The organism is Arthrobacter sp. NEB 688 (genome assembly GCF_013201035.1).
GTDB lineage: Bacteria > Actinomycetota > Actinomycetes > Actinomycetales > Dermatophilaceae > Phycicoccus.
The window spans coordinates 2,206,775-2,262,926 of record NZ_CP053707.1 but is presented as its reverse complement, the minus strand read 5'-3'; the positions used below and the strand labels follow the sequence as shown (position 1 = coordinate 2,262,926).

At 74.4% G+C, this 56,152-nt stretch carries 51 protein-coding genes, 1 tRNA gene and 1 riboswitch (2 of these 53 cut by a window edge); of the genes, 17 read left to right on the top strand and 35 right to left on the bottom strand.

Translation table 11 applies throughout. The features are described 5' to 3' along the window. The 3 genes in view from HL663_RS10685 to HL663_RS10675 are tightly spaced (each overlapping or abutting the next) and all read left to right on the top strand, a layout consistent with a single transcriptional unit that may run on beyond the window. Window positions 1-367 carry the 3' portion of a ferric reductase-like transmembrane domain-containing protein gene (locus HL663_RS10685; protein WP_173028362.1) on the top strand. The gene continues 239 nt to the left of window position 1, outside the view, so 367 of the gene's 606 nt are visible here — the last part of the coding sequence; its start codon lies beyond the left edge, outside the window; its stop codon occupies window positions 365-367. Continuing rightward, the gene (locus HL663_RS10680; protein WP_173028361.1) at window positions 364-1,626 is read left to right on the top strand and encodes an NADH-ubiquinone oxidoreductase-F iron-sulfur binding region domain-containing protein; all 1,263 of its coding nucleotides are present in this window, start codon (window positions 364-366) and stop codon (window positions 1,624-1,626) included. The genes HL663_RS10685 and HL663_RS10680 overlap by 4 nt, the downstream gene beginning before the upstream one ends. Continuing rightward, window positions 1,623-1,847 (top strand): ferredoxin, encoded by a 225-nt coding sequence (locus HL663_RS10675; RefSeq protein WP_216842545.1) that lies wholly within the window; start codon window positions 1,623-1,625, stop codon window positions 1,845-1,847. The genes HL663_RS10680 and HL663_RS10675 overlap by 4 nt, the downstream gene beginning before the upstream one ends. Window positions 1,848-1,860: 13 nt before the next feature. On the opposite strand, the gene HL663_RS10670 is transcribed toward HL663_RS10675, so the two are convergent. From HL663_RS10670 to HL663_RS10630, 9 genes are all read right to left on the bottom strand, one after another. Then, the gene (locus tag HL663_RS10670) at window positions 1,861-3,234 is read right to left on the bottom strand and encodes an aminotransferase class V-fold PLP-dependent enzyme (protein WP_173028360.1); all 1,374 of its coding nucleotides are present in this window, start codon (window positions 3,232-3,234) and stop codon (window positions 1,861-1,863) included. 45 nt (window positions 3,235-3,279) lie between these two features. Then, window positions 3,280-3,393, bottom strand: a riboswitch (SAM riboswitch). 92 nt (window positions 3,394-3,485) lie between these two features. After that, window positions 3,486-5,144, bottom strand: coding sequence for an amidohydrolase (locus tag HL663_RS10665; protein ID WP_173028359.1), 1,659 nt, complete (start codon window positions 5,142-5,144; stop codon window positions 3,486-3,488). Then, window positions 5,141-6,013, bottom strand: a complete 873-nt coding sequence (locus HL663_RS10660) for an ABC transporter permease (RefSeq protein ID WP_173028358.1) — start codon at window positions 6,011-6,013, stop codon at window positions 5,141-5,143. The genes HL663_RS10665 and HL663_RS10660 overlap by 4 nt, the downstream gene beginning before the upstream one ends. Then, window positions 6,010-6,945 (bottom strand): ABC transporter permease, encoded by a 936-nt coding sequence (locus HL663_RS10655; RefSeq protein ID WP_286175554.1) that lies wholly within the window; start codon window positions 6,943-6,945, stop codon window positions 6,010-6,012. Before HL663_RS10655 ends, HL663_RS10660 begins: the two co-directional genes overlap by 4 nt. Further along, entirely contained in the window at window positions 6,938-8,161 is a 1,224-nt protein-coding gene (locus tag HL663_RS10650) for a polyamine ABC transporter substrate-binding protein (protein ID WP_173028357.1), read from the bottom strand. The genes HL663_RS10655 and HL663_RS10650 overlap by 8 nt, the downstream gene beginning before the upstream one ends. Before the next feature lie 23 nt (window positions 8,162-8,184). Beyond that, complete coding sequence (locus HL663_RS10645) at window positions 8,185-9,348, bottom strand: ABC transporter ATP-binding protein (protein ID WP_173028356.1); 1,164 nt, start codon at window positions 9,346-9,348, stop codon at window positions 8,185-8,187. A 150-nt stretch (window positions 9,349-9,498) separates the two neighbouring features. Continuing rightward, window positions 9,499-12,402, bottom strand: a complete 2,904-nt coding sequence (gene leuS, locus HL663_RS10640; protein WP_173030122.1) for a leucine--tRNA ligase — start codon at window positions 12,400-12,402, stop codon at window positions 9,499-9,501. 163 nt (window positions 12,403-12,565) lie between these two features. Further along, complete coding sequence (locus HL663_RS10635; protein WP_173028355.1) at window positions 12,566-13,030, bottom strand: DUF4396 domain-containing protein; 465 nt, start codon at window positions 13,028-13,030, stop codon at window positions 12,566-12,568. A gap of 34 nt (window positions 13,031-13,064) precedes the next feature. Further along, entirely contained in the window at window positions 13,065-13,697 is a 633-nt protein-coding gene (locus tag HL663_RS10630; RefSeq protein ID WP_173028354.1) for a lysoplasmalogenase, read from the bottom strand. Between the two features lie 406 nt (window positions 13,698-14,103). Between HL663_RS10630 and HL663_RS10625 the strand changes: the two genes are divergently transcribed. Continuing rightward, window positions 14,104-14,793, top strand: coding sequence for a MarR family winged helix-turn-helix transcriptional regulator (locus HL663_RS10625; RefSeq protein WP_173028353.1), 690 nt, complete (start codon window positions 14,104-14,106; stop codon window positions 14,791-14,793). A gap of 12 nt (window positions 14,794-14,805) precedes the next feature. Here HL663_RS10625 and HL663_RS10620 read toward each other — a convergent pair whose 3' ends face one another. Continuing rightward, window positions 14,806-16,278 (bottom strand): flavin-containing monooxygenase, encoded by a 1,473-nt coding sequence (locus tag HL663_RS10620; protein WP_286175552.1) that lies wholly within the window; start codon window positions 16,276-16,278, stop codon window positions 14,806-14,808. Window positions 16,279-16,370: 92 nt separating this feature from the next. Here HL663_RS10620 and HL663_RS10615 point away from each other — a divergent pair, with 92 nt between their 5' ends. The 3 genes from HL663_RS10615 to HL663_RS10605 are packed head-to-tail and all read left to right on the top strand — an operon-like array spanning window position 16,371 to window position 18,624. Beyond that, window positions 16,371-16,880: a glutathione peroxidase gene (locus tag HL663_RS10615; RefSeq protein ID WP_173028352.1), complete on the top strand. Its 510-nt coding sequence runs from the start codon at window positions 16,371-16,373 to the stop codon at window positions 16,878-16,880. Continuing rightward, window positions 16,877-18,022: a metallophosphoesterase gene (locus HL663_RS10610; protein WP_173028351.1), complete on the top strand. Its 1,146-nt coding sequence runs from the start codon at window positions 16,877-16,879 to the stop codon at window positions 18,020-18,022. Before HL663_RS10615 ends, HL663_RS10610 begins: the two co-directional genes overlap by 4 nt. Continuing rightward, window positions 18,019-18,624: a DNA-3-methyladenine glycosylase I gene (locus HL663_RS10605; protein ID WP_173028350.1), complete on the top strand. Its 606-nt coding sequence runs from the start codon at window positions 18,019-18,021 to the stop codon at window positions 18,622-18,624. Before HL663_RS10610 ends, HL663_RS10605 begins: the two co-directional genes overlap by 4 nt. 98 nt (window positions 18,625-18,722) lie before the next feature. Here HL663_RS10605 and katG read toward each other — a convergent pair whose 3' ends face one another. The 7 genes from katG to HL663_RS10570 all read right to left on the bottom strand — a co-directional run bounded on the left by katG (window position 18,723) and on the right by HL663_RS10570 (window position 23,654). Next, on the bottom strand, window positions 18,723-20,912 hold the full coding sequence (katG, locus tag HL663_RS10600; RefSeq protein WP_173028349.1) for a catalase/peroxidase HPI: 2,190 nt from the start codon (window positions 20,910-20,912) through the stop codon (window positions 18,723-18,725). A 67-nt stretch (window positions 20,913-20,979) separates the two neighbouring features. Beyond that, complete coding sequence (locus HL663_RS10595; RefSeq protein WP_173028348.1) at window positions 20,980-21,411, bottom strand: Fur family transcriptional regulator; 432 nt, start codon at window positions 21,409-21,411, stop codon at window positions 20,980-20,982. A 216-nt stretch (window positions 21,412-21,627) separates the two neighbouring features. Beyond that, window positions 21,628-21,703, bottom strand: a tRNA-Ala gene (locus HL663_RS10590). A gap of 67 nt (window positions 21,704-21,770) precedes the next feature. Continuing rightward, window positions 21,771-22,430 carry a histidine phosphatase family protein gene (locus tag HL663_RS10585; protein ID WP_173028347.1) on the bottom strand — a complete coding sequence of 220 codons (660 nt, stop codon included), beginning with the start codon at window positions 22,428-22,430 and terminating at the stop codon, window positions 21,771-21,773. Beyond that, entirely contained in the window at window positions 22,427-22,807 is a 381-nt protein-coding gene (gene rsfS, locus HL663_RS10580; RefSeq protein WP_173028346.1) for a ribosome silencing factor, read from the bottom strand. The genes HL663_RS10585 and rsfS overlap by 4 nt, the downstream gene beginning before the upstream one ends. Continuing rightward, window positions 22,804-23,373 carry a nicotinate-nucleotide adenylyltransferase gene (nadD, locus tag HL663_RS10575; protein WP_286175551.1) on the bottom strand — a complete coding sequence of 190 codons (570 nt, stop codon included), beginning with the start codon at window positions 23,371-23,373 and terminating at the stop codon, window positions 22,804-22,806. The genes rsfS and nadD overlap by 4 nt, the downstream gene beginning before the upstream one ends. Before the next feature lie 26 nt (window positions 23,374-23,399). Further along, window positions 23,400-23,654, bottom strand: a complete 255-nt coding sequence (locus HL663_RS10570; protein ID WP_173026455.1) for a hypothetical protein — start codon at window positions 23,652-23,654, stop codon at window positions 23,400-23,402. A gap of 574 nt (window positions 23,655-24,228) precedes the next feature. On the opposite strand from HL663_RS10570, the gene HL663_RS10565 reads away from it, so the two are divergent. After that, window positions 24,229-25,230 (top strand): glycosyltransferase family 2 protein, encoded by a 1,002-nt coding sequence (locus HL663_RS10565; protein WP_173028344.1) that lies wholly within the window; start codon window positions 24,229-24,231, stop codon window positions 25,228-25,230. On the opposite strand, the gene HL663_RS10560 is transcribed toward HL663_RS10565, so the two are convergent. After that, on the bottom strand, window positions 25,215-26,522 hold the full coding sequence (locus HL663_RS10560) for a glutamate-5-semialdehyde dehydrogenase (protein ID WP_173028343.1): 1,308 nt from the start codon (window positions 26,520-26,522) through the stop codon (window positions 25,215-25,217). The genes HL663_RS10565 and HL663_RS10560 overlap by 16 nt on opposite strands. A gap of 75 nt (window positions 26,523-26,597) precedes the next feature. On the opposite strand from HL663_RS10560, the gene pdxY reads away from it, so the two are divergent. Next, window positions 26,598-27,452, top strand: a complete 855-nt coding sequence (gene pdxY / locus HL663_RS10555; protein WP_286175550.1) for a pyridoxal kinase PdxY — start codon at window positions 26,598-26,600, stop codon at window positions 27,450-27,452. Between the two features lie 155 nt (window positions 27,453-27,607). Here the strand turns inward: pdxY and proB are convergent, their stop codons facing one another. The 6 genes from proB to HL663_RS10525 all read right to left on the bottom strand — a co-directional run bounded on the left by proB (window position 27,608) and on the right by HL663_RS10525 (window position 34,932). Next, on the bottom strand, window positions 27,608-28,741 hold the full coding sequence (gene proB / locus HL663_RS10550) for a glutamate 5-kinase (RefSeq protein ID WP_173028341.1): 1,134 nt from the start codon (window positions 28,739-28,741) through the stop codon (window positions 27,608-27,610). Between the two features lie 5 nt (window positions 28,742-28,746). Next, entirely contained in the window at window positions 28,747-30,270 is a 1,524-nt protein-coding gene (gene obgE / locus HL663_RS10545; protein ID WP_173028340.1) for a GTPase ObgE, read from the bottom strand. Window positions 30,271-30,371: 101 nt separating this feature from the next. Next, window positions 30,372-30,638 (bottom strand): 50S ribosomal protein L27, encoded by a 267-nt coding sequence (gene rpmA, locus HL663_RS10540; RefSeq protein WP_030528061.1) that lies wholly within the window; start codon window positions 30,636-30,638, stop codon window positions 30,372-30,374. 37 nt (window positions 30,639-30,675) lie between these two features. After that, window positions 30,676-30,984 (bottom strand): 50S ribosomal protein L21, encoded by a 309-nt coding sequence (gene rplU, locus HL663_RS10535; RefSeq protein ID WP_173028339.1) that lies wholly within the window; start codon window positions 30,982-30,984, stop codon window positions 30,676-30,678. Window positions 30,985-31,157: 173 nt separating this feature from the next. Continuing rightward, the gene (locus tag HL663_RS10530; protein ID WP_286176055.1) at window positions 31,158-34,019 is read right to left on the bottom strand and encodes an Rne/Rng family ribonuclease; all 2,862 of its coding nucleotides are present in this window, start codon (window positions 34,017-34,019) and stop codon (window positions 31,158-31,160) included. A 154-nt stretch (window positions 34,020-34,173) separates the two neighbouring features. Continuing rightward, entirely contained in the window at window positions 34,174-34,932 is a 759-nt protein-coding gene (locus HL663_RS10525) for a TIGR03936 family radical SAM-associated protein (protein WP_173028338.1), read from the bottom strand. A gap of 167 nt (window positions 34,933-35,099) precedes the next feature. On the opposite strand from HL663_RS10525, the gene HL663_RS10520 reads away from it, so the two are divergent. After that, the gene (locus tag HL663_RS10520) at window positions 35,100-36,467 is read left to right on the top strand and encodes a transaminase (protein ID WP_173028337.1); all 1,368 of its coding nucleotides are present in this window, start codon (window positions 35,100-35,102) and stop codon (window positions 36,465-36,467) included. Window positions 36,468-36,545: 78 nt separating this feature from the next. Here HL663_RS10520 and HL663_RS10515 read toward each other — a convergent pair whose 3' ends face one another. From HL663_RS10515 to HL663_RS10500, 4 genes are all read right to left on the bottom strand, one after another. Continuing rightward, window positions 36,546-38,543 carry a S53 family peptidase gene (locus HL663_RS10515; RefSeq protein WP_216842544.1) on the bottom strand — a complete coding sequence of 666 codons (1,998 nt, stop codon included), beginning with the start codon at window positions 38,541-38,543 and terminating at the stop codon, window positions 36,546-36,548. Between the two features lie 153 nt (window positions 38,544-38,696). Next, entirely contained in the window at window positions 38,697-39,659 is a 963-nt protein-coding gene (locus tag HL663_RS10510; protein ID WP_173028336.1) for an HAAS signaling domain-containing protein, read from the bottom strand. A 24-nt stretch (window positions 39,660-39,683) separates the two neighbouring features. Continuing rightward, complete coding sequence (locus HL663_RS10505) at window positions 39,684-40,016, bottom strand: PadR family transcriptional regulator (protein WP_173028335.1); 333 nt, start codon at window positions 40,014-40,016, stop codon at window positions 39,684-39,686. Window positions 40,017-40,097: 81 nt separating this feature from the next. Next, on the bottom strand, window positions 40,098-41,048 hold the full coding sequence (locus tag HL663_RS10500) for an acyl-CoA thioesterase (RefSeq protein ID WP_173028334.1): 951 nt from the start codon (window positions 41,046-41,048) through the stop codon (window positions 40,098-40,100). A gap of 66 nt (window positions 41,049-41,114) precedes the next feature. On the opposite strand from HL663_RS10500, the gene HL663_RS10495 reads away from it, so the two are divergent. Then, window positions 41,115-41,552, top strand: coding sequence for a YdeI/OmpD-associated family protein (locus HL663_RS10495; protein ID WP_173028333.1), 438 nt, complete (start codon window positions 41,115-41,117; stop codon window positions 41,550-41,552). Window positions 41,553-41,870: 318 nt separating this feature from the next. Here the strand turns inward: HL663_RS10495 and HL663_RS10490 are convergent, their stop codons facing one another. Then, a complete protein-coding gene (locus tag HL663_RS10490) occupies window positions 41,871-43,844 on the bottom strand; it encodes a TIGR03960 family B12-binding radical SAM protein (protein ID WP_173028332.1) in 1,974 nt (657 codons plus the stop codon). A gap of 87 nt (window positions 43,845-43,931) precedes the next feature. Between HL663_RS10490 and HL663_RS10485 the strand changes: the two genes are divergently transcribed. Genes HL663_RS10485 through HL663_RS10475 form a run of 3 tightly spaced genes read left to right on the top strand, consistent with a single transcriptional unit; the run spans window position 43,932 to window position 46,816 of the window. Continuing rightward, window positions 43,932-45,317, top strand: coding sequence for a dihydrolipoyl dehydrogenase family protein (locus HL663_RS10485; RefSeq protein WP_173028331.1), 1,386 nt, complete (start codon window positions 43,932-43,934; stop codon window positions 45,315-45,317). A gap of 57 nt (window positions 45,318-45,374) precedes the next feature. Continuing rightward, on the top strand, window positions 45,375-45,959 hold the full coding sequence (locus HL663_RS10480; RefSeq protein ID WP_173028330.1) for an RNA polymerase sigma factor: 585 nt from the start codon (window positions 45,375-45,377) through the stop codon (window positions 45,957-45,959). Next, window positions 45,956-46,816, top strand: a complete 861-nt coding sequence (locus HL663_RS10475) for a hypothetical protein (RefSeq protein ID WP_173028329.1) — start codon at window positions 45,956-45,958, stop codon at window positions 46,814-46,816. The genes HL663_RS10480 and HL663_RS10475 overlap by 4 nt, the downstream gene beginning before the upstream one ends. Window positions 46,817-46,825: 9 nt before the next feature. Here the strand turns inward: HL663_RS10475 and HL663_RS10470 are convergent, their stop codons facing one another. From HL663_RS10470 to rbfA, 5 genes are all read right to left on the bottom strand, one after another. Beyond that, window positions 46,826-48,697 carry an AMP-dependent synthetase/ligase gene (locus HL663_RS10470; RefSeq protein ID WP_173028328.1) on the bottom strand — a complete coding sequence of 624 codons (1,872 nt, stop codon included), beginning with the start codon at window positions 48,695-48,697 and terminating at the stop codon, window positions 46,826-46,828. 103 nt (window positions 48,698-48,800) lie between these two features. Continuing rightward, window positions 48,801-49,952 (bottom strand): FtsW/RodA/SpoVE family cell cycle protein, encoded by a 1,152-nt coding sequence (locus HL663_RS10465; RefSeq protein ID WP_173028327.1) that lies wholly within the window; start codon window positions 49,950-49,952, stop codon window positions 48,801-48,803. Further along, window positions 49,916-50,878 carry a bifunctional riboflavin kinase/FAD synthetase gene (locus tag HL663_RS10460; RefSeq protein WP_286175547.1) on the bottom strand — a complete coding sequence of 321 codons (963 nt, stop codon included), beginning with the start codon at window positions 50,876-50,878 and terminating at the stop codon, window positions 49,916-49,918. The genes HL663_RS10465 and HL663_RS10460 overlap by 37 nt, the downstream gene beginning before the upstream one ends. Before the next feature lie 10 nt (window positions 50,879-50,888). Next, window positions 50,889-51,818 (bottom strand): tRNA pseudouridine(55) synthase TruB, encoded by a 930-nt coding sequence (truB, locus tag HL663_RS10455; protein WP_173028325.1) that lies wholly within the window; start codon window positions 51,816-51,818, stop codon window positions 50,889-50,891. Continuing rightward, on the bottom strand, window positions 51,802-52,293 hold the full coding sequence (gene rbfA / locus HL663_RS10450) for a 30S ribosome-binding factor RbfA (protein ID WP_173028324.1): 492 nt from the start codon (window positions 52,291-52,293) through the stop codon (window positions 51,802-51,804). Before rbfA ends, truB begins: the two co-directional genes overlap by 17 nt. Window positions 52,294-52,396: 103 nt before the next feature. Here rbfA and HL663_RS10445 point away from each other — a divergent pair, with 103 nt between their 5' ends. From HL663_RS10445 to HL663_RS10435, 3 genes are all read left to right on the top strand, one after another. Next, window positions 52,397-52,969: a hypothetical protein gene (locus HL663_RS10445; protein WP_173028323.1), complete on the top strand. Its 573-nt coding sequence runs from the start codon at window positions 52,397-52,399 to the stop codon at window positions 52,967-52,969. Between the two features lie 140 nt (window positions 52,970-53,109). After that, a complete protein-coding gene (locus tag HL663_RS10440; protein WP_173028322.1) occupies window positions 53,110-53,754 on the top strand; it encodes a copper chaperone PCu(A)C in 645 nt (214 codons plus the stop codon). Next, window positions 53,751-54,980: a Dyp-type peroxidase gene (locus HL663_RS10435; RefSeq protein ID WP_286175546.1), complete on the top strand. Its 1,230-nt coding sequence runs from the start codon at window positions 53,751-53,753 to the stop codon at window positions 54,978-54,980. Before HL663_RS10440 ends, HL663_RS10435 begins: the two co-directional genes overlap by 4 nt. A gap of 76 nt (window positions 54,981-55,056) precedes the next feature. Here the strand turns inward: HL663_RS10435 and infB are convergent, their stop codons facing one another. Next, window positions 55,057-56,152 carry the final stretch of a translation initiation factor IF-2 gene (infB, locus tag HL663_RS10430; RefSeq protein WP_173028321.1) on the bottom strand. Its footprint extends 1,763 nt past the window's final position, so the window shows 1,096 of its 2,859 coding nt (coding positions 1,764-2,859); its start codon lies off the right edge, out of view — the gene reads right to left on this strand; it ends in the stop codon at window positions 55,057-55,059.

The following is a 56,152-nucleotide window of genomic DNA, read 5'->3' as shown; positions in this document are numbered from 1 at the left end:
GGTCGTGCCCTTCGGCGCGACCTACGAGCCGCTCTGGCTCGGCCTCGGCACCCTCGCGCTCGACCTCACGGTCGTCGTCGTCGCCACCTCGCTGGCCCGCTCCCGCCTGCCGCACCGCCTCTGGTTCGTCCTCCACCTCACGACGTACCTCGCGTGGGTGGCCGGCGTCGCGCACGGCCTGGGCATCGGCACCGACGCCCGGGTCGGGTGGTCGCTCGTCATCACCACGGCCTGCGTCGGGGTCGTCGTCCTCGCCGGCCTCGGGCGGGTCGTCGCGGTCCTCCGAGCCCGCCGTCGGACCTCCCGCGAGCGTCGCGTGGTCGCCGCACCGACCCGCACCCTCACGGTCGACGGGGGCCGGCGATGACCATCCGCCCCCCGGCCCGCGTCCACGTCCGGCCCGGCCCGCTCCTGCTCTCGGGGGTCGACGACGGCCTCTCGCTGCGGGCCCACCGCGCCCGCTTCGGCGACCTGCCGCGTCACGACCTCGACGCCCTCGTCCGGCTCGCCGAGTCGGGGTCGGTGCGCGGTCGCGGCGGCGCCGGCTTCCCCCTGTCCCGCAAGCTGCGCACCGTCGCCGACGGCCGCGGGCTGCGTCCGTCCCGGCGCCCGGTCGTCGTCGTCAACGCGGCCGAGGGCGAGCCCGCGAGCGCCAAGGACGAGGCGCTGCTCGGCATCGCGCCGCACCTCGTCCTCGACGGCGCCGAGCTCGCCGCCCGCGCGCTCGGGGCCCGCCGGGTCCACGTCGTCACCTCCGAGGACCGGCCGCTCATCGGGCGGGCCGTGCTCGACGCCGTCGCGGAGCGCGGCGACTCCCGGGTCACCTGGACGACGCACGTCGCCGAGGGACGCTTCGTGGCCGGCCAGGCCCGGGCCGTCCTCGAGCTGATGGCCGGCCGCCCCGGGCTGCCGGTCACCGCGTGGGCGCCCGAGGCCGTCGACGGCCACAAGGGCCGCCCGACCCTCCTGTCGAACGCCGAGTCGTGGGCCCACCTCGCCGCCGCAGCGCTCGTCGGGCCGCAGCGCTACGCCGCGCTCGGCACCGCGGACGAGCCCGGCACGACGCTGCTGACGCTCACCCGCCCGGCCGACCACCGCGGACGCATCGACGTCGCGACGGTCGTCGAGGTCGAGCACGGGGCCCGCGCCGCCCGCGCCCTCGACGCCGCCGCCCTCGCGGCGCCGCTGCTCGTCGGCGGCTTCCACGGCGCGTGGCTGCACCCCCGCGACCTGCCCTCGCTCACGTGGTCGCAGGCCCACCTGCGCTCGCTCGGGGCGAGCCTCGGCGCCGGGGCGGTCGTCTCGCTCGGCGACGGCTCGTGCCCGGTCGCCCGGACCGCGCAGTGGACGACCTACCTCGCCGACGAGACCGCGGGCCGCTGCGGCCCCTGCCGCAACGGGCTGCCGGCCCTCGCCGAGGAGGTGCGCGGCCTCGCCGAGGGCGCCGACACCCGGCGCCGGGTGCAGGAGCTGACCGGCCTCGTGACCGGCCGCGGCGCGTGCGCCCACCCGGACGGCACCTCGCGGCTGGTCCGCAGCCTGCTCACCACGCTCGCCGACCACGTCGACGAGCACCTGGCCGGCGGCTGCGGCTGCGCGGCGCACGTCCCGGTGAGGGTCGCGTGAGCGCGGGGACGCCGGCGGCGCGCCACGAGCTGCGCGTCGACTGGCCGGACTGCCGGGCCCGGGGCCTGTGCGCCGAGCTGCTGCCCGAGCGCATCGCCCTCGACGAGTGGGGCTACCCGGTCCTCCTCGGTCCGGTGCCCGCCGACGAGCTGACGCTCGCCCGCGAGGCCGTGACGGCCTGCCCGCGCCGGGCGCTGCACCTCGTCCCTCGCAGGCCCTGAGCGCGGCCCACCCTCACCAGGGCAGGGCGACGTCGAGGTCGCGCGGGTCGTCCGCCGGCACCCAGCCACGGCCCGGCTCCTCGACGTAGGCGACGCCCGGGCCCTCCGCGGCCAGCGACGCGACGGCGGCGAGCAGCCGCTCGACGTGCTCGTCGGTCGTCGCGAGGCCGGCGCTCGCCCGCACCGCCGTCACGGCCCCGACCCCGTCCCGGGTCAGCAGCGTGTCGACGAGCCGGTGCGCGCAGAACTTGCCCGCCCGCACCCCGATGCCGTGCTCGGCGCTGAGGGCCGCGGCGACGAGGTGGCTGTCGAGCCCGTCGACGGTGAAGGCCACGACCGGGACCCGCGGGTGCTCCGGACCGAAGAGCGAGTGCACGCGCACGCCGGGGATGCCCGCGAGGCCCTCGAGCAGCCGGTGCCCGAGCCGCGCCTCGTGCGCCTCGACGGCCGCCCGGTGGGTGCGGACGGCGGCGCACGCGGCGGCGAGCGCCACCGCCCCGAGGACGTTCGGGCTGCCACCCTCGTGGCGGGCGGCCCCCGTCGCCCACGTCACCGCCTCCGCCGAGACCGCCGCGCTGGCCCCTCCACCAGCGAGGTGGGGCTCGGCGGCGTCCAGCCAGTCGGCCCGGCCGACGAGCACGCCCGCGCCGTACGGGGCGTGCAGCTTGTGCCCCGAGAACACGACCCAGTCCGCGCCGAGCGCGGCGAGGTCGACCGGCCGGTGGGCGACGAGCTGGGCGGCGTCGACGAGGACGCGCGCGCCGTGCCGCCGCGCGACGGCGACGACGCGCTCGAGCGGCCAGAGCTCGCCGGTGACGTTCGAGGCGCCGGTGACGACGACGAGCGGCGCGGGCCCGTCGGCCAGCCCGGCGAGCGTCGACTCCAGGCGGCCGAGGGCCTCCTCGGGCGAGGCGGGCACCGGCAGGCGGTGCGTGTCGGCGGCCGGCCACGGCAGGAGCGACGCGTGGTGCTCGGTGTCGAACACGACGACCGGCGTCCCCGCGGGCAGCGCGCGGGCCAGGAGGTTGGTCGCCTCGGTCGTCGTGCGCACGAAGACGACGAGGTCGTCGGCGCGCGCCCCGACGAAGCGCGCGACCTCCTCGCGGGCCGCCTCGTAGTGGGCGCTGGTGACCCGCGAGAGCCATCCGGTGCCGCGGTGGACCGAGCTGTAGCCGCGGGTGGCCGTCACGACCGCGCGGGCCACGGACTCCAGCGCGGGCGTCGAGGCGGCGTGGTCGAGCTGGGCGTACTCGACGAGCGCGCCGGAGACGACGGGCACGGGGTCGGGCGTCACCACCGCGGGCAGGCGGCGGGCCGGGCGCGCGGGGCCGGCATGGACCGCGGCGACGGGGGTGGTGAGGTGCGTGGCGGTGTGGTGCGTGGACATCGGGGCCTCCTGGAGGGCCTCGTGGACCCTCGGGGACGGCCCCGGGACCCGCGCTTGCCGACGCCACGGCGGCGCCGACCAGGTCGTCACCCGGGGCACCCCACCGCGGAGGAGGGTTGCCGGCCAGCGAGCCGGGGCTTGTCACTGGCACTCATGACCTACGCCGACGAGTGTGACAAGGCCGCGCGGGCCCCGTCATCCGGGGTCCACGACGTGGGACGGCGCCCGCCGCCCCGCCCGCTCCCCCGGCCTCAGGCGTCGTCGGCGGCGTGCACGCGAGCGCCGTCGACGAAGGTCTGCAGCACGCGCGTCGCGCCGATCTCCTCGGGCGGCCCGGCGAACGGGTCGCGGTCGAGGACGACGAGGTCGGCCAGCGCCCCCTCCCGGATGCTGCCCGTGCCCTCGTGGCGGTTCACGAACGCCGAGCCGGCGGTGTAGGCGGTGAGCGCGGTCGCGAGGTCGAGCCGCTGCTCGGGGAGGAACACCGGGTGCTCGGGCTCCCCCTCGCGGTGCGCCTCGGGGATCTGCCGTGTCACCGCGACGTGGACGGCCGCGAGCGGGTCGGCCGTCGAGACCGCCCAGTCCGAGCCCATCGCCAGCGTCGCGCCGGAGCGGTGCAGGTCGCCGAAGGGGTACTGCCACGACGTGCGCGGCTCGCCGAGGAACGGGATGGTCAGCTCGACCATCTGCGCCTCGAGCGCGGCCCAGAACGCCTGGAGGTTGGCGACGACGCCGAGCTCGCGGAAGCGGTGGACGTCGTCGGGGTGGATGACCTGCACGTGCGCGATGTGGTGGCGCGCGTCGCGGCGGCCGTTGGCGGCGACCGCCCCCTCGACGGCGTCGAGGCACTCGCGCACGGCGCGGTCGCCGATGGCGTGGAAGTGCAGCTGGAAGCCCGCGGCGTCGAGCTGCACGGCGGCCGGCATCAGGGTCTCGACGGGGACGAACGAGATGCCCGAGTTGTCGGTGTACCGGCCGTGGCCGTCGCAGTACGGGTCGAGCATCGCCGCGGTGAAGTTCTCGGGCACGCCGTCCTGCATGATCTTCACGCTCGTCGCACGGAACCGGCTGGTGGACAGGGCATCCCGCCGCTCGATGATGTCGGGTACCTGCTCCAGACCGGAGTTGCGGTCCCACCAGAGCGCGCCGACGACGCGTCCGGTCAGCCGCCCGGACGCGTCCGCCGCCCGGTACGCCCGCGCCGGGTTCCCGCCGTCGCCGTAGTCGCCGATGATCGCGTCCTGCCACGCCGTCACGCCGAGCGCGTGGAGGTGCGCCTGGGCGCGCAGCAGCCCCTCGAGGCGCTGCTCGTCGGTCGTCTCCGGGGCGATGCTCCCGACGAGGGCCATCGCGCCCTCGTGGAGCGTGCCCGAGGGGTTGCCGTCGGCGTCGCGCTCGATGCGCCCGTCGCGCGGGTCCGGGGTGTCGCGGTCGATGCCCGCCCGGCGCAGCGCCTCGGACGACACCCACGCGCCGTGCCCGTCGCGGTTGGGCAGGAAGGCCGGCCGACCGCCCACGACGGCGTCGATGGCCGCGGCCGTCGGCGTCCCGCCGGGGAAGGCGGCCATCGACCAGCCGGCGCCGAGCACCCACTCCTCGTCCGGGTTCTCGCGGACGTACCGCCCGATCCGCTCGAGGTAGGCGTCGGCGCCCGAGAGCTCGGTGAGGTCGCAGCGCAGCATGTCGACGCCCGCCCACACCGGGTGCACGTGCGCGTCCTGGAACCCGGGCAGGAGCATCCGCCCGCGCAGGTCGACGTGCTCGGTGCGCGACGTCGCGAGGTCGAGGACCTCGTCGTGCCCGACGGCGACGACCCTCCCCCCGTCGACGGCGACGGCGGTCGGGCGCGAGCGCACCGCCCGCGACGTGAAGACCGGTCCGCCGGAGAAGACCATGTCGACCACGGTCATCCACCTCCCATGGTGCGTGCGATGTCGGTGGCCGAGTCGCCCGAGCGCCGGAGCACCCACGCGACGAGACCGAGGGCGAGCAGGGTGAGGACGAGCATCACCGTCGAGACGGCGGCGATCTCGGGGCGCAGGCCGGAGCGCAGCGCCGAGAGGACGTAGACCGGCCACGGGGTCGTGCCCGAGACCTGGACGAACGCCGAGACGATCGTGTTGTCGAGGCTCAGCGTGAAGGAGAGCAGCGAGCCCGCGAGGACGGCGGGCATCGCGAGCGGGACGGTGACCCGCCGGAAGGTCCGGCCCGGCGGTGCGTACAGGTCCCCCGATGCCTCCTCGAGCGACTCGTCGAGGCCGACCAGCCGGGCGCGGACGATGTACGCGACGACCGCGGTCGAGAAGAGCGAGTGCCCGACGACGAGCCGGACGATGCCGCCGTTGAAGACCGTGAGGCCGGCGTCCGAGCCGAGGTAGACCAGCCACGGCAGGAGCGAGACGGCGTCGACGATCTCGGGCGTCACCGACACGAGGAGCAGGAGGCCGATGAACCACCACGTCCACCGGCCCGGCCGGCGCGCGAGGGCCACCCCGGCCATCGTGCCGAGCAACGTCGCGAGGAGCGCGGACAGCACGGCGACCTGGAGCGACACGACGACGGCGCTGCGGACTGCGGGCCGCTCGACGAGCGCGCGGAAGGAGCCGAACCCGAAGTGGTCCCAGGCGATGAGCAGCCGGCCCTCGTTGAACGAGTAGACGACGACCACGACGATCGGCGCGAAGAGGAAGAGCAGGACGAGGACCCCGACGGCGGTCAGGGCGCGGTCGGTCCACGAGCGCGGACGCGGCGCGGGCGGCGGCGGCCCGTCGGGGCTCATGCCACCTCCTCGAGGACGAGCCGGTGCCGGGCGCGCAGCGGCAGCCCGACGAGCCACACGAGGCCCGCGATGACCGCGACCGTCAGGCTGATGACGAGGACGAGCACGACGGCCATCGCCGACCCGAGCGCCCAGTTCTGCGCGGTCTGGAACTGGCTGGCCACGAGCTGCCCGACCATGTTGCCCTTCGCGCCGCCGAGCACCGTGGCCGTCACGTAGTCGCCCATGAGCGGGATGAACACGAGCACGGTGCCGGCGATGATCCCGGGGCGGGCGAGCGGCAGCGTGACCCGGGTGAAGGTCCGCCACCGGGTGGCCCCGAGGTCCTTGCTCGCCTCGCGCAGCGACCCGCCGACGCGGTCGAAGGCGACGAACAGCGGCAGGATCATCAGCGGCAGGTAGTTGTAGACGACGCCGATGAGCACGGCGGTGCGCGTGTAGAGGACCTCGAGCGGGCCGGCGGTCAGGTGCAGCGTCTGCAGCAGCTCCGAGAGCCAGCCCTGCGGGGCGAGGATGACCTGCCAGCCGATCGTGCGGACGAGGAAGTTGGTCCAGTACGGGACCATGACGAGCGCGATGAGCAGCCCGCGGCGGCTCGGGGGCGCCTTGACCGCCATCCAGTAGGCAGCCGGCATCCCGATGACCAGGCACAGCAGGGTGCCCGCGACGCCGACCCAGAGCGTGTTCTGGAACGTCGCGAAGAAGGTGGGAGACAGGGCCTCCCGGTAGCGGTCGAGCGAGAGCACGTCGTTGGCGTGGGTGCCGAACAGCCCCGGCTTGTAGCCGAAGCTGAACCACACGACGGTGCCGATCGGCACGACGAAGAACAGGACGAGCCAGAGCCCCGCCGGCAGCGCCAGGGTGAAGCGCGGGGCGCGCAGACGACGGGTCGTGGGCGTCGGCGGCGGCGCGGCGAGGGCGCCGTCAGGCACCGGCCGCCGCCTTGGCCTTGTTCCAGATGTCGACCGTCCGCTGCTGGGCCTCGTTGACCTCGCCGGTCTTCATCGTCGCGATCTGCTCGGGCGTGAAGAACACCATGTCGAGCATGTCCAGGCCGGCCTGCTTCGCCGCGTCCTCGATGTCCTTGGCGCCCGTGTGGTACCCGATGTAGTCGACGTTCTTCAGCTGGTTCTCGGGGGTCAGCACGTAGTCGATGAACGCGTGCGCCGCCTCGGGGTGGGGCGCGCCGGCCGCGATGGCCCAGTTGTCCATCCACAGCTCGGTCGTCGGCGAGCCGAGCACCCACTGCCACTTCTCGGGGTCCTTGCTGTTCTGGATGCCGATGCGCGCGTCGCCGTTCCAGCACTGCATGAGCCACTGGGTGCCCTGCGGGATGGCCTGCCCGCCGGGGTAGGAGTCGAAGGCCGCGACGTGCGGGGCGAGGGTGCCGACGACGAACTTCTCGGCCGCGTCGATCTGCGCCGAGTCGGTGGTGTTCCAGTCGATCCCGTTGGCCCAGTAGTAGATCCCCGTGATCTCGGCCGGGTCGTCGAGGAGCGACACCTTGCCGCTGGCCTCCTTGGCGGCGCAGTCGGCGAAGTCGGTCCAGGTCTTCAGCTCGCGGGTGATCTTCGTGCGGTCGTAGACGAAGCCGGTCGTGCCCCACGCCTTGCAGATCGAGTAGTTGTTCGCCGGGTCCCACGCCTGCCCGAGGAACTGCGGGTCCATGTGCCGGAGGTTGGGCACGAGCTCCTTGTTGATGGGGGCGAGGAGGCCGTTCTGCACCATCTGCGGGATGAACGCGCCGGTCGGGACGACGATGTCGTAGCCGCCGGTGCCCTTGCCCGCGACGAGCTTGGAGATCAGCTCCTCGTTGGACCCGAACGAGTCGGTCGTGATCGTCGGGCCCTCGGCCTTCGTGAAGGCCTCGAGCACCTCGGGCGCGTCGTAGTCGCCCCACGAGTACATCGAGATCGAGCCCTCGAGCGCGCCGCCGGTCGCGACCTGGCTCGGCGGCGCGGCCGTCGGCACCGACGTGGAGTTGCCCCCGCCACCGGTGCCGCCGCCTCCCCCACCGCACGCGGAGAGCAGCCCGGCTCCCCCGGCGGCCGCGAGGCCGAGCAGCCCGCGACGGGTCAGCTCGCGGCGGATGCGGGGCACCGCCGAGGTGTGGGCGAGGATGCGCAGGGGCTGCTCGGGACGGCTCATCGTGGGTCTCCTCGTGGACGGGGTCAGCCGGCGTGCTCGTCGGGCACGGAGGTCGGGGGCGGCGCCGAGTGCTCGCCGTCGTGGGGGAAGAGGTGGACGTCGTCGGCCTCCCAGCGGCACCACGCGGTGTCGCCGACGGAAAGGCGCGGGGCCGCGGGGGTCGGGACGCGCGCGAGCACGGTGTGGCCGTGGCCGGCGTCGACGAGGAACTGCCGCGTCTCGCCCTGGTGCGCGACGCCGATCACGGTGCCGCGCAACCGGTTCTCGCTCGTGCCGCTCGGCTCGTCGGCGCCCAGGCGGACGAGCTCGGGGCGCACGGCGACTCGCACGCGCTCCCCCGGGCGGACGCCGGCCGCGCGGGTGGAGCGCACCGGGCCGAGGTCGGTCTCGACCCCGCCGGTGTCGGTGACCCGGCCGTCGAGGAAGTTCTGCTGCCCGACGAAGCCCGCGACGTAGGCCGACACGGGCGTCGAGTAGATGGCGTCGGCGTCGCCCAGCTGCTCGACACGCCCCTCGCGCATGATCGCGATGCGGTCGCTCATCGAGAGCGCCTCGCCCTGGTCGTGGGTGACGAAGACGAAGCTGATGCCGAGCCGCGACTGGAGCAGCTTGAGCTCGACCTGCATCTCCTCGCGCAGCTGGCGGTCCAGCGCCCCGAGCGGCTCGTCGAGCAGGAGGACGCTCGGCCGGTTGACGAGGGCGCGGGCGAGCGCGACCCGCTGCTGCTGGCCGCCGGAGAGCTGCGACGGACGGCGGTTGGCGTAGCCGCGCATCTGCACCATGTCGAGCGCCTCGGCGACCTGGGTGCGGATCTCGGCCTTGGGCGTGCGCTTCTGCTCCAGGCCGTAGGCGACGTTCTCGGCGACCGACATGTGCGGGAAGAGCGCGTACGCCTGGAAGACGGTGTTGACCTGGCGCCGGTGCGGCGGCACCCCGAGGACGCTGCGGCCGTCGACGAGGATGTCGCCGGTGTCCGGGTGCTCGAAGCCGGCGATCATCCGCAACGTCGTCGTCTTGCCGCAGCCGGACGGGCCGAGCAGCGAGAGGAACTCGCCGCGCCGCACCGTGAGGGTCAGGTCGTCGACCGCGGCGACGTCACCGTAGAGCTTGCTGACCCGGGTGAGCACGACGGCGTCGGCCGACTCCGCGCTCGTCGGGGGTGCTGCCGTCGTCGCCGGTGTCGTCACGTGTCGTCGCTCCTCGCGCGGGTTCCGGCGATTCAACCGGACCCGACGCCGGTTCGCAACGGTTGCGCGTGACGATCGTGTTTCGTTCCGTCGAGCCGGCGCCGTGGCGCCACGGATTCCGTAGCGCCACGGCGGCCGGGCCGCCCGGGGTCAGGCGGGGACGACGTTGACGAGCTTCGGGGCGCGGACGATGACCGTCCGCACGCCGTTCTCGAGGCTCGCCTGCACCTTGGGCCTCGCGAGGGCGAGCTCGCGCAGGGCGTCCTCGGTGATGTCGCTCGGCACCTCGAGGCGGTCCTTGACCTTGCCGCGGACCTGGACGACGCAGGTCACGGTGTCGTCCACGAGCAGCGCGGGGTCGGCGACCGGGAACGCCTCGTGCGTCAGGGACTCGGTGTGCCCCAGCCGCATCCACAGCTCCTCGGCGAGGTGCGGGGCCATCGGCGCGACCATGAGCACGAGGGCCTCGGCGGCCGCGCGCGGCACACCGCCCTCGAGCTTGGTCAGCGCGTTGTTCAGCTCGGTCAGCCGCGCGATGGCCGTGTTGAAGCCGAGCGAGGCGTAGTCGGTGCGGACGGCGTCGATGGTCCGGTGCAGGACGCGGTTGGTCGCGTCGTCCGGGGCGGCGTCGGTGACGACGACCTCACCGGTCTCCTCGTCGACCACGTTGCGCCACAGCCGCTGGAGGAAGCGCTGGCTGCCGACGACGGCCCGGGTGTCCCACGGCTTGCTCTGCTCGAGCGGACCGAGGCCCATCTCGTACAGGCGGAAGGTGTCGGCCCCGTACATCTCGTACATCTCGTCCGGGCTGACCATGTTCTTGAGCGACTTGCCGATCTTCCCGAACTCGCGGGTGACCGGCTCGCCGTTCCAGGTGAAGGTGCCGTCGGGACCCTCGACGACCTCCTTGGCCTCGACCGGCTGGTCGCGCGCGTCGCGGTAGGCCGGGGCCTGGATGTAGCCCTGCGCGAAGTACGTCCGGAAGGGCTCGCTCGAGCGCAGGTGGCCGAGGTCGTGGAGGACCTTGTGCCAGAAGCGCGCGTAGAGCAGGTGCAGCACCGCGTGCTCGACGCCGCCGACGTAGAGGTCGACGCCGCCGGGGTCGCGCGTGCCTGCCGGTGCGCCGGCGACGGGGGTCTCGCGCGGGCCCATCCAGTAGTCCTCGTTCGCCGGGTCGACGAGGGCGTCGCCGTTGGCCGGGTCGAGGTAGCGCAGGTAGTACCAGCAGGAGCCGGCCCACTGCGGCATGACGTTGGTGTCGCGGCGGAAGCGGCGGGCACCGCGGCCGTCGTCGAGGTCGAGCTCGACCTCGACCCAGTCCGTGTCGCGCGCCAGCGGCGGCTCGGGCTCGCTGGCGGCGTCCTCGGGGTCGTAGACCTTGGGCGAGTAGTCCGGCACGTCCGGCAGCTCGACGGGCAGCTGGTCGGTGGGCACGCCGTACGCGATGCCGTCCTCGTCGAAGAGCACGGGGAAGGGCTCGCCCCAGTAGCGCTGGCGCGCGAAGAGCCAGTCGCGCAGCTTGTAGGTGACGGCGCCGCGGCCGTACCCCTTCTCCTCGAGCCAGGCGGTCATCCGCTCCTTGGCGTCGGCGACACCGAGGCCGTCGAGGCTGATCTCGTCGTTGGCCGAGTTGATCGCCGGGCCGTCGCCGGTGAACGCGGTCGACTCGTCGTGGTCGGCGCCCGGCTGCACGGTGCGGACGATCGGCAGCTCGTAGGTCGTCGCGAAGTCCCAGTCGCGCTCGTCCTGCGCGGGGACGGCCATGATCGCGCCGGTGCCGTAGCCCATGAGGACGTAGTCGGCGACGAACACCGGCACGCGGGCGCCGTTGACCGGGTTGGTCGCGTACCCGCCGGTGAAGACGCCGGTCTTGGTCTTGCCCTCGGCCTGGCGCTCGAGGTCGGTCTTCGCGCCGGCCTCGGCGCGGTAGGCGGCGACCGCCTCGGCGGGCGTGGCGTGACCGCCGGTCCAGGCGTCGCGGGTGCCCTCGGGCCAGCCGTCGGCCGGGACGAGGGTGTCGACGAGCGGGTGCTCGGGCGCGAGCACCATGAAGGTCGCGCCGAAGAGGGTGTCGGGGCGGGTCGTGAAGACCTCGATGCCCAGCGCGTCCGGCGCGGCGTCGAGCAGGAACGTCACGTGGGCGCCCTGGCTGCGGCCGATCCAGTTGCGCTGCATCGTCTTGACCTTCTCGGGCCACTCGACGCCGTCGAGGTCGTCCGCGAGCCGGTCGGCGTACTCGGTGATCCGCATGACCCACTGGCGCAGCTGGCGCTTGAAGACCGGGTAGTTGCCGCGGTCGGAGCGGCCCTCGTTCGTGACCTCCTCGTTGGCCAGCACCGTGCCGAGGCCGGGGCACCAGTTGACGGTGGCCTCGACCGACTGCACGAGGCGCTGGGCGTCGAGCAGGTCGGCCCGCTCGGTGTGCGAGAGGTCGTCCCACCCGCGGCCGTCGTCGGCGGGCAGCGGGCGGGTGCCGTCGCGGTACTCGGCGACGAGCTCCTCGATGGGGCGGGCGCGGCCGGTGCCGCCGTCCTCGCGAGGGGCGTCGTGGTCGTACCAGGAGTTGAAGATCTGCAGGAAGATCCACTGCGTCCAGCGGTAGTAGTCCGGGTCGATCGTCCGGATGGCGCGGCGGTCGTCGTGGCCGAGGCCCAGGCGGCGCAGCTGGCGCGCCATGATGGCGATGTTCTCCTCGGTCGTCTTGCGGGGGTGCTGCCCCGTCTGGACCGCGTACTGCTCGGCGGGCAGACCGAAGGCGTCGTAGCCGAGGCAGTGCAGGACGTTCTTGCCGAGCATCCTGTTGTAGCGGGCGAAGACGTCGGTGGCGATGTAGCCGAGCGGGTGGCCGACGTGCAGCCCCGCGCCGCTCGGGTAGGGGAACATGTCGAGGACGAGGAGGTGCCCGCCCTCGTAGCCGGCGACGGCCTCGGGCTCGGCCCACGGGCCGGCGGGGTTGGGGGCGTGGAAGGTGCCACGCTCGGCCCAGCGGTCCTGCCAGGCGACCTCGATGCGGCCGGCCAGCTCGGCGGTGTAGCGGTACGGGGTGTCGCTCATCTCGTCCTCGTCGTCGTCGTGTCCTGCAGCCATGAAAAAACCCCTCGCACAGGAGGGGTCGCCGCGCGGGCCGGGTGGGCCGCGCGGCTACGGAAGGAGCAGGAGCCTCGGCACGCGCTCAGGGTACCGCAGGGCGCCCGGGCGTCGCCGGGACGCCCGGGCGTCAGTGCATCGCGTGGACGACGGCGTGGCCGCGGCCCCGGCTCATGAGCCACCGGTTGACGGGGACCGTGACGACGAACGCGAGCGCCAGCGACCCGGCGAGCGAGGCCCGGAAGAGGACGGTGCCGAGACCGGCGTCCATCGCCCCGGGGACGAGGACCATCGCCGAGTTGTCGATGACCTCCATGACGAGGATCGAGACGGTGTCGGCGGCGAAGGCCACCCCGAGGGCGGCGCCGAGCGCGAGACCGGCCCGGCGGACCGAGCCGACGGTCAGGGCGTAGCCGGCGGCGAAGGCGAGCACGACCGAGAGGAGGACCACCGCGTCCGTGCCGAGCCCGAGCGCCGTGCCGATGACCATCCCGGCGACCTCCCCGATGGCGCAGCCGGTGAGGCAGTGCAGCGTCGCGGCGGAGGCCTCGCGCCAGCTCGTGGGGCCGTGGTGGGCGTGGGGGTGGGCGCTCATGGTCGCGACGACCAGATACCCCCGGTGGGTATTCCTACGCGAGCAGCCCGGCGACGATGAGGGCCTGCGCCGCGTGGTAGGTGACGATGACCGCGAGGCGCGCCCGGGGTCGGGGGGCGACGAAGCGGTCGAGCGCGAGGAGGGTGTCGCTGACGACGAACAGGGTGACCCCAGCGGCGACGAGCGGGTGGCCGGTCGCCCAGCCGGTGACGGCCATCGCGGCGATGACGAGCATGTAGACGGCCACGGCGGAGCCGAGGGGTGCTCCCCCGTCCCGGGCAGCAGCGGGCAGGATGCGCCGCCCCGCAGCGAGCGCGACGAGCACGGTGGCGGCGCCGACGGCCGCGAGCGCCGGATGGTCGAGCCCGTCGCGGACGAACGCGACGACGTACGCGAGGTGCCCGACGAGGAAGGCGGCGAGGCCGGCGACGAAGCGCGGCTCGGAGTCACCGAGGAGGAAGACGTCGCCGACGCCGCCGAGGACCAGGGCGGCGACGAGGGCCGGGCCGGCGGGGTGGTCGAGCGCGCCGGCCGCGAGGGCGACGGCGAGCAGGTCGACCATGACGGCCGGCTTCGCCCACCGCTCGACGCCGGGGCGCCGGGTGCCGACCGCCCACCAGTCGGCGAGCGCGAGCGCGGCGGTGAGAACGGCGGCGACGACGAGCACGGCCGCATCCTGCCAGCGCCGAGGACGCGCGGGGTCCTGCCTCCCCCGACACACCCCTCCCCCAGCCTCCACAACCCCCGGGAGGTTTACCTGCCACCCCGAGAGCGATTCCTCCCACCCCGGAGGTTTACCTCCCACCCCGGGAGGAATCCCTGCCGCGCCGCGAGGTTTACCTCCCACGCCGCAAGCGACTCATCCCACCGCGCACCGTTTCCCTCCCACGGCGCGAGGTATCCGTCGTCGGCGGGCAGGAGTGGTTGCAGGGTGGGAGGTAAACCTCCCCGGGTGCGTGGAGGCTGGGAGAGCACACATTCCGCCGGCGGGCGGGGGCCTGTGGATGACGCCGGCGACGACCGGCGCGACAGGAGCAGGATCTCCTCCACCCCCCACCGATCGGAGGCACCCGATGGACGAGCCACCCGCCACCCACGGCGACGCCGCCCCGCGGCGGCTCTCGTGGACGAGCCGTCGGGGCATCCCGCCCGAGGACGCCGCGGAGCACTCCCCCTGGCTGCGTCTGCACGAGCACCTCGCCGTCCGGCACGGGGTGCGGGCCGACGGGCCGCGACGCTGGGAGCGACCCGATGCGGACGACCCGCTCCACCTGCCCGCCCTCCTGCGCCAGGCCGGCCGGCAGCTGGACCGCGACCTCGCCCGCCTCCTCGACGAGCTCGCCCCAGGCCTGACCCCCGACGGCCTCGACGTCCTGCGCCGGGTCGCGGTCAAGCCCTCCGACGGGGTCAACGTCGCCGAGTACCTCGGCCGCTCCGAGAGCAGCGCCGGACGCATCCTCGGCGTTCTCGCGGCCCGAGGACTCGTCGTCCGCGAGCCCGGTTGGCGTGACTTCCGCACCCGGCGCACGCTCGTCACCGACGAAGGGCGGGACCTGCTGGCCCGGGTCGAGGAGCCCGTTGCACGGCTCCTGGGCGACGCGCTGCTCGGTCTCGAGGACGACGAGTGCCACCACCTGCGCGTGCTCCTGCGCGAGCTCGCCGACCGCCCGGTCAAGCGCCCCACCCGGGCCAGGCGCCGCACCCCGCGGACCCCGCCCGCGGCGGGCGCGGCGCCCGCGACGGACGCGGCGGGCGCCGCCTGAGGGCCAGCACCCTCAGCGCAGCTCGAGCACCCCGTCCTCGAGCCGCCCGGCGCGGGTCGTCGCCACGTCGTACACGTAGCTCTGCACCACCCGCCACGGCCGGCGCGAGCCCTGCCGCGGCAGCAGGTGCGCCCCGCGCTGCACGTAGCCGGAGGTCAGGTCCAGCAGCGGGCGGTCCTGCCCGCCGGAGCCGTCCCACCGCGGCACCGCCACCGTCCGGCCGCGCGCCTCCAAGCGCCCGAGCAGCCGGCACACCCATCGCGCCGTGAGGTCGGCGCGCAGCGTCCAGCTGGCGTTCGTGTAGCCGACCGACAGGAACAGGTTGGGCACCTCCGACAGCATGCAGCCCTTGTAGACGTGCCGCCCCGGCACGTCGACGACCGCCCCGTCGACGACCAGCTCCGCTCCCCCGCCGATCTCCAGGCGCAGCCCGGTCGCCGTGACGACGACGTCGGCCGGCAGCACCCGCCCGTCGCCGGTGCGCACACCCTCGGGCACGAACGCGTCGACCGTCGAGGTGACGACCTCGGCGCGCTCCCCCGACAGCGCGTCGAGGAGGTCGCCGTCGGGCGCCACGCAGACGCGCTGGTCCCACGGGTCGTAGCGCGGCGAGAAGTGCGTGTCGAGGTCGTAGCCCGCGGGCAGCCGCTCCTCCAGCCGCTTGCGCAGCACCTTCCGTCCGGCCGCGGGCCAGCGACGCAGCGCCTGGTAGCTGAGGGTCGCGAGCGCGACGTTCTTGCCCCGCACGAGGTGGTGCGCCGCCCGCGCCGGCAGCACCTGTCGAGCCACGTCGGCCACGGCGTCGGCGCCGGGCAGCGCGGCCACGTAGCTCGGGCTGCGCTGGAGCATCGTCACGTGCGCGGCGCCCTGGTCGACCAGTGCCGGCACGAGCGTGATGGCCGTCGCGCCGCTGCCGACGACGACGAAGCGCCGGCCCGCGACGGGCATCCCCTCCGGCCAGTGCTGCGGGTGCACCACCTCGCCGCCGAAGCTCTCCTGCCCGGGGAAGTCGACGACGTGCCCGGAGTCGTACGCGTAGTAGCCGGTCGCCAGGTACACGAAGCGCGCCCGGTGCTCGAGCACCTCACCGTCACCCGTCCGCGCCGTCACCGTCCAGCGGCCATCGTCCGAGGACCACGCCAGCCGGGTCACCCGCTGCCCGAGGTGCGTCCGCTCCGTCACGCCGTACTCGTCGGCCGTCGCGCGGAGGTACTCGAGGATCTCCGCGGCCGGCGCGATCGAGGTGCGCCCGCGCCACGGCCGGAACGGGAACCCGAGCGTGTACATGTCCGAGTCCGAGCGGATGCCGGGGTAGCGGAACAGGTCCCACGTGCCGCCGGTCGCCGCGCGCGCCTCGAGCACCGCCCACGACAGCTCCGGCCGCTCGGTCGCCAGCCGGCACGCGGCGTCGATGCCGGAGATGCCGGCCCCGACGACGAGGACGTCGACGTCGAGCGGGGGTGGGCGCATCGGGTCGCGGGTCACCGGCTCAGGCTAGGCCGCCCACCCCGCGCAGGGCGTCGAGGGTTGCGGTGCACCGCGGGGCGGGGTCAGGACCGCGTGCGACGATGAAAGGCATGACCACCCTCTCCGACTTCACCGCCACCACGCTCACCGGCGAGGAGCGCCCGCTGTCGACCTACGCCGGCGACGTCGTCCTCGTCGTCAACACCGCGAGCAAGTGCGGCTTCACCCCGCAGTACGCCGGCCTCGAAAACCTGTACGAGGAGCTCAAGGACGACGGCTTCGTCGTGCTCGGCTTCCCCTGCAACCAGTTCGGGTCGCAGGAGCCGGGGACCGAGGACGAGATCGGCGAGTTCTGCCAGATGAACTACGGCGTCTCCTTCCCGATGTTCGGCAAGGTCGACGTCAACGGCGACGACGCGCACCCGCTCTTCGAGTGGCTGAAGTCCGAGAAGAAGGGCCTGCTCGGCGGCCGCATCAAGTGGAACTTCACGAAGTTCCTCGTCGCCCGCGACGGCACCGTGCTCCAGCGCTACGCCCCGAACACCGAGCCGGCCGCCCTCACCGACGACGTTCGCGCCGCCCTCGCCGCCCCCGCCCCGGCGTCCCCGGACGGCGCATGAGCGTCCTCGCGGCGCTCGTCCCGGTCGTCGTCCTCGGCGGCTTCCTCGCCTTCGTCTGGCACCGCCTGGCCGTCGCCCCACGCTGGGGACGGCGCTGGGTGCCGTGGCTCGTCGCGCTCGTCCTCGCGGCGCTCGTCGCGGCCGTGCTCGAGCAGTTCGACGTCTGGGGCGGCGCGTGGAGCGCCGCGACGATGCGACCGGTCGCCTGGACCGGCGCCGCGTTCCTCGCGACGTGCCTCTACCTCTTCCTCGGGCTCGTGCCGGTGGCCCTCGTCAGCGGCGCGATCTGGCTGCTGCGGTGGCGCCACGACCACGGCCGGGACGCCCGTCGCCGGTTCAACCGGGTCGCCGCGCCCCTGGTCGCCGCCCTCGCGGTCGGCCTGACCGGCTACGGCGCGTGGGAGGCCTCGCGCCCCTCGGCGACGCCCTTCGAGGTCGCCTCGGCCGAGCTGCCCGCGCAGTTCGACGGCACGCGCGTCGCCCTGCTGACGGACCTGCACGCCGGCGCCGTGCGCAGCGCGGGCTTCACCCGCAAGGTCGTCGACCTCGTCAACGCCCAGCGCCCCGACGTCGTCGTCATCGCCGGTGACCTCGTCGACGGCACCGCCGCCCGCTACCGCCAGGAGATCGCGCCGCTGGCCGACCTCGAGGCGCCGCTCGGCGTGTACGTCACCACCGGCAACCACGAGATGTACCGCGACACCGCCAACTGGGTCGACGAGTTCCGCCGGCTCGGCCTGACCGTGCTCGCCAACGAGCACACGACCCTCGAGCGCGACGGGGCGTCCATCGCGCTCGCCGGCGTCCACGACTACTCCGGCACCGGGCCGTTCACGCCCGACCCGGACGCCGCCCTCACCGGCGTCGATGCCGCGGGCTTCACGCTCTACGCCGCGCACCAGCCGCGGCAGGCGTTCTCCGTCGAGGGCCGCGGCGTCGACCTCCAGATGTCCGGGCACACCCACGGCGGGCAGCTCTGGCCCATCCGCTACCTCGTGCCCGTGCAGCAGCCGATGGTCGACGGCGAGGCGACGATCGCCGGCACGCGGGTCATCACCTCGCGCGGCGCCGGCGCCTGGGGGCCGGCCGTCCGGGTGCTCGCACCGCCGGAGGTCCCGGTCATCACGCTGAGGCGCTCGTGACCGACGCGGGCACGGTCGTCGGCGACGACGGGCTCGCGCGCCCCGTGTGGGCCGCGAGCGACCCGCTCCTGCAGCACTACTACGACACCGAGTGGGGCATGCCGGTGCGCGACGAGCGGGGGCTCTTCGAGCGCCTGTCGCTCGAGGCGTTCCAGTCCGGCCTGTCGTGGGCGACCATCCTGCGCAAGCGGCCGGCCTTCCGGGCGGCCTTCGACGGCTTCGACCCCGAGGTCGTCGCGCGCTACGGCGACGACGACGTCGCCCGGCTGATGGCCGACGCCGGCATCGTCCGCAACCGCGCCAAGGTGCTCGCGACCATCACCAACGCCCGGGCGACGCTCGACCTGCGCGAGGACCCCGACGGCGACCTCGCCCGCTTCGTCTGGTCCTTCCGGCCGGACGACACCCCGCGCCCGCACACGCTCGCCGAGGTGCCGACGAGCTCCGCGGAGTCCCTCGCCCTCTCGAAGGCGTTGAAGCGCAAGGGGTTCGTCTTCGTCGGCCCGACGACGATGTACGCGCTGATGGAGGCCGTCGGCATCGTCGACACCCACCTGCTGGGCAGCCACCGCCGCGGCACGAGCGGCGTCTGGCCCGACTGAGCCCGACGCCCCCACCACGCACCGCGGCCCGGCCCTCCGAACAGGAGGACCGGGCCGCGGCGTTCGTGCGGGACCCCGTGGGGGGTCGGCGGTGCAGGTCAGCGGTGCAGGTCGAAGCGGTCGTTCTCCATGACCTGGACCCACGCGGCGACGAAGTCGTCGACGAAGCGCTGGTCGCCGTCGGCGCTGCCGTAGACCTCGGCGATGGCCCGCAGCTGCGGGTGCGAGCCGAGCACGAGCTCGACCGCGGTCGCCTGGCGGCCGTCGTTGCTGTCGTAGACGTTCGCGGTGTCGCGCGAGGTGCTCCAGGTGACTCCCGGCTCGAGGACGGCCGCGAGGACGTCGTTCGTCAGCTGGCCGGGGCGCTGGGTCAGCACGCCGACCGAGGTGTTGCCGTACGTCGCCCCGATGGCGCGCAGGCCGCCGACGAGCGCGACCATCTGCGGCGCCGAGAGGCCGAGGACGTACGCGCGGTCGAGCAGCAGGCCCTCCGGCGCGATCTTCTCCTCGTGGCGCAGGTAGCCGCGGAAGCCGTCGGCGCGGGGCTCGAGGTAGGAGTAGGACTCGACGTCCGTCAGCTCCTGCGTCGCGTCCGTGCGGCCCGGCGTGAACGGCACCGTGACCTCGCGGCCCGCGTCGCGCGCCGCCTTCTCGATGCCGGCGGAGCCGCCGAGCACGATGAGGTCGGCGAGCGAGACGGTGCGACCGCCCCGGCCGTCGAAGTCGGCCTTGACGCGATCGAGGACCTCGAGGACCGAGGCGAGCTCGGCCGGCTCGTTGACCTCCCACGAGCGCGCCGGCTCCAGGGCGATGCGCGCACCGTTGGCGCCGCCGCGCATGTCGGTCTTGCGGAAGGAGGCCGCGGAGGCCCACGCCGTCTTGACCAGCTGCTGCACGGTGAGGCCGGAGGAGAGCAGGGCCTCCTTGAGGTCGGCCACGTCGCCGTCGGTCAGCGGCTCGCCGGACGCGGCGGGCACCGGGTCCTGCCACGGCTGCGCCTCGGGTACCCACGGGCCGAGGAAGCGGTCGACCGGGCCCATGTCGCGGTGGAGCAGCTTGTACCAGGCCTTGGCGAACGCGAGACGGAACTCCTCGAAGTTCTCGTGGAAGCGGCGCGAGATCTTCTCGTACTCCGGGTCGAAGCGCAGCGACAGGTCCGTCGTGAGCATCGTGGGCTTGCGACGGGCCGGCGTGCCGTCGGGGTCGGGGACGGAGGCGTCCGCGTCCTTGGCCTCCCACTGCCACGCGCCGGCCGGGCTCTTGACGAGCTCCCACTCGTAGCCGAAGAGGTTGTCGAAGTAGAGGTTGGTCCACTCGGTCGGCTTCTGGGTCCACGTGACCTCGAGGCCCGAGGTGATGGCGTCGCTGCCCTTGCCGGAGCCGTACTCGCTCTTCCAGCCCAGGCCCATGGCGTGCACGGGGCAGCCGTTGGGCTCGGTGCCGACGAGGTCGGGGTCGCCCGCGCCGTGGGTCTTGCCGAAGGTGTGGCCGCCGGCGATGAGCGCGACGGTCTCCTCGTCGTTCATCGCCATCCGCTTGAACGTCTCGCGGATGTCGCGCGCCGCCTTGACCGGGTCGGGCTCGCCGTTGGGGCCCTCCGGGTTGACGTAGATCAGGCCCATCTGGACCGCGCCGAGCGGGTTGGAGAGCTCGCGCTCACCGCTGTAGCGCTCGTCGCCGAGCCAGGTGTCCTCGGTGCCCCAGTTGACCTCCTCGGGCTCCCAGACGTCGGAGCGGCCGAAGGCGAAGCCGAAGGTCTCGAAGCCCATGTCCTCGAGCGCGACGTTGCCGGCGAGGACGAGCAGGTCGGCCCAGGAGACCGCCTGGCCGTACTTCTGCTTGACCGGCCACAGCAGGCGACGGGCCTTGTCGAGGTTGGCGTTGTCCGGCCAGGAGTTGAGCGGCGCGAAGCGCTGCTGGCCACGGCCGCCACCGCCGCGACCGTCCTCGACCCGGTAGGTGCCGGCGGCGTGCCAGCTCATCCGGATGAAGAGCGGGCCGTAGTGCCCGTAGTCGGCCGGCCACCAGTCCTGCGAGGTGCGCATGACCTGGACGATGTCGGCCTTGAGCGCATCGACGTCGAGGCCGGCGAAGGCCTGCGCGTAGTCGAAGTCGCCGCCGAGCGGGTTGCCCTTGGCGTTGTTGGTGTGCAGGACCGAGAGGTCGAGCAGGTTCGGCCACCAGTCCTGGTTGGTGCGGGGAGCGCCCGCCTTGGGGGTGGGGGCGTCGATCGCCGGGTTCTCGCTCTCGCTGCCCTGCGAGGTCACGCCCTGCTGCTGGTCGGTCACGTCAGTCCATCTCCTGTATCGGTGGGTGGTGCTGGTGCGGGTCGGGTGGTCGGGGGGGTCGGTCGGGTCAGGCGGGCCGGGCCGCGGCGCAGTCGGGGCAGGTGCCCCAGTAGACGACCTCGGCCTCGTCGATCGCGAAGCCGTGGTCGTCGGCGGCGCTGAGGCAGGGGGCCTCCCCCACGGCGCAGTCGACGTCGGCGACGGCGCCGCAGGTGCGGCAGACGACGTGGTGGTGGTTGTCGCCGACGCGGGCCTCGTAGCGGGCGACGGAGCCGGCGGGCTGGAAGGCGCGGACGAGCCGGGCCTGCGTCAGCGCGTGGAGCGAGTCGTAGACGGCCTGGTGCGACACGGCGGGCAGCGGCCCGCGCACGGCCCGCAGGATGCTGCCGGTGTCGGCGTGCGGGTGGGCGTGGACGGCGGCGAGGACCTCGAGCCGCGGCCGGGTGACCCGCAGCCCCGCATCGCGGAGCAGGCCGGGGAGGTCCACGTCGGCTGCCATGCCCGCCACCCTGCCGACTTTTCCTGAACGTGTCAAGACAAGCGCGTTCGGCCCTGGCGAACGCCCGGTGTCCTGCGGGCGACCTGCGCGGCTGCGGGTGCGGTCGCACGCGGACCACCGCAGGTCGCGCGGAGCCGGGACGCGACGGGCCCCGCCGACGCACCCCCCGGAGACGCAGGAACGGGCCGGCATGTCGCCGGCCCGTCCTGGTTCCACTGGTGGAGCTGAGGGGATTCGAACCCCTGACCCCCTCCATGCCATGGAGGTGCGCTACCAACTGCGCTACAGCCCCGAGTGGGTGTTCCCCCGAGGGGGCGTCGTGAAGTTTACAGACGCGGTGCCCCACTCCCAAATCGGCCTCACGGAGGCGAGGTCCCGGGGCGTGACGGGGCCCCCGAGGAGGCGTTCCAGGCCTGCAGCCGCCAGCCCTGACGGCCCTCGACGAGCTCGGCCCAGTGGCAGTTGCCGAGGGACCCGAGCACCCGCCACGCGAGCTCCTGCTCGAGCCCGAGCAGCCACGCGACGGCCGCCCGGCCGGCGGCGCCGTGGGTGGAGACGACGACGCACTCCCCCGCCGCCATCGAGCCGACGAGGGCCTGCAGGCCCTCCCCGACGCGCGTGACGACGTCGGCCATCGACTCGCCGTCGCCGCCGCGCGGGACGTCCTCGCCGCGCAGCACGGCCGCGCGCTCGTCCGGCCAGCGCTCGGTCACCTGGGCGTTGGTCAGCCCCTGCCACGCGCCGGCGTGGATCTCCCGGAAGCGGGCGTCCTCGACGAGCGGGACCCCGCAGGCGCGCGCGACGCTCTCACCGGTGCGCCGGGCGCGCTGGAGGTCGGAGGTGACCACCCGCGAGGGTCGCAGCGACGCGAGGGCGGGACCCACGGCCGCGGCCTGCTGCTCGCCGAGCTCGGAGAGGGGACTGTCGAGCTGCCCCTGCCAGATGCCGGCGGCGTTGTGCGTCGTCTCGCCGTGCCGCAGCACGACGAGCCGACGCGGACCGAGCCCGTCCGGGCTCACCGCCCGCCCTGCTCGGTGCCGACGACACCGAGGTCGAGGGCCGGGCAGTCGCGCCAGAGGCGCTCGAGCTCGTAGAACTCGCGCTCCTCGTCGTGCTGGACGTGGACGACGATGTCGCCGAAGTCGATGAGGACCCAGCGGCCCTCGCGCTGGCCCTCGCGGCGGATCGGCTTGACGCCCCGCTCGCGCAGGACGTCCTCGACCTCGTCGACGATCGAGCCGACCTGCCGCTCGGACTCGGCGGAGACGATGACGAAGACGTCGGTCAGCGCGAGCTGCTCCGAGACGTCGATGCCGGAGATGGTGGTCGCGAGCTTGTCGGAGGCCGCGGTGGCGGCCGCCCTGGCGAGCTCGAGCGAACGGTCGGACGCGGTCACGGTGCTCCTCGGTAGAGGTGGTGCTTGCTGATGTACTGGACGACGCCGTCGGGGACGAGGTACCAGACCGGTTCCCCGGCCCGGACCCGCTCGCGGCAGTCCGTGGAGGAGATGGCCATGGCGGGCACCTCCTGGAGGGTGACGCGCTCCCCCGGCAGCCCCAGCTCGCTGAGGACGTACCCGGGGCGCGTCACGCCGACGAAGTGGGCGAGCTCGAAGAGCTCGTCCGCGTCCTTCCACGACAGGATCTGGGCCAGGGCGTCGGCGCCGGTGATGAAGAACAGCTCGGCGTCGGGTCGTTGGGCCCGCAGGTCGCGCAGGGTGTCGACGGTGTAGGTGGGTCCCTCGCGGTCGACGTCGACGCGGGAGACGGTGAAGCGGGGGTTGGAGGCGGTCGCGACGACCGTCATGAGGTAGCGGTGCTCGGCGGGCGAGACCTCGCGCTCGTCCTTCTGCCACGGCTGGCCGGTCGGGACGAAGACGACCTCGTCGAGCCCCAGCAGGGCCTGGGCCTCGGAGGCGGCGACGAGGTGGCCGTGGTGGACGGGGTCGAACGTGCCGCCCATCACCCCGAGGCGCACCGGCCGGTCGCTCAGTGGTGCCCCGGGTGCTCGGGCCAGTGCGAGTCCTCGTGCGCGCCGGCGTCACCGGTCGCGGTGCGGCTGCCGGCGGGGGTGCCGTCGCCGTACTCGGGACGGGCGTACTTGTTGTGGGTGCCGCGGAAGGACCACGTGACCCCGAGGAGGAACGCGAAGGCCAGGAGCGCGATGATCCCGATCATCCACGGCGGGATGGGCAGCTCGCGGTGGGCTTCCTCGGCGGCGATCAGGAACGTGGTGCTCGACATGGGGCACAGCCTACCGCCCCCGTTGTCCACGGATTTCGTCCACAGGCCTGTGCACGACCGGCCCTCCCCGCACCACCACCTGTGGACGACGGGGCCCGCGGGTGGGACGGGTGACGAATCCGGCCCGGAGCGGTTGCACACGGACCGCTCCGGGGACTAGAACAGTCGCACGCCCCCTCGGCGACGGAGGTCCGGAAGGCCGCACGGCACGACGGACCGAGGTCGTCCCGGGGGTGGGTCGATCGGATAACGGCACGCCGTTCCCGGTCCGGGTCCGCCCGGGTCGGAACATCCGGACCTCTCGGGGGACGGATGCCGCGCGCGACGGCGCGGGTGCTGCGGCCGACGGCCCGGAGTCGAAGACCGTCCCCTCGGGGACGGCGCCACCGTCGCGTGGCACCTCTGTGCGGTTCACCGTGGGGACTGACCGGCTCGAGTCCGACCGGCGGCACGTCCGCCGGCGAAGGGCCCCCGAATCTCATGCTCGGGGGCCCTCCGCCATCCCCGCGGCGGGCACAGGCGGATCACGGCGAGGCACAGCCCCGTCACGGGTGCGGCCTCTACCCTGAGGGGCATGTCGGAGTCCCCCGTGCTCACGGTCGTCGTGCCGATGTACGACGAGCAGGAGGTGCTGCCCCTCTTCGTCGACCGGCTGCGCCCGCTCGCCGAGTCCTGGGGGGTCCCCTACGAGGTGCTCTGCGTCGACGACGGCTCCGGCGACGCGACCCCGGTGCTCCTCCAGCGCCTGCGCCGCGAGTGGCCGCAGCTGCGGGTCGTGCGGCTGCGCGCCAACGCGGGCCACCAGGCCGCGATCTCGGCCGGGCTCGTCCTCGCCCGCGGCGACTACGTCGTGACGATCGACGCCGACCTCCAGGACCCGCCGGAGACCATCGGCGAGATGCTCCGGGTCGCACGCGCCGAGGGCGTCGACGTCGTCTACGGCGTGCGCGAGGACCGCTCGAGCGACACCGCCTTCAAGCGCCTCACCGCCCGGGCCTTCTACCGCTCCATCCGCGCCCTGTCCGACGTCGACGCCCACGTCGACGCCGGCGACTTCCGGCTGATGTCGCGCGCGACCGTCGAGGCCGTCAACGCCCTGCCCGAGGGCAACCGGGTCCTGCGCCTCGTCGTGCCGGCGCTCGGCTTCCCCAGCGCCTCGGTGGGCTACCGGCGCGCGCCGCGGGCGGCCGGCGAGTCGAAGTACCCGCTGGCCAAGATGGTCCGGCTCTCGGTCGACGCCGTCACCGGGTTCTCCATCGCCCCGCTGCGCTTCGCGACGTGGCTCGGCCTGCTCGGCGGCCTCGCCGCGGTCGTCGTCCTCGTCTACGCGCTCGTCGCGATGCTGCTCGGCAACACCCTCCCCGGCTGGACCTCGACGGTCGTCATCGTCTCGGCGGTCGGCGCCGTGCAGCTGCTCGCGGTCGGCATCCTCGGCGAGTACGTGGGCCGGACGTACTCGGCCCTGCAGGCGCGGCCGGCGTACTTCGTCGCGCACGACAGCCTCGAGCAGGAGGTCGCGCACCACGACGAGGAGCGGCCCCTCCCCCGGGCCGCCTCGGGTCAGACCCGGACCTGACCGTCCCCCTCGACGACCCATTTCGTCGAGGTGAGCTCGGGCAGGGCCATCGGGCCGCGGGCGTGGAGCTTCTGGGTCGAGATGCCGATCTCGGCGCCGAAGCCGAACTCGCCGCCGTCGGTGAAGCGGGTGCTCGCGTTGACCATGACCGCGGCGGCGTCGACCTCGGCGGTGAAGCGGCGCGCGGCCCCGCGGTCCTCGGTGACGATGGCCTCGGTGTGGCCCGAGCCGAAGCGGCGGATGTGCGTGAGGGCGGCATCGAGGTCGTCGACGACGCCGACGGACATCTCGAGACCGTGGAACTCGGTCGCGAAGTGCTCGTCGGTGGCGGCGTCGTGGGTGACCCCGGCGGCCTGCGCGCTCGTGGAGGCCCGCTCGTCGGTGTGGAGCACCACGCCCTCGGCGGCGAGGGCGGCCAACGCCTTGGGCAGGAAGGCCTCGGCGACGGCGCGGTGGACGAGCAGCGACTCGGCCGCGTTGCAGACGCTCGGGCGGTGCGTCTTGGCGTTGACCGTGATGGCCAGGGCCTTGTCGAGGTCGGCGGCCGCGTCGACGTAGACGTGGCAGTTGCCGATGCCGGTCTCGATGACGGGCACGGTCGAGCCGGTGACGACGGCCTGGATGAGGTCGGCGCCGCCGCGCGGGATGAGCAGGTCGACGAGCCCGCGGGCCGTCATGAGCGCGGTGACGACGGAGTGGCCGCCGTCGAGGAGCGCGACCGCGTCGGCGGGCAGGCCCTGGCGCTCGAGCGCGGCGCGCAGGACGGCGACGGTGGCCCGGTTGGTCTCGGCGGCGGCGCTGCCCCCGCGCAGGATGACCGCGTTGCCGGACTTCAGCCCGAGGCCGGCGGCGTCGACGGTGACGTTGGGCCGGGCCTCGTAGATCATCCCGACGACACCCATCGGCACGCGGACCTGGCGGATCTGCAGGCCGTTGGCCAGGGTCGAGCCGCGCACGACCTCGCCGACGGGGTCCGGCAGGGCGGCGATGTCGCGCAGCGCCTGGGCGACGGCCGCGACGCGCGGGGGGTCCAGGCGCAGCCGGTCCTGGAGGCTCTCGGCCATCCCGTGCTCGCGCCCGCGGGCGAGGTCGCGCGCGTTGGAGGCGACGACCTCGTCGGTCGCGGCGTCGAGGGCGTCGGCGAGCGCGTGGAGGGCGGCGTCCTTCTCGGCGCGCGAGAGCAGGGCGAGGCGGCGGGAGGCGGTGCGGGCGGCCTCGGCGAGGACCCGGACCTGCTCGACGTCGGCGGCGCTGGGCCCCTGGTCGGCCCCGGTGGCGGTGCGGTCGGACATGCGCCAAGGGTAGGCCCGGCCGCCGACGGGGGTCGCGGCACTTCCGGGGGTCGGGACGGTGACAGGATGGTGGGCGTGACGACGATCCTGTCCATCCAGTCCTCCGTCGCGTACGGCCACGTCGGCAACTCCGCGGCGGTGTTCCCCCTGCAGCGGCTCGGGGTCGAGGTGTGGCCCGTCCACACGGTGCACTTCTCGAACCACACCGGGTACGGCGCCTGGCGCGGCCCGCTCATGCCGCCGGAGGACGTCCGCGAGGTCGTCACCGGCATCGAGGAGCGCGAGGCCCTCGGCGAGGTCGACGCGGTGCTCTCGGGCTACCAGGGCGGCGAGCAGATCGGCGAGGTCATCCTCGACGCGGTCGCCCGCACCAAGGCCGCGAACCCCTCGGCGATCTACGCCTGCGACCCGGTCATGGGCAACGCGAAGTCGGGCTGCTTCGTGCACCCGGCCATCCCGGTCCTGCTGCGCGAGAAGGTCGTCCCGCAGGCCGACCTCATCACCCCGAACCAGTTCGAGCTCGGGTTCCTCACCGACACCGAGCCGGGCGACCTCGACTCCACGCTCGCCTCCGTCGAGGCCGCGCGGGGGATGGGCCCCTCGACGGTGCTCGTCACCTCGGTGCTGCGGCCCGACCGGCCGCAGGACACCATCGAGATGCTCGCCGTGCACGACGACGGCGCGTGGATCGTCCGCACCCCGCACCTGCCGCTCAAGGCCAACGGCTCGGGCGACGTGACGGCGGCGCTGTTCACGGCGCACCTGCTCGAGACCGGCGACGCCGGGGTCGCCCTCGGGCGCACCGTCTCGTCGGTGTTCGACCTGCTGCAGCGCACCCTCGACTCCGGCCGGCGCGAGCTCCAGCTCGTCCAGAGCCAGGAGGAGATCGCGCACCCGCGGATGCAGTTCGAGGTCGAGCGCATCGGCTGACGCGTCCCGCGTCGCGGCCGCGCGACGCATCCGGACATCATGCGTATCGGGTGACCCGATACCGGTGCGCCTCACCCGGGAACGGTTCCGGGGTGAGGCGCGGGCGTATCGGGTGACCCGATACGCGTGTGACGTGGGAGGTCAGACGTGGGAGGTCAGAGGACGACGAGGTCGTCGCGGTGGACGACCTCGCGCTCGTACCCCGGCCCGAGCTCGCGGGCCAGGTCGCGCGTCGAGCGGCCGAGCAGGCGCGGCAGCTCCGTCGAGGCGTAGGTGACCAGCCCCCGGGCGATGACCCGGCCGTCGGTCGCGCAGACGTCGACGGGGTCGCCCGCGGCGAAGGAGCCGACGACATCCGTGATGCCGGCCGGCAGCAGCGACGTGCGCCGCTCGGTCACCGCCGTGACGGCGCCGTCGTCGATGACCAGGCGCCCCTTGGCCGAGGTGGCGTGGGCCAGCCAGCGCTTGCGCGAGGCGCGGGTCGCGGCGGCCGGCGCGAAGACGGTGCCCACGTCGGCGCCCGAGAGCGCGGACGAGACGTCAACGAGACGGGTCAGGAGGGTCGGGATGCCCGCCGCGCCGGCGATGCCCGCGGCCTCGACCTTGGTCACCATCCCGCCGCTGCCGACGGCCGAGCCGGTGCCGCCGATGGTCACGGCCTCGAGGTCGGCGTCGGTCGCGACGAGCGGGACGCGCCGCGAGCCGCCCTTCGAGGGCGGGCCGTCGTAGAGGCTGTCGACGTCGGTGAGCAGCACGAGCCCGTCGGCGCCCACGAGGTCGGCGACGACCGCGGCCAGGCGGTCGTTGTCGCCGAAGCGGATCTCCTGGGTCGCGACCGTGTCGTTCTCGTTGACGATCGGGACGATACCGAGCTCGAGCAGCCGCTCGAGGGTGCGCCGGGCGTTGGTGTAGTGGCTGCGCCGGGTCGTGTCGTCGGCGGTGAGCAGGACCTGCCCCACCGTCAGGCCGTGCCGCGAGAACGCCGCCTGGTAGGCCGCGACGAGCGCGCCCTGGCCGACCGACGCGGCGGCCTGCTGGGTCGCGAGGTCCGAGGGACGCCGGTCGAGCCCCAGCGGCCCGATGCCGGCGGCGATGGCGCCCGACGACACGAGCACCACCTGGTGCCCGGCCGCCCGCCGCCCGGCGAGTACGTCGACGAGGGCCCCGAGCGCGTCGAGGTCGAGGCGGCCGCCGTCGGCGCTCGTCAGGGACGACGAGCCGACCTTGACGACCAGCCGGCGGCCCGCCCCCACGGCACGACGCAGGGCGGCGGCAGCGGTGGCGGGCACGGGCGTCAGTCCTCCTCGCGCGCGGTCGCCCAGTGGCCGGCGCGGCGCTCGGCCGCGAGCTCGTCGCGGGCGGCGGTCTGCGCGTCCTTGCGGCCGTGGAACTCGTCGCGCTTCTCGGAGCGGCTCTTGCGGCCGGAGTCCTCGAAGCGCACGTCGGTGCCGCGGGGGCCGGCCAGCAGCTCGGCGCCGCTCGCCATCGTCGGCTCCCAGTCGAAGACGACGGAGTCGTCGACCGCGCCGATGAGGACGGTCGAGCCGGACACGGCGCCGGCCTTGAGCAACGCCTCCTCGACGCCGAGGCGGCTGAGCCGGTCGGCGAGGTAGCCGACGGCCTCGTCGTTGGAGAAGTCGGTCTGGTGCACCCAGCGCGTCGGCCGCTCGCCGAGGACGCGGAAGACCTCGCCCTCGGGCGTCTCCTCGCGGCGCACGTGGAACCCGCTGTCGTCGACGGCGGTCGGCCGGATGACGACGCGCGGGCGCTCGACGACCGCCGCCTCGATCTCGGCGCGGGCCTGCGCGACGTGGCGGGCCAGGGCGAAGGTCAGCTCCTTGAGCCCGGTGTGGGCGACGGCCGAGACGATGAAGACCTCGAGCCCCCGCTCCTCGAGCATCGGCTTGACCATCTCGGCGAGGTCGCGGGCCTCGGGCACGTCGGCCTTGTTGAGGACGATGATGCGGGTGCGCTCGGACAGGGGGCGCCCGCCGAGGCTGTCGTCCGCGACGTACGCGGCGAGCTCGGCCTCGATGACGTCGAGGTCGGTCATCGGGTCGCGGTTGGGCTCGAGGGTGGCGCAGTCGACGACGTGGACGAGCACCGAGCAGCGCTCGACGTGGCGCAGGAACTCCAGGCCGAGGCCCTTGCCCTCGCTCGCGCCGGGGATGAGCCCGGGCACGTCGGCGATCGTGTAGCGCGCCGAACCGGCCGTCACGACACCGAGGTTCGGCACGAGCGTCGTGAACGGGTAGTCGGCGATCTTCGGCCGTGCGGCCGAGACGACGGAGACGAGCGAGGACTTGCCGGCGCTCGGGAAGCCGATGAGGGCGACGTCGGCGAGCGACTTCAGCTCGAGCACGACGTCGAGGGAATCGCCCGGCTCGCCGAGCAGCGCGAACCCCGGGGCCTTGCGGCGGGCGCTGGCCAGCGCCTTGTTGCCCAGGCCCCCGCGGCCGCCGCGGGCCACGACGTAGGTCGCGTCGAACCCGACGAGGTCGGCGAGCACCTGCCCGTCGGCGGTCTTGACGACCGTGCCCTCGGGGACGTTGAGCACGAGGTCGCCGCCGTCGGCGCCGTTGCGCTCGTCACCGGCGCCCGGCTTGCCGTTGTCGGCGCGCCGGTGCGGGGTGTGGTGGTAGTCGAGGAGCGTGGTGGCCTGCGGGTCGACCGCGATGACCACGGACCCGCCCCGGCCGCCGTTGCCGCCGTCGGGACCGCCGAGCGGCTTGAACTTCTCGCGCTTGACGGATGCCACCCCGTGCCCGCCGTTGCCGGCGGAGACGTGGAGGACGACGCGGTCGACGAAGGTCGCCATCGCGGTGGGGCTCCTGACTGTGGGATGCGATGAGGGGCGGGCCGATCGCGGCCCGCCCCTCACGGTGGTGCGTGGTGCCGGGCTCGTGGCCCGACGAGGCGTCACACCGCGACGGTCTCCACCGGCGTGATGTTGACGGTCTTGCGGCCGCGCTTGGTGCCGAAGGTCACCGCGCCCGGGACGAGGGCGAACAGCGTGTCGTCGCCGCCACGGCCGACGCCGTCACCGGGGTGGAAGTGCGTGCCGCGCTGGCGGACGATGATCTCGCCGGCCTTGACGACCTGGCCGCCGTAGCGCTTGACGCCCAGGTACTGGGGGTTGGAGTCACGACCGTTGCGGGTCGAGGACGCACCCTTCTTGTGTGCCATGTCTGTGGTTCCTGTCCGTGAGGTCCGAGCGTGGTGCTCAGGCGTCGATCGCGGTGATCTTGACCTGGGTGAGCGGCTGGCGGTGGCCCTGGCGCTTCCGGTAGCCGGTCTTGTTCTTGTACTTGAGGATGACGATCTTCGGACCCTTGGCGGCCTTGACCACCTCGGCCGTCACGGTGACCTTGGCGAGCTTCGCGGCGTCGCTCGTGACGGTCCCACCGTCGACGAGGAGCAGCGGCTGCAGCTGGATCTTGTCGCCGGCGACGCCGGTCTGCTTGTCGATGAGCAGGGTGTCGCCGACGGAGACCTTCTCCTGGCGACCACCTGCGCGCACAATCGCGTACACGGTTACGTACTCACTTCCTGTTCGGGCGCGCTCGCTGTCTGACCGGCCGGTAGCGACCCCGTGGACGACACGGGACACCGACGCGGTGGGCGCACCGACTCACCAGACTACCGGCGCGACGGGCGGGCCTCCAAATCCTTCAGGCCCGCCCGTGGCGTGCTGGTCGTGCTCGGTCAGGCGTCGCCGTCGGCGGGCGCGTCGGCCGCGCCGGGCGGCGGGCCCGCCGGGGCGACGACGCGGCCGCGCTTGCGGCGGGCTCGCGGGGCCGGGGCGGCCTCGGCGGCCGGCTGGGTCGCCTCGACGACCGGGGCCGGGGCCTGCACGGGAGCGGGCTCGACGACGGGCTCGGGCGCCGGCTCGACGACGGGGGCGGGCTCGACCGCCGGCTCCTCGGTGACGGGGGCCGTCACCGCGGCGGCGATCTCCGCCGCGACGTCGGCCGGGTCGGTGTGCTTGAGCGCGGCGGCGTGCGCGGCCGCGGCGATCTGGGCCGCGGTCGGGCCGCCGAGCGGGCGGGCCGGCTCGGGGGCGGGCGCCTCCTTGGCCGGCGGCGGCGTGGAGCCGCCGCCCGAGGGCGCACCGCCACCGGTGGCACCGGAGCCGCCGCGACGACCGCTGCGCCCCGAGGAGCGACCGGAGTCGCCGCTCGAGCCGTGGCCGCCGCCCTGCTGGCCGCCGGAGCGGTCGATGGGCTCGGTGTGCACGACGATGCCGCGGCCGCTGCAGTGCTCGCACTGCTCGGAGAAGACCTCGATGAGGCCCGAGCCGACGCGCTTGCGGGTCATCTGCACCAGGCCGAGCGAGGTGACCTCGGCGACCTGGTGCTTCGTGCGGTCGCGGCCGAGGCACTCGAGGAGCCGTCGGACGACGAGGTCGCGGTTGGACTCCAGGACCATGTCGATGAAGTCGATGACGATGATGCCGCCGATGTCGCGCAGCCGCAGCTGGCGGACGATCTCCTCGGCGGCCTCGAGGTTGTTCTTCGTCACCGTCTCCTCGAGGTTGCCCCCGGAGCCGACGAACTTGCCGGTGTTGACGTCGACGACGGTCATCGCCTCGGTGCGGTCGATGACGAGCGAGCCGCCCGAGGGCAGCCAGACCTTGCGGTCCATCGCCTTGGCGATCTGCTCGTCGATGCGGTGGGCCGCGAAGACGTCGTCGTCGGAGGTCCACCGGCTGACGCGCTGCGCGAGGTCGGGCGCGACGTCCTCGACGTACTCGCTGACCTCGCCCCACGCCTTCTCGCCGGAGACGACGAGCGAGGCGAAGTCCTCGGTGAAGACGTCGCGGATGACGCGGATGGTGAGGTCGGGCTCGCCGTGCAGCAGCGCGGGCGCTCCCCCGCTGCCGGACTTCTTCGCCTTGGCCGAGGCGGCCTTCTTCTCGATGCGCTCCCACTGCTTCATGAGGCGCTCGACGTCGGCCTTGAGGTCGGCCTCGGAGGCGCCCTCGGCGGCGGTGCGGACGATGACGCCGGCGCCGTCCGGGACGACCTCCTTGAGGATCGCCTTGAGGCGGGCCCGCTCGGTGTCGGGGAGCTTGCGCGAGATGCCGGTCATCGAGCCCTCGGGCACGTAGACGACGTAGCGACCGGGCAGGCTGATCTGCGAGGTGAGGCGGGCGCCCTTGTGGCCGATGGGGTCCTTGGTCACCTGGACGAGGACGGTGTCGCCAGACTTCAGCGCGTTCTCGATCCGCTTGGCCTGGTTGACCTCGAGGCCGGCGGCGTCCCAGTTGACCTCGCCGGCGTAGAGCACGGCGTTGCGGCCCTTGCCGATGTCGACGAAGGCGGCCTCCATCGAGGGCAGGACGTTCTGGACGCGGCCGAGGTAGACGTTGCCGGCCATCGACGCGGTCGTCTCGCGCGAGACGTAGTGCTCGACGAGGACGCCGTCCTCGAGGACGCCGATCTGCGTGCGGCCCTCGCGGCCGCGCACGACCATCGTGCGCTCGACGCTCTCGCGGCGGGCGAGGAACTCGGCCTCGGTGATGATCGTGCGGCGTCGGCCGGCCTCGCGGCCCTCGCGGCGGCGCTGCTTCTTGGCCTCCAGGCGCGTGGAGCCCTTGACGGCCGTCGGCTCGTCGCGCTCGGCCCGCGGCTCGCGGACCCGGGTGACGGTGCCGGGCGGGTCGTCGCCCTCGCCGCCCGCTCCCCCGCGGCGACGACGACGGCGGCGACGGCTCGACGAGGAGTCGCCCTCGCCCTCGGCGTCGGTGTCGTCGGCGGCGGCCTGACGGCCCCCACGGCCACCGCGGGCCGGGGCCTCGTCCTCGGCGGCCGGGGTGTCGCCGTCCTGGTCGGCGGCGGGTGCCTGCTCGTCCTCGCCCTTGCCGCGGGCACGGCGGCCACGGCCACCGCGGCGGCGACGGCCGCGGGAGCCGCCCTCGCCGTCGTCGGCCGCGTCGGGGCCCTCGGACGGGGCGGAGCGCTCGGTGGGCGCGGCCTCGGGGGTCGCCTCGGCGGCGGGCGCGCTCTCGGCCGGCTGCTCCACCGGGGTGGAGTCGACGGGCTTCTCGGCCGGGGCCTGGGCCGGCGCAGTGGCGCGACGGCGGCGCGGGGCAACGGTGACCTCGGGCGCCTGGAAGACCAGGCCGAAAGCGGGGCCGGCGGGCGCGGCGTCCTCGGCGGCCGGCTCCGGGGTCTCCTCCTCGGTAAGGGGGTCCGCCTCGACGAGGGGCTCCTCGGCGAGCGGCACGAGCTCGGGCAGCGGCTCGGCCACCGGCTCGACGACGAGGTCGAGGGTCTCGGCGGCGGCGGCCTTCTTCGAGGTCCGCTTGCGGGCGGCGGCCTTGCGCTTGGGCTTCGCGGGCGCGGGCTCGGCGTCGTCGGCCGGAGCGGCGGCGGCGTCGGGCGCGGCCTCGGCGGGCGCGGCCTCGGCGGGCGCGGTCTCCTCGAGCGCGGCCAGCGCCGGGGCGGCGGCCTTCTTCGTGGCCCGCTTGCGCGCCGCGCGCTTCTTCGGGGCCGGCGCCTCGGTGGCGGGCACCGCGTCGGGCGTGGTCGCGTCGGTGGTGGTCGGGTCGTTCTCGGAAGCCATGACGGCCCCTTTCGTCACCCGCGGGCCGGCGACCACACCGGGGACGCCCTCGGGCGGCTCCTCGCCGACCGTGCGGTGCACGATCGGATCGTCCGGGCCGAGTGGCCCGTCCGGAAGTCAGCTGCTGCCTCGGTCGGCTCGCGCGGGGGGCGCGTCACCTCTCGGGGCCGACGGCCTCCCGGTCGGCGGCCAACGGGTCGGCCACCCCGGCACGGTCCTCGCGGAGCGGGCCCTGCGCCAGCCGGGTCACCAGTGGTGCGACCGGTGGTGCGAACCCCGTCACCGCGTGGAGTGCGGTCAGGATGTCATCGGGGCGTACGGACGGTGTGGTGTGCCGTACGACCATCCGCAGTATCGCACACCCCTCTTCGTCGGACCCGGCGACATGCAGGTCCAGGACGGCCTCGCGGGTGTCGAACGTGCGCGGGCCGGACTTGAACGTGCGGGTCGTCTCGGCCCGCTCGGCCGCGAGGTAGGCGGCCACGACGGGCTCCAGATCGTCCGGCGTGGCGCCCCGCAGGCGCAGGTCCCACTCGCTCGCCTCGAGCCGGTCGGCGAGCGCGCCGGGGCCGGCCTCGACGACCTCGACGACGTCGAGGTCGACCGGCAGGGCCTCGTCGAGCGCCGCCCGGACGGCCTCGGGGTCGACGCGCTCGGTGACCCGGATCTCGAAGTACTCGGCCTCGCTCGCGGTGCCGGTCGGGGCCGCGTTGGCGTAGGAGATGAGCGGGTGGGGGTGGAAGCCGGCCGAGAAGGCCATCGGCACCCCGGCGCGCCGCAGCGCCCGCTCGAGCGCGCGCGAGAAGTCACGGGTCGAGGAGAAGCGCAGCCGCCCGCGCTTGGCGTAGCGGATGCGGAGCTTCTGGACCGCCGGGGGCGGCGGGGGTCCCTCGGGGGTGCGCTGGCGGGCCATGGTGCACCAGCGTAGGAGGACCGGCCCGTCCCACCGCACCGACCCCGGGCGGCGACCCGCTCGGCCCGACGAGGCCGTGGATCGAGGAGGCTCGGCGGGTTCCACATCACGGATCGAGCGGTGAACGGGCCTTCTCGCCGCGCCATCCGCAGCACTACGCTGCCTGCATGCCGAGCACCGACCGCGCCCGACTGGCCCAGCTCCTCGCCGCCGAGCAGGAGCAGTACACCGCCGACCACCCGCGCAGCCGCGCGCTGTTCGAGGCCGGGGGCAACCTCTTCGGCCGGGTGCCCATGACGTGGATGAACAAGTGGAGCGGCGGCTTCCCGCTCTACCTCGACCACGCCCGGGGCAACCGCATCACCGACGTCGACGACCACACGTACGTCGACTTCGCCCTCGGCGACACCGGGGCGATGGCCGGCCACTCCCCCGCCCCGACCGCCGCGGCCGTCGCCCGCCGGATGGGCGAGCTCGGCGGCATCACGACGATGCTCCCGAGCGAGGACGCCCAATGGGTCGGCGAGGAGCTGACCCGCCGGTTCACGATGCCGCTGTGGAGCTTCACGCTCTCGGCGACCGACGCCAACCGCTGGGCCGTGCGCCTGGCCCGCCTCGCGACCGGCCGCTCCAAGATCCTCGTCTTCGGCTACTGCTACCACGGCTCGGTCGACGAGACCTTCGCGATCCCCGGTCCCGACGGCAGCACCGTCTCGCGGCCCGGCAACGTCGCTCCCCCCGTGCCGCTCGACCTCACGACCCGGGCCGCGACGTGGAACGACCTCGCCTCCGTCGAGCGCGAGCTGGCCCACGGCGACGTCGCGGCGATCCTCACCGAGCCGGCGCTGACCAACATCGGCATCGTCCTGCCCGAGCCGGGCTTCCTCGAGGGCCTGCGCGAGCTGGCCACCCGGTACGGCGCCCTGCTGATGATCGACGAGACGCACACGTTCTCGGCCGGCTGGGGCGGCGCCACCCGCGCCTGGGACCTGCAGCCCGACATCTTCGTCATCGGCAAGTCGATCGGCGGCGGCATCCCCTGCGGCGCCTACGGCATCACCGAGGAGGTCGCGCGCGCCGTGACCCGCCACACCGACGCGGGCGAGGCCGACATCATCGACGTGGGCGGGGTCGGCGGCACGCTGGCCGGCAACGCGCTCTCGACCGCGGCGATGCGCGCGACGCTCGCCGAGGTCCTCACCGAGGACGCGTTCGCGCACATGACCGGGCTCGCGACGGCCTTCACCGAGGGCGTGCAGTCGACGCTCGACGAGTACGACGTGCCGTGGTCGGTCAGCCGGCTGGGCGCGCGCTCCGAGTACCGGTTCGCCCGTCCCGCACCGCGGTCCGGAGAGGAGGCCGCCGCCGCGCACGACGACGACATCGACGCGTACATGCACCTGGCGATGGTCAACCGGGGCATCCTCATGACGCCGTTCCACAACATGGCCCTCATGTGCCCGGACACGACCCGCGAGGACGTCGACCTGCACACCCGGACCTTCCGCGAGGTCGTCGGCGCGCTCTACGGCTGAGCGGCCGCGCACGGGCGAGGGCCCGGCCACCGTCCGGTGGCCGGGCCCTGCTGTGCTCCCGGGGACAGGCCGGGGGTTTCAGTGCCGCCGCGAGGCGGTGGTGAGGTAGCGCGCCGTCGGCGTGCCGACCCCGGTGACGTCGTCCCAGCCGCGACCGGTGGTCAGGCTGGAGTCGTCGTCGAAGGTGCGCACGCTGGAGACGAGCCCGTCGTCGGCGTTGAGGCCGTTGACGTAGTCGACGCGGACGTTGCCGCGGTCACCCTCGGGGCGCACGTCGTGGAAGACGCCGGCCGTGCGGGCGAGGCGGTAGAGCGACGGGTTGGCGAAGCCGATGCGCCCACGGGTCTGCTGCACGTCGGCCTGGAGGCCGGCCATGAGCGGCGACGCGAGGCTGGTGCCGCCGATCCGGTACTCGCCGTAGCGGACTCCCTGACCGAAGCGAGTCGGGCCGTCGAAGACCTGGGTCTCGCCGACGAGCATGCCCGTCGTCGGGTCGGCGTCCATCGCGACGTCGGGGACCCCGCGCATCGCGCACCCGGTGCTCGTGTGCTGCTGGTAGAAGGGCTTGGTGAAGCGGTCGCTGCACCCGCCGCCGGCTCCGTAGAGGTAGCCGACCGGCCCCCACGCACCCTGGTCGAGCGTGTACTTGTCGGTGCCCCAGCCGGTCTCGAACTGACGGCGACCGTCCTTACCGATGGCGAGCGCGGTGCCGCCGACGGCGGTGACGTACGGGTCGGCTGCGGGCCAGTCGGGCGACACGACACCGGTGTTCGCGCCCTCGTCGCCGTCGTCACCGGAGGAGAAGTAGGTGCCGATGCCCTGGACGGCGCCCTGGAGGATCACCGACTCGTAGGCCTGGACGAGCGCGTCGTCGATGGTCGGCGTCTTGACGCCGTCGACGACGACGTACGTCGGCTCGCCCCACGAGTTGGAGATGACCGAGGCCTTGTTGTCGTGCACCACGCGGGCGATCGAGTTCAGCAGGTCGTCGTCGTAGCAGCTGGCCGCGCCGTAGTAGGCGACCTTCGCGTCGGGGGCCATCCCGTGGACGGCCTCGACGTCGAGCGTCTCCTCACCGAACCAGCCGTTGCCGCCGCACTCCTCGACCTTCGTGGGGTCGTAGGTCGTGTCGTTGGCCTGGGTGAACTGGCCGCGCCGGAAGGCCTTGTCCCCGTGGCGCGTCGCGTAGGTGTTCGCGTCCTCCTCGATGGTGGGGGCGGCGAAGGCGTCGGTGATGGCGACCGTCTCGCCCTTGCCGGTGCGGTGGGTCGCGGTGACGCCGTACGCGGAGCGGAGCTGCTTGGGGGTGTACCCGCAGACCGAGTAGGGCAGGTGCTTGCCCTCGAACGCCGGGTCCGCGCGGTCGACCTTCTGGCCGTAGTACGCGCCGCACGTCGTCGAGTTGACGAAGCCGGCCGGCGGTCCGAGGTCGCTCGGCGAGGCCGTCGAGGTGGACGTGGTGCCCCGACCGCCCTCCTGCGCGGGCCGGGTCCGGTGCGTGACCGTGTCGAGGCCGGTGACGGCGAGGACCTGCCCGCCGAGGGCGTCGGGCACGGTCACCGTGCTCGTCGGCGCGGTGCCGGTGGCCCCGTCGAGGGTGAAGGTCCGCAGGTTCGCGGTGAACGCCGACGAGACCGCCTCGCGGCTGCCGGACAGCTGGACGAAGTGGTTGTCGGTGCCGACGGCGTCGACGTGCAGGCCGGCGCCGCGGGCCCAGCCGCCGACCGCCGAGACCGTCGCCGAGGTGGGCGCGAAGCGGGCGGCGTACTGCGCCGTGCCGAGGTAGTGCCCGTACTGCGCCGACGTCGGGTCGGACACCGTCGCCGCGAGCCGCTCCAGCGCCGCTCGGTCGCGCGGGGCGAGCCACACCTTGACGCGGGTCGTCGGGCCGGCCGTCGCCGCGGCGGACCGCTGCGCCTGCGCCCGAGCGGTCCACGCCGGGGCCGGGCTCACCGCGTGCCGGCCGGTGCCGTGGGGGGCTGCGGCGGCCGCACCGGCGCCGACGGCTCCGGCTCCGGTCGCGGCGAGGACGGCGGCGCCGATGAGCGCCACCGTCCCACGAGTGGTTCCTGTCACGGGGTACCTCCTGGGGAGACCTGTCGCGGAGCGGTGGCTCCGCTCGGGCAGCCTCACCCCGCGAGCCGGATTCGCACCCTGACGGATGTCACGGGTCGCCCTCCGCCGCAGGGCGACCCGTCGTCCCGTCCTCAGCAGGCCCTCAGCCGGACGTCAGCGGCTGAGCATCCGCCGGCCGGTCTCGACCTGGTCCCAGAGGGTGACGACGAGGACGCCGAGCACCGTCGCGACCCGCAGGTCGCGGCCGGCGGTGGCCCACCCGCCGTCGACGAGCGCCTCGACGAAGCCCGGGGCGAAGAGGCGGTCCGTCTGCGCCAGCCCGACGAGGAGCGCGGCCACGGCGACGTCGAGGGCGACACCGACGGCCACCGTCGGCCACGTCCACCGCCGGGCCCGGAAGGCGACGAGCGCGAGCGCGGCGTGGGCGGCCAGCAGCCCGAGGAGCAGCGGGAGCCATCCCGACCAGAGGGCCGGGTCGAGCACCGGCACGGCCTCGCCGCGCACGCGCACCGGCGAGCTCGTCCGCTGCCAGACGAGCGCGAGAGCCATGACGACGAGGGCGACGACCGAGAGCACCGTCTCCGACCGGCCCACCGAGCGCCGCGAGACCGGGGCCTCGGGCAGCTGGTCGGGCGTCCAGCCCATGACTCCTGTGTCGGGCTGCGTGCGCTCCAGGATCGCGAACACGAGCGTGGTCCAGAACACGACGTGGAACGCCGTGGTCAGCCCGGCGAGGGCGGCGCCGCCGAAGGCCGGGCCCACCCCGTCCGCCGCGACGTCGTCGGTGAACAGCCGCACGACGAGGGTGCCCACGGCCGCGAGCGGCACGACGACGGACACGAGCAGGACCACGAGCCGGCGCCACTCGGGGTAGACGGTCGGTCCGATGAGGTGCAGCGGCCGGCCGGAGTAGCCGGCGGCGAGGCGCATCGGGTCGCCGAGCTCGACGAGGACGGCGCGCTCGACCTCGTCGCGGTCGGCGGTGGGGCCGGCGTCCAGGCGGGCCTCGACCATGTCCTCGATCGTGCCGCGCAGCTCGCGGTCGACGTCGTCGCGCTGGTCCGGGGCGAGCTCGCGGACGGTGGCGGTGACGTAGCGGTCGGTCAGGGTTCCCATCGGGGGCTCCTCCGGTCGGACGGGTCAGGCGAGGTCGGAGATGGCGGCGTCGAGCGCGCGCCAGTCGGCGCGCAGGGCGGTGAGGACGTCCTCGCCGGCGGGGCTCGTGCGGTAGAACTTCCGCGGCCGGGACTCCTGCGTGTTCCACTCCGCCGTGAGCAGGCCCTGCTTCTCGAGCCGGCGCAGCAGCGGGTAGAGGGTGTTGGCGTCGACCTCGAAGCCCGAGCGCCCCAGGGTCTCCAGGAGCGCGTAGCCGTAGCCCGCCGTGCGCAGGCTGGCCAGGGCCGCGACGACGACGGTCCCCCGCCGCAGCTCCTGGAGGTGCCCGGCGAGCGCCGGGTCGTCGATCGAGGTCATGCCCAACACGATAGTGTGCGTCACACATCATCGTCAACGACACAGGTTTCCCGGGCGCCCACCCGGTCGGTCGCGCGGAGGTCAGTCGCCGTGGCGCGCGCGGATGGCGACGAGCTCGACGGCGTGCGCGTCGAGGGCGCGGTCCTCGGCGGACACCGGCTCCCACGTGGGGGTCGGCACCGCGTGACGGTCGGCATCGAGCCCGACGAGGATGGTCCGGCAGTACGTCGTGAGCTCCAGGGCGCCGGCACCCTCGGCGGGGTCGCCGGAGCGCACGTGGACGCCGACGTGCATCGAGGTGCGGCCGGTGTGGAGCAGCCGGGCCTCGACCTCGACGAGGTGGCCGATCCGCAGGGGCCGGTAGAACCGCACTCCCCCGGTGAAGATCGCGACGTTGCCCGCGCTGCCCGTCCACTGCGTCGCGAGGACGTGGGCCGCCTCGTCGATCCAGCGCATGACGATGCCGCCGTGCACCTTGCCGCCCCAGTTGACGTCCGTGGGCGCGGCGAGGAAGCGCAGCGTGACCCGGGGCGCCGTGCCGGCGTCGGAGTACACCTGGCCGGCCATCGCCGCCTCCACCTCGGCGCGCACGTCGGCGCGCCGCAGCGCCCACGCGCGCGCGAGGTCGTCGGCCGTCGTGCGCGGCACGAGCTCGGGCACCGGCGTCGAGCGGCCCTCGCCGTCGACCGCCACGAAGACGATGAGGCAGCGCGTGGCCGGCTCGAGGCTGCGGGTGCGGGGTCCGCCCGAGGCGACGTCGACGCTGATGTGCATCGAGCTGCGCCCGGTGTGCACGACGCGGGCCGTCACCTCGACGAGGTCCCCGACCTCGACCGGGCGCGTGAAGCGGACGTTGCCGACGTACGCGGTGACGCAGTAGGTGCCGCTCCAGCCGGCGGCCGCGGCGTATCCCGCCTTGTCGATCCACTCGAGCACCCGGCCGGCGCTCACCGACCCCGAGTGCCCGGCGTCCGTCGGCGCCGCGAGGAAGCGCAGGGTGATCTCGGCGGGCGGGCTGGGTCGGTCGTCCACGGCGTCATCCTGACAGCCGGGCGCGGCGCGCGTCAGCCGGCGACCACGGACGGCAGACTGCCGCCCATGGAGTTCACGACGGAGCTGGAGGCCACCGGCGGGACGACGACCGGGTTCGTCGTCCCCGACGAGGTCGTCGAGGCGCTCGGCGGCGGCCGCCGGCCCAAGGTCGCGGCGAGCGTCGCGGGCCACACCTGGCGCACGAGCATCGCCGCGATGGGTGGGCGCTTCCTCCTCGGCGCGAGCGCCGCGGTGCGGGAGGCGGCGGGCATCGCGGCCGGTGAGACCCACACGGTCACGGTCGTCCTCGACGACGCGCCGCGCACGGTCGAGGTGCCCGAGGACCTGGCCGCCGCGCTGGCCGCCGACGCCGACGCGGCGCGCGCCTGGGAGGCGCTGACGTACAGCGCCCAGCGCCGGCACGCCGAGGCCGTCCTCGCGGCGAAGAAGCCCGAGACCCGCGCCCGGCGCGTCGAGTCGGTCGTGGCCAGCCTGCACCCCTGACCGACCGCGCCCCCTCGGCACGTGCGGGGTTATCGCTGTCCGATCCGGCACCAGGCCTCGACAAGCCCGCACGTGCGGGGTTATCGCTGTCCGATCCGGCGCCAGGCCTCGACAAGCCCGCACGTGCGGGGTTATCGCTGTCCGATCCGGCACCAGGCCTCGACAAGCCCGCACGTGCGGGGTCCCTGGTTTGCTCCCAGCTAGCCCGGACTTTCCGCGTCGTCACCGTGGTGACTCGGAACCTCACGCGTGTCGCGGATGCATCCACGCCCTGACGGACGATCCGCGCCGTCACCGTGACGACGCGGATCCTCCCGGTCAGTGGGTGTGCGCGGCCTCGGTCATCCGCTCGCGGCCGGAGCCGAGGACGGTCAGCGGCAGGAGCGTCTTGCCGGTCGGGCCGATCTCGATCTCGGTGTTCATCTGCGGGCAGACGCCGCAGTCGAAGCACGGCGTCCAGCGGCAGTCCTCGACCTCGACCTCGTCGACGGCGTCGAGCCAGTCCTGCCAGAGCCACTCCTTGTCGAGCCCGGAGTCGATGTGGTCCCACGGCAGGACCTCGGCCTCCTCGCGCTCGCGGGTCGTGTACCAGGCGAGGTCGACGCCCTGCGGGGGCAGCTCGGCCTCGGCGGCGGCCATCCACCGCTCGTACGAGAAGTGCTCCGACCAGCCGTCGAACCGGCCGCCGTCGCGCCACACGGCCTCGATGACCCGGCCGACCCGGCGGTCGCCGCGCGAGAGCAGGCCCTCGACGATGCCGGGCTTGCCGTCGTGGTACCGGAACCCGATCGAGCTGCCGTAGCGGCGGTCCGAGCGGATGGCGTCGCGCAGCTTCTGCAGGCGCGCGTCGGTCTCGTCGGCGCCGAGCTGGGCGGCCCACTGGAACGGGGTGTGCGGCTTGGGCACGAACCCGCCGATCGACACGGTGCAGCGGATGTCGCGGCGGCCGCTGACCTGCCGGCCGGTCTCGATGACCCGCTTGGCGAGCTCGGCGATCTGCAGGACGTCCTCGTCGGTCTCGGTCGGGAGGCCGCACATGAAGTAGAGCTTGACCTGCCGCCAGCCCGCGCCGTACGCGGCGGCGACGGTGCTGATGAGGTCGTCCTCGCTGACCATCTTGTTGATGACCTTGCGGATGCGCTCGGAGCCGCCCTCGGGGGCGAAGGTCAGGCCGGAGCGGCGACCGTTGCGGGTCAGCTCGTTCGCGAGGTCGATGTTGAACGCGTCGACGCGCGTGGACGGCAGCGAGAGACCGGTGTTCGTGCCCTCGTAGCGGTCGGCGAGGCCCTTGGTGACCTCCGCGATCTCGGAGTGGTCGGCGCTCGACAGCGACAGCAGCCCGACCTCCTCGAAGCCCGTCGCCGCGAGCCCGCGCTCGACCATCTCGCCGATGCCGGTGATGGAGCGCTCGCGCACGGGGCGGGTGATCATCCCGGCCTGGCAGAAGCGGCAGCCGCGGGTGCACCCGCGGAAGATCTCGACCGACATCCGCTCGTGCACCGACTCGGCGAGCGGCACGAGGGGCTGCTTCGGGTACGGCCAGGCGTCGAGGTCCATGACGGTGTGCTTCGACACGCGCCACGGCACGCCCGGCCGGTTGGGCGCGACGCGCTGGATGCGCCCGTCGGGCAGGTACGAGACGTCGTAGAAGCGTGGGACGTAGACGCCGCCGGTGCGCGCGAGGCGCATGAGCAGCTCGTCGCGGCCGCCCGGGCGGCCCTCGCGCTTCCAGCCGCCGATGATGTCGGTGACCGCGAGCACGGCCTCCTCGCCGTCGCCGACGACGGCGCAGTCGACGAAGTCGGCGACCGTCTCGGGGTTGAACGCGGCGTGGCCGCCGGCCAGCACGATCGGGTGGGTCTCGTCGCGGTCGGCAGCGTGCAGCGGGATCCCCGCGAGGTCGAGCGCGGTGAGCATGTTCGTGTAGCCGAGCTCGGTCGAGAACGACATCCCGAGGACGTCGAAGTCGCCGACCGGCCGGTGGGCGTCGACCGTGAACTGCGGCACGCCGTGCTCGCGCATCAGGGCCTCGAGGTCGGGCCAGACGGCGTAGGTGCGCTCGGCGAGGGCGTCCTCGCGCTCGTTGAGCACTTCGTAGAGGATCATGACGCCCTGGTTCGGCACCCCGACCTCGTACGCGTCGGGGTACATGAGGGCCCAGCGGACGGTCGCGTCGCCGGCGACCTCCCAGGGCTTGACCGTCGAGTTCAGCTCGCCCCCGACGTACTGGATGGGCTTGCTCACCTGCTCGAGCAGGGGCTCGAGGGCGGGGAAGACGGACTCACCGGGCATCCCCCAAGGGTAGGTCGGGCACGGGCACCACCCAAACCGGCGTCGCGACGGGTGTCGAGGGAGGGCCGGGCGTGCGAGGCTCGCCCCATGAGCGCAGAGCAGCACGTCGACCTCGTCGTCCTCGGTCTCGGCCCCGGGGGTGAGTCGGTCGCCACCGAGGCGGCGAAGGCCGGCCTGTCCGTCGTCGGTGTCGACGAGCGCCTCGTCGGCGGCGAGTGCCCGTACTACGGCTGCATCCCGAGCAAGATGATGATCCGCGCCGCCAACTCGCTCGCCGAGGCCCACCGCGTCGGCACGCTCGCCGGCTCGGCCACGACCTCGCCCGACTTCTCGGTCGTCGCGCGCCGCATCCGCGAGGAGGCCACCGACGACTGGGACGACACCGTCGCGGTGCAGCGCCTCGCGGACGCCGGCGTCACCTTCGTCCGCGGCCACGGGCGGCTCGCCGGTGAGGGCGTCGTCGAGGTCGGCGGCACCCGCTACGTCGCGAAGGTCGGGGTCGTCCTCAACACCGGCACCGCCCCGGCCGCCCCGCCGGTCGACGGCCTGGCCGGCACCCCGTACTGGACCAACCGCGAGGCGCTGCAGGCCACCGAGGCACCCGCCTCCCTCGTCGTCGTCGGCGGTGGGGCCATCGGCGCCGAGCTCGCGCAGGCGTTCGCCCGCTTCGGCAGCCGCGTCTCCCTCGTCGAGATGGCCCCGCGCATCCTCGCGCTCGAGGAGCCCGCGGCCTCCGAGGTCGTCGCCGGCTCGTTCGCCGCGGACGGCATCCAGGTGCTCGCCGGCGCCTCCGTCCGCTCGGTCGCGCACGCCGACGGCCGCTTCACGGTGGCGGTCACCGACGCCGGGGGCACCGACCTCGACCTCGACGCCGACCGGTTGCTCGTCGCCGCCGGCCGCCGCCCCAACCTCCACGACATCGGCCTCGAGACCGTCGGCCTCGACCCCGCGGCCCGCTCGCTCGAGACCGACGAGCGGATGCGCGCCGGCGAGAGGCTCTGGGCGATCGGCGACATCACCGGCCGGGGCGCCTTCACCCACATGTCGATGTACCAGGCCGGCATCGCGGTCCGCGACATCACCGGGACCGACGGCCCGTGGGCGAGCTACCACGCCGTCCCGCGCGTCACCTACACCGACCCCGAGGTGGGGGCCGTCGGGATGACCGAGCAGCAGGCGCGCGACGCGGGCGTCGACGTGCGCGTCGGGCGCGCCCCGCTCGGCGAGAGCTCGCGCGGGTGGATCCACGGCCCCGGCGGCGAGGGCGTCATCCTCCTGGTCGAGGACGCCGCGGCCGGTCACCTCGTCGGCGCGACGTCGGTCGGGCCCACCGGCGGCGAGGTCCTCTCGATGCTCGCGACGGCCGTCCACGCCAAGGTGCCGACGGCGGTGCTGCGCGAGCAGGTGCTCGCCTACCCGACCTTCCACCGCGCCGTCTCCACCGCGCTGGCCGACCTCGACGCCACCGACTGACCCCTCGGCCGGGGCCGGCGGTGACACACTGCCGCCGGAGCCGGACAGGAGGGGGACATGGAGACACCGAGCGACCAGCCCCCACCGGGCGACGAGGAACGCTTCCGGGCCGCCTTCGCGGCGTGGTACCCCGACGTCCTGCGCTTCGTCAGCCGCCGCGTCCACCCCACCCACGCCGAGGACGTCGTCGCCGAGACCTTCCTCGTCCTCTGGCGGCGCGTGGCGGAGCTGCCCACCGACCCCGGTGACGGGCGGGCCTGGGCCTTCGGGGTCGCTCGCGGCGTCCTGCTCAACGACCGCCGCGGGGTGCGCCGCCGGGAGGCCCTCGCCGTGCGCGTCGCCGACGAGGCCGAGGCCCACGGCGGGCTCGGCGGCCGCCCCGGCGAGGACCCGGACCTGCTCGCCCGCCGTCTCGACCTCGCCGCCGCCTGGCCGCGTCTCACGGCCGCCGACCAGGAGGTGCTGGCCCTCGCCTACTGGGACGACCTGACCTCCCCCGAGGCCGCACGCGTCCTCGGCATCTCGCCCGTCGCCTTCCGGCTGCGCCTGACCCGCGCCCGTCGCGCCCTGCGCCGCCACCTCGACCTCGTCGGGGCCACCGCCGCCCCCGCCCACCCCGTCCCCGAAGGGAGCCCGTCATGAGCCGCACCGACCTCGACGCCACGACCCGCGCCGCGCTGACCGCCCTCGACCCCGCCCCGCGTGACCTCGACGACGGCCAGCGCGCCCGCGCCGCCGCCACCCTCGAGCGGGTGCTCGCCGCTCCCCCGGCGCCGTCGGCGGCTCCCGCTCCCCCGGCGCGGCGCCGGCCCACCGGCCGACGGCTCGCGCTGACCGGGGTCGCCGCCGCCGCGACCGCCGTCGTCGGGGTCGTCGGCGTGCAGGTGCTGGACGGTGGCGACACCGCCTACGCCACGTGGACCGCCACGCCGCACCGCCCGACGACGCCCGAGCAGCTGGCCGCCACCGACGAGTGCCGCGACTCCCTCACCGACACCCTGCGGGGGGACGGCCTCGACCCGACGGGCTTGAGCCGCAGCACGATCGAGCGCGCGGGCGCCGTCCTCACCGAGCAGCGTGGCGCCTGGACGCTCGTCGTCCTCGGCGACGACCGGGGCTTCGACGCGACGTGCATCACCGAGGACGCCGGCCTGCTCGGCGGCAGCGCGTTCGGCTCGATGGGGTACGCCACCGACGCACCGGCCCTCGGCGACCGCGACGTCCTGGTGACGAGCGGCGGCTCCGGCGGCTCCTCCGACCGGATGGTCTCGGTCCTCGTCGGCCTCGTCGGCCCCGAGGTCGCCGCCGTCACCGTCCACACCCCCGAGCACGGGGACGTCGTCGCGACCGTCGCCGACGGGCACCTCGCGGCGTGGTGGCCGGGCCCGGTCGGCGTCGGTCCGGACGACCCGTCGCTCGACACGACCCCGCCGGCCACGGTCACCTACACCGACGGCACGCGCCGCGAGGTGCGCCTCGGTGTCGGTGACCGCGGCTGAGCGCGGGCCTCAGCCCGTGTAGTGGCCGTCGAGGACGTCCTTGTACCGCTCGGCGACGACCTTGCGCTTGAGCTTGAGGCTCGGCGTCAGCTCGCCCTGCTCGACGGTGAGGTCGTTCTCGAGGATGGTGAACTTCTTGACCTGCTCCCACCGGTTGAGGCCGGCGTTGAGCTGGTCGACGTAGCCCTGGACCATCTCGCGGCACGCGTCGGAGGTGACGACGTCGCGGTACGAGGCGCCCTCCATCCCGTGCTGCGCGGCCCAGCCGGCCATCGCGTCGGGGTCGAGGGTGATGAGCGCGGAGACGAAGTTGCGGTCGGCGCCGTGGACGATGAGCTGGCTCGCGTAGGGGCACAGGCCCTTGAAGGTCGACTCGATCATCGACGGGGCGACGTACTTGCCGCCGCTCGTCTTGAAGAGGTCCTTCTTGCGGTCGGTGATCCGCAGGAAGCCGCGCTCGTCGAGCTCGCCGATGTCGCCGGTGTGCAGCCAGCCCTCGCCGTCGATCGTCTCGGCGGTCGCGTCGGGGTTGTTGTGGTACCCCTCCATGTTGCCCGGGCCGCGCAGGAGCACCTCGCCGTCCTCGGCGATGCGCACCTCGATGCCCGGCAGCGGCCAGCCGACCGTGCCGTAGCGGTAGGCCCGGGTGCGGTTGACGAACGACGCGGCGCTCGTCTCGGTCATCCCGTAGCCCTCGGCGATGAGCATCCCCATCGCGTCGAACCAGCGCGCGACGTCCTGGTTGAGGGCCGCGGAGCCCGAGATGAAGAAGCGGATGTTGCCGCCGAAGCGCTCGCGGATCTTGCTCGCGACGAGCTTGTCGAGGACGGCGTGCTTGCGGGCGAGCAGACCGGAGGGGGCCTTGCCCTGCTCGCGCAGCACGCTCACCTCGCGGCCGGTCGCGGACGCCGCCTTGAAGAGCGTGAGCTTGAGGCCGCCCTCGGCCTCCATCATCATCTGGATCCGCGCGTACGCCTTCTCGAAGATGCGCGGCGCGGCTCCCATGAAGGTCGGCTTGACGACCGCGAGGTTGTCGACGATCTTGTCGATCCGCCCGTCGATGGCCGTCGCGAAGCCGATCTGCAGCGGCAGGGTCAGCAGGTTCTTGCCGAAGACGTGCGCGAGCGGCAGCCAGAGGTACTGCACGTCGTCCTCGGTGAGGATGTCGATGGCCTCGGTCGCGGCGCCCTCGTAGGTCCAGGCGCTGTGCAGCAGCCGCACGCCCTTGGGCCGCCCGGTCGTGCCGGAGGTGTAGATGATCGTCGCGAGCCTTTCCGGCGTCAGGGCGTCGATGCGCGCGTCGACCGCGCCGGGGTCGCCCTGGAGGTACTCGCGGCCGAGCTGGCGCAGCTCGTCGAAGGTCAGCGTCCAGTCGTCGCCGTCGGGGCGGCCCTCCATGAGCACCACCCGCCCGACGCCCGGCGTGCGCTCGCGGACCGAGCGCAGCTTCTCGAGCTGCTCCGCGCTCTCGGCGAACACGACCCGCGTACCGGAGTCGGCGAGGATGAACGCGACGTCGTCGGCGATCGTCGTCGGGTAAATGGTCGTCGTCGCCGCGCCGGCCACCATGACCGCGAGGTCGGCGAGCGCCCACTCGTAGCGGGTGCCCGAGGCGATGGCGACCCGGTCCTCGGGGTCGACGCCGAGGGCGACGAGACCGGCGCCGAGCTCGCGGACGACGACGTCGAGCTCGCGCCACGACGTGGTCACCCACTCGTCCCCCGCGTCGGAGACCTTCGCGTGGAGGAAGGCCGGGCGGTCGCCGGAGGCGACGACCCGGTCGCGGAAGAGGTGCGCGACGCTCGTGGCCCGGTGCTCGAGGACGGAGTGGTCCACGGGCTCGTCGGCGGGGCTGTGGATCTGGGGGGTCACCCGGTGCATGGTGCATCGTCCTCGGCATCGGTGGCGTGGTCGCAGAATCCTGTCACACGAGACGCCCGGAGGGAACGGATCCGGTTACCCGTCGGTCACTTCTCGGTCACGGTCAGCGCGAGCCGGCCCGCGCGGCGTCGACGAGCCCGACGGCCAGCCACGAGGCGAGCATCGAGGAGCCGCCGTAGGACACGAACGGCAGCGGCAGCCCGGTGACCGGCAGGAGGCCGAGGTTCATGCCGACGTTCTGGACGACCTGGACGGCGAGCCACGTCGCGACGCCGACCCCGACGAGGCGGGCGAACGGCTCCTCGCAGCGGGCGGCGACGACGAGCACCCGGACGACGAGCACCCCGAGGAGGGCGACGAGGCCGGCGGCCCCGACGAACCCCAGCTCCTCCCCCGCGACCGAGAAGACGAAGTCGTTCAGCTGGAAGGGCACGAACCCGCCCTGGGTGCGCGGCCCTTCCATGAACCCCTGCCCCCAGAGGCCGCCGCCGGCGACGGCCACGCGCACCTGGCCCACCTGGTAGCCGGCGCCCAGCGGGTCCGCCGAGGGGTCGAGGAAGGTGAGCAGGCGCGCCCGCTGGTACCCCGACAGCACCGGCGTCGTCCACGCGAGGACGCCGACCCCGACGGCCGCCGCGGCGAGCAGCGCGACCCAGCGCAGCCGCAGCCCGGCGACGACGACCACGACGACCCCCACCGCGACGAGCACGACCGCGCTGCCGAGGTCGGGCTGGAGCGCGACGAGCCCGGTCGGCACGGCGAGGGCGAGCGCGGCGAGCAGCACCTCGCGCCCGCCGGGAGGCGCCCCGCGCGAGGGCCAAGGGGTGAGGACGGCCGCGAGCGCGAGCACGAGCCCGACCTTGGCGAGCTCGGCCGGCTGGAGGGTGAAGCCGCCGACGAGCGGGATCCACGACCGGGCGCCGTTGACGGTCGTCCCGAGCGGCGTCGGCACGAGCAGGAGCAGCACGACGCCCAGGGCCCACGCCCACGGCGCCGCGACCCGCAGCCGTCCCCGGCCGGCGCGCGCGACGAGCACCGCGAGCGCCATCCCGAGCGCGGCGGTCACGAGGTGGCGCACGAGGTAGGCCGACCCGGCGGTGCGCACGGTGGCCGACCAGACGAGCAGCGCCCCGACGAGCGAGGCGCCCCCGGCGGCGACGAACAGCCCGACGTCGTGCCCGGGCGACCCCCCGGCGCGACGGGCGAGGGGGCTCCCGGTCAGGCCGGCACGATGTGGGCGAGGACCTCGCGGCACCGCTCGACGTCCCCCGCCATCGCGTCCTTGAGCTCCTCGACGCTCTCGAAGCGCAGCGTCGGGCGGATGTGCTCGACGAACTCGACCATGACGGTCTCGTCGTAGAGGTCGAGGTCGTCGCGGTCGAGGACGTAGGCCTCGACCGTGCGCCGGTCGCTCGTGTCGAACGTCGGGTTGGTGCCGACGCTCACGGCGGCCGGCATCGTGCGGTCCGGGGCGTCGTCCGGCGCGTCGAGGCGGGTCAGCCAGCCGGCGTACACACCCTCGGCCGGCACGAGGCCGAGCGACTCGGGCGAGAGGTTCGCGGTCGGGTAGCCGAGGCCGCGACCCCGGTGGTTGCCGTGGACGACGGCGCCGACCACCCGGTGCGGCCGGCCGAGGATGCGGGCGGCCTCGCCGACGCGCCCCTCGCCGAGCTCGCGCCGGATGACGGTCGAGCTGTAGCGCTCGCCGTCGCCGACGTCGTCGAGGGCGATGACCTCGAAGCCGAACTGCTCGCCGAGGTCGACGAGGGTGCCGACGTCGCCGGAGTTGCGGTAGCCGAAGCGGGTGTCCATCCCGACGACGACGCAGCGGGCGTCGAGGCCGCGGACGAAGACCGAGCGCACGAAGTCCTCGGGGGTCTGCTGGGCGAACTCGGTCGTGAAGTCGAGGACGAGCAGGCCGTCGACGCCCGTGTCGGCGAGGAGGTCGTCACGGACCCGGCCGGGGGCGATGAGCTCGGGGGCGCGGTCCGGGTGCAGGACGGCGACGGGGTGCGGGTCGAAGGTGATCGCGACCGCGGGCAGGCCCAGCCGGGCCCCGGCCTCGACGAGCGCCGTGAGGACCGCCTTGTGGCCGCGGTGCACGCCGTCGAAGTTGCCGAGCGTGAGCACGCAGGGGCGCAGGGCCTCGGGCGTGGCGGCGGGGTCGCTCCATCGGTGCACGGACGACACTCTACGAACTCGCGGGGGCGAACGTGACCAGGGACCGCGCGGTGGCGCGCTCCTCGTCGAGCAGCGCGACGAGCGTGCCGTCCGGCGCGAAGGCGGCGACCGGGCCGGTGCGCCCCGCGGCGGCCGAGGGGATGCGCTGGCCGTACCCGAGCGCGCGGGCCTCGTCGGCCGCCAGCGCCCGCGACGCGAAGGCCGCCCGGGCGGCGTCGGCCAGCGGGAGCACCGGCATCGGCTCGCCCTGGCGGGCCTCGAGGTCGGCGAGCGGGTGGGCGTGCTCGAGGGTGAAGCCCCCGACGCGCGTGCGGCGCAGCGCGGTGAGGTGGGCGGCGCTGCCGACGGCCGCGCCGAGGTCGCGGGCCAGCGCCCTGACGTAGGTGCCGGACGAGACCGTCACCTCGACGTCGAGGTCGAGCACCGCGGTGCCGTCGACGGCGGTGGCGGGCCGGGAGGCGACGACGACGAAGCGCGGCACCGTGACCGGGCGGGCCGGGAGCTGCACGTCCTCGCCGGAGCGCACCCGGTGGTAGGAGCGCTGCCCGTCGACCTTGATGGCGCTGACGGCGCTCGGCACCTGCTGGATGGCACCGGTGAGCCCGGCGACGGCGGCCTGGAGCGCGGCGGGGTCGACGTCCGCGACCCCCGGTGCGCTCGTCACCTCGCCCTCGGCGTCGTCGGTCAGCGTGCCCTGGCCGACGCGGACCGTGGCGGTGTAGTCCTTCTCGGCCCCGACGAGGAAGGTCAGCAGCCGCGTGGCGCGGCCGACCCCGAGGACGAGCACGCCGGTGGCGATCGGGTCGAGGGTGCCGGCGTGGCCGACCTTGCGGGTGGCGCACAGGCGCCGGCTGCGGGCCACGACGTCGTGGCTCGTCCAGTCCTGCGGCTTGTCGACGACGAGCAGGCCGTCGGGCGCGGGCTCAGCGCTCGGCGGCACCCGGCGCCTCGTCCCGCGGCTCCTCGCCGTCGGCGTCGTCGTCGTCCTCGTCGTCCTCGTGGTCCTTGCGGTACGGGTCGGCCTCGCCGGCGTACGTCGCGGCGGCGGCCGCGGCGGCGACCTTCGCGTCGCGCTCGCGGGCCTCCTGGAGCAGCTCCTCGAGGTGCGCGGCCGTCTCGGGGATGGCGTCGGCGATCCACTCGAGGGTCGGGGTGAGCCGGATGCCGAGCTGGCGGCCGACGAACGAGCGCAGGCGGCCCTTGCTCTCCTCGAGGAGGCGGGCCGTGGTCTCGCGCTGCGCCTCGTCGCCGAAGACGGTGTAGAAGAGCGAGGCGTGCTGGAGGTCGCCGGTCACCCGGACGTCGGTGACGGTGACGAACCCGAGGTCGGGGTCCTTGACGATGGACTCGAGGTTCGCGGCGGTCACCGTCTTGATGCGGTCGGCGACCTTGCGGGCGCGTGCTTCGTCGGCCACGGCTCCTCCTCAGGCTCGATGGGGTTCTGGGGCCCCTCGCAGGGCGTCCCCAACCCTAGTGACCCCGGACGGCGCCGACCGCCTCGGGGCTACCATCGTCGGCATGGCGACCGCAGGGACCCCGGTGGTGCGTGCCGCGCGCGCGGCCACCGCCACCCTTGCGGTCCTCGGGGTCTCCGCCGGGGCCCACCAGCTGGGCGGCGGCCAAGCTCCCGGCGCGGCCGCGTTCGTGGTCCTCGCCCTCGTCCTCGGCCCGGCCCTCTGGGTCGTCGCCGGGCGGCGGTTGACGGCGGCCGGCGTGCTCGCCGTGCTCGCATCCTCCCAGGTCGTCGTCCACCTCGGGCTGCTGTCGATGGCCCCCGGGCACGGCACCGCGTCCGCCGCGCACCTGCACGGGGAGGTCCTCGCGGTCCCGGGCTCGGCGATGCCCCCGATGACCCACCTCGAGCCGCGGATGCTCCTCGCCCACGTGGCGGCGACCCTCGCGCTGACCCTGCTGCTCTCCCGGGCCGAGGACGCGCTCTGGCACGTCCTCTCGGCGCTGCTGCCCCCGGCGGCCGCGCCCCTGCGCTCCCCCCTCGTCCCGCGGCTCGCGGTGCCCGTCGCGGTCGTCCGGCCGCTCGGGCGCTCGCCGCGTCCCGTGGGCGGCCGGGCGCCACCTCTCGGCCTCTGCTGAGCCGGCTCGCCCCATCCCCCGGGCCGGCTCCGGGCCCCGTCGGTGCGCACCCGTTCCGGCCGGCCCGTCACCACCGCCACCCGACGAGCCCGACCGGGCGCGCCTGCGCGCGCCCGCCGCCAGGAAGCGACACCACGACCATGTCCCGAACCCTCTCCGCGACCCGCCGGGTCGCCCTCACCACGCTGCTCGCCGCACTCACCCTCGGGGTGGCCGGCTGCGGCACCGACACCGCCGGCGACGCCGGCACCTCCTCCCCCACCGCGACCCCGCTCACCGTCGAGGACGGCTGGGTCAAGGCCGTCGACGCGGCCGAGATGTCGCCGATGGCGTCGGTGTCACCGTCCGCGTCGGCCTCCCCGATGGACATGTCCTCCGCGAGCCCCTCCGGCGGCATGGACGGCATGGACGGCATGGACATGTCGATGCCGATGACGGCCATGTTCGGCACGCTGAGGAACACGAGCGGCACGGCCCTGACCGTCACCGGGGGCAGCTCGCCCCTCGCCGGGAAGGTCGAGCTCCACGAGACGGTGAAGACCGACAGCGGCAGCATGCAGATGCAGCAGAAGCAGGGCGGCTTCACGATCCCGGCCGGTGGGTCGTTCCTGCTCCAGCCGGGTGCGAACCACGTGATGCTCATGGACCTCACCGGGCCGGTGCCCAACGGCTCGCAGGCCACCCTGACGTTGACGACGTCGGCCGGTGACGTGACCCTCACCGTGCCGGTGCGCGCCTTCTCCGGCGCCGAGGAGTCCTACGCGCCCTCCCCCGCCGCGTCGTGACCGACGGGTCCGGGACCATCGACGGTCCCGGGGGCGCACGACCGCGCCGCCGGGCCGTCCTCCTCTCCGGGCTCGCGGGAGCCGGCGCCGGTGTCGTCACCGGCGCCGGCGCCGCCGTGGCGCGCGAGCGCGCGACGCCGGCGGTCGACGACCGCCTCGTCCGGGCCCGCGCCGTGGCGCGCGGGTTCCGCGGCACGCACCAGGCCGGCATCCTCGAGGCCCCACCGCCGTACGCCTCCTTCGTCGCGCTCGACCTGCTGCCCGGCACCGACCGCGGCGCCGTCCAGCGCCTCCTCACGGTCTGGACCGACGACGTCGAGCGGCTCGTCGGGGGCCGGGGTCCGCTGACCGACCTCGAGCCCGAGCTCGCGGCCGTCCCCGCCTCGCTCACCGTGACCGTCGGGGTCGGCCCGCGGGTCGTCCGCCTCGCCGGGGCGACGGTCCCCTCGTGGCTGGCTCCGCTGCCCGCCTTCCCCGAGATCGACCGGCTCGAGGACCGCTGGAGCGGCGGCGACCTCCTGCTCCAGGTGTGCGCCGCGAGCCCCACCACGGTCGCGCACGCCCAGCGCCGGCTGACGGCGGCGGTCGCCGACCTCGCCCGGGTGCGCTGGGTGCAGCGCGGTTTCCGCGAGCCGTTCGAGGGGCCGGGGCTGCCGATGCGCAACCTCCTCGGTCAGGTGGACGGCACGGTGCAGCCCGACGTCGCCGGTCTCGACGCCGGGCTGCTGTGGGTGGGTGACGACGGCCCCGCCTGGCTGCGCGGCGGCTCCTCGGTCGTCGTGCGGCGGATCAGCATGGACCTCGACGCCTGGGACCGGGCCGACCGGCTCTCACGCGAGAACGCGGTCGGCCGCCGGCTCGACACCGGGGGCCCGGTGACCGGCGGGGGCGTCGACGTGCCGGCCGACCTCACGGCCGTCGACGAGCTGGGCTTCCACCGCATCGACGACGCGGCCCACCTGCGCCGGGCGCACGCCACCGCGCCGCACGAGCGGTTCCTGCGTCGTCCGTACTCCTACGACGACGGCACCGGCGCGTCGAGCAGCACCGGGCTGGTCTTCGTCGCCTACCAGGCCGACCCGGTGCGCCAGCTCGTCCCGGTGCAGCGGCGGCTGGCCGAGATGGACCTGCTCAACCTCTGGACGACGCCGGTCGGCTCCGCCGTGTTCGCGGTCCTTCCCGGGGCGTCACCGGGCGAGCTGCTCGGGCAGGCGATGCTCGCCTGAGCCCGATGGGTCGAGAGACGAGAACATGCCGTGCACCCCGAGGGGTGCACGGCATGTTCTCGTCGCTCGTCGGCGATCAGGCGCGCGGCTTCTCCCGCATCTCGTAGGTGGTGATGAGGTCCTCGAGCTGGAGGTCGTTGTAGGACCCGAGGTTGATGCCGCACTCGAAGCCCTCGCGGACCTCGGTGACGTCGTCCTTGAACCGGCGCAGGCCGGCGATGTCGACGCCCTCGGCGACGACCACGCCGTTGCGCGTGATCCGGGCCTTGGTCCCACGACGGATCTCGCCGCTGCGGACGATGGAGCCGGCGATGTTGCCGAACTTGCTCGAGCGGAAGATCTCGCGGATCTGCGCCGAGCCGAGCTCGACCTCCTCGAACTCCGGCTTGAGCATGCCCTTGAGCGCCTGCTCGATCTCGTCGATCGCCTGGTAGATGACCGGGTAGTACCGGATCTCGACGCCCTCGCGCTCGGCGACCTCGGCGTTCTGGCCCTCGGCCCGCACGTTGAAGCCGATGATGATCGCGTTGGACGCCATCGCCAGGTTGATGTTGTTGAGCGTGATCGCGCCGACGCCGCGGTCGATGATCCGCAGGTCGACCTCCTCGCCCACGTCGATCTGGAGCAGGGCGTCCTCGAGCGCCTCGACCGAACCCGACACATCGCCCTTGAGGATGAGGTTGAGGGTGTCGACCTTGCCCGCCGCGAGGGCCTCGTTGAGGTCCTCGAGCGAGATGCGCTTGCGGGCCTTGGCCAGGCTGGCCTGGCGGTCGGCGGCCTCGCGCTTCTCGGCGATCTGGCGCGCGGTGCGGTCGTCGGGGGCGACGACGAAGGTGTCGCCGGCCCGCGGGACCGAGGAGAGCCCGAGCACCTGGACCGGACGCGACGGGGTCGCCTCCGCCAGGTTGTTGCCGTGCTCGTCGAGCATGGCGCGCACGCGGCCGTGGGCCGAGCCGGCGACGATGGCGTCACCGACGTTGAGCGTGCCGGACTGGATGAGGACGGTGGCCGTCGCACCGCGACCCTTGTCGAGGTTGGCCTCGATCGCGACGCCACGGGCGTCGCGGTCGGGGTTGGCCCGCAGGTCGAGCGCGGCGTCCGCGGTGAGCAGCACGGCCTCGAGGAGGCTGTCGATGTTCTGCCCCTGCTTCGCGGAGACGTCGACGAACATC

What these genes read in the sequence shown, in the direction of transcription:
- HL663_RS10490 (WP_173028332.1), bottom strand. Translation starts at nt 43,844, where the DNA reads ATGCCCGGTGAGTCCGTCTTCCCCGCCCTCGAGCCCCTGCTCGAGCAG.
- HL663_RS10650 (WP_173028357.1), bottom strand. Translation starts at nt 8,161, where the DNA reads ATGAGCCGTCCCGAGCAGCCCCTGCGCATCCTCGCCCACACCTCGGCG.
- HL663_RS10560 (WP_173028343.1), bottom strand. Translation starts at nt 26,522, where the DNA reads ATGTCCGACCGCACCGCCACCGGGGCCGACCAGGGGCCCAGCGCCGCC.
- HL663_RS10635 (WP_173028355.1), bottom strand. Translation starts at nt 13,030, where the DNA reads ATGAGCGCCCACCCCCACGCCCACCACGGCCCCACGAGCTGGCGCGAG.
- HL663_RS10445 (WP_173028323.1), top strand. Translation starts at nt 52,397, where the DNA reads ATGGCGACCGCAGGGACCCCGGTGGTGCGTGCCGCGCGCGCGGCCACC.
- HL663_RS10485 (WP_173028331.1), top strand. Translation starts at nt 43,932, where the DNA reads ATGAGCGCAGAGCAGCACGTCGACCTCGTCGTCCTCGGTCTCGGCCCC.
- rpmA (WP_030528061.1), bottom strand. Translation starts at nt 30,638, where the DNA reads ATGGCACACAAGAAGGGTGCGTCCTCGACCCGCAACGGTCGTGACTCC.
- HL663_RS10505 (WP_173028335.1), bottom strand. Translation starts at nt 40,016, where the DNA reads ATGACCTCGATCGACGACCCGGCGCTCGCCGGGCACCTCCAGGAGCTG.
- HL663_RS10510 (WP_173028336.1), bottom strand. Translation starts at nt 39,659, where the DNA reads ATGGGAACCCTGACCGACCGCTACGTCACCGCCACCGTCCGCGAGCTC.
- HL663_RS10440 (WP_173028322.1), top strand. Translation starts at nt 53,110, where the DNA reads ATGTCCCGAACCCTCTCCGCGACCCGCCGGGTCGCCCTCACCACGCTG.
- HL663_RS10480 (WP_173028330.1), top strand. Translation starts at nt 45,375, where the DNA reads ATGGAGACACCGAGCGACCAGCCCCCACCGGGCGACGAGGAACGCTTC.
- HL663_RS10475 (WP_173028329.1), top strand. Translation starts at nt 45,956, where the DNA reads ATGAGCCGCACCGACCTCGACGCCACGACCCGCGCCGCGCTGACCGCC.
- HL663_RS10525 (WP_173028338.1), bottom strand. Translation starts at nt 34,932, where the DNA reads ATGGCCCGCCAGCGCACCCCCGAGGGACCCCCGCCGCCCCCGGCGGTC.
- HL663_RS10495 (WP_173028333.1), top strand. Translation starts at nt 41,115, where the DNA reads ATGGAGTTCACGACGGAGCTGGAGGCCACCGGCGGGACGACGACCGGG.
- HL663_RS10595 (WP_173028348.1), bottom strand. Translation starts at nt 21,411, where the DNA reads ATGGCAGCCGACGTGGACCTCCCCGGCCTGCTCCGCGATGCGGGGCTG.
- HL663_RS10625 (WP_173028353.1), top strand. Translation starts at nt 14,104, where the DNA reads ATGGACGAGCCACCCGCCACCCACGGCGACGCCGCCCCGCGGCGGCTC.
- HL663_RS10570 (WP_173026455.1), bottom strand. Translation starts at nt 23,654, where the DNA reads ATGTCGAGCACCACGTTCCTGATCGCCGCCGAGGAAGCCCACCGCGAG.
- HL663_RS10615 (WP_173028352.1), top strand. Translation starts at nt 16,371, where the DNA reads ATGACCACCCTCTCCGACTTCACCGCCACCACGCTCACCGGCGAGGAG.
- HL663_RS10665 (WP_173028359.1), bottom strand. Translation starts at nt 5,144, where the DNA reads ATGACCGTGGTCGACATGGTCTTCTCCGGCGGACCGGTCTTCACGTCG.
- HL663_RS10670 (WP_173028360.1), bottom strand. Translation starts at nt 3,234, where the DNA reads ATGTCCACGCACCACACCGCCACGCACCTCACCACCCCCGTCGCCGCG.
- HL663_RS10520 (WP_173028337.1), top strand. Translation starts at nt 35,100, where the DNA reads ATGCCGAGCACCGACCGCGCCCGACTGGCCCAGCTCCTCGCCGCCGAG.
- nadD (WP_286175551.1), bottom strand. Translation starts at nt 23,373, where the DNA reads ATGGGCGGCACGTTCGACCCCGTCCACCACGGCCACCTCGTCGCCGCC.
- HL663_RS10470 (WP_173028328.1), bottom strand. Translation starts at nt 48,697, where the DNA reads ATGCACCGGGTGACCCCCCAGATCCACAGCCCCGCCGACGAGCCCGTG.
- HL663_RS10610 (WP_173028351.1), top strand. Translation starts at nt 16,877, where the DNA reads ATGAGCGTCCTCGCGGCGCTCGTCCCGGTCGTCGTCCTCGGCGGCTTC.
- HL663_RS10565 (WP_173028344.1), top strand. Translation starts at nt 24,229, where the DNA reads ATGTCGGAGTCCCCCGTGCTCACGGTCGTCGTGCCGATGTACGACGAG.
- HL663_RS10660 (WP_173028358.1), bottom strand. Translation starts at nt 6,013, where the DNA reads ATGAGCCCCGACGGGCCGCCGCCGCCCGCGCCGCGTCCGCGCTCGTGG.
- HL663_RS10530 (WP_286176055.1), bottom strand. Translation starts at nt 34,019, where the DNA reads ATGGCTTCCGAGAACGACCCGACCACCACCGACGCGACCACGCCCGAC.
- obgE (WP_173028340.1), bottom strand. Translation starts at nt 30,270, where the DNA reads ATGGCGACCTTCGTCGACCGCGTCGTCCTCCACGTCTCCGCCGGCAAC.
- leuS (WP_173030122.1), bottom strand. Translation starts at nt 12,402, where the DNA reads ATGAGCGACACCCCGTACCGCTACACCGCCGAGCTGGCCGGCCGCATC.
- HL663_RS10680 (WP_173028361.1), top strand. Translation starts at nt 364, where the DNA reads ATGACCATCCGCCCCCCGGCCCGCGTCCACGTCCGGCCCGGCCCGCTC.